Origin of the sequence: Georhizobium profundi (assembly GCF_003952725.1) — a bacterium.
Taxonomy (GTDB): domain Bacteria; phylum Pseudomonadota; class Alphaproteobacteria; order Rhizobiales; family Rhizobiaceae; genus Georhizobium; species Georhizobium profundi.
Window position 1 is genome coordinate 1,912,590 of sequence record NZ_CP032509.1, and the last position, 57,671, is coordinate 1,970,260.

Sequence of the window (57,671 nt, forward strand, 5' to 3'; positions counted from 1 at the left end):
ATCGATGGCAACGCCCGTGGACATCCTCGATTTCTGGTTCGACACGCTGACGCCGGAAGACTGGTTCAAGAAAAGCGATCAAACCGATGCAATCATTCGCGAAAAATTCGCTGCCACGCATCTGTCGCTTGCTCGGCGCATCCTTGATGGCTGGCGTGTAGACGCAGATGCGCGGCTAGCGCTGATCATCGTCTTGGACCAGTTTCCCCGCAATATCTACCGCGAAACGCCGCTTGCCTTTGCGACGGACGGCCTCGCGCTGCGGGAAGCGCGCCGTGCGGTCGATGCCGGGCTCGACAAGGCCGTCGCGGATGACCGCCGCGTGTTCTTCTACATGCCGTTCGAACACTCGGAAAACCTTGCCGACCAGAACCGTGCCGTCAGCCTGATCAGCGCGCTCGGCGACGAGACCTACACGAAATACGCCGAGGCCCACCGCGACGTCATCGTCGAGTTCGGCCGCTTTCCTCACCGCAATCAGATCCTTGGTCGAACTTCGACGCCGGCGGAGCAACGTTACCTGGAAAAGCCCGGCTCCGGTTTTTGAAGCTGCGCGTCTATTCGAGGTCTGGCAGGTACATCCAGCCACCGCGCGCGGCGGTAAATCGCCCGGAATTGCGTATCCCCGCCTGTGGCAGAACCATACCAAGCATCGCGTTGTCGGTTCTGATCTCTGCAATGTAATCGCAATTGTAGCCCGCCTGGCCGGCTCCACTTGCCGACGCGCAGCCCAGTTTCTCAAAATAGGCAAGCGTCAGGTTCACTTCGCCTATCACTTGGTTCATCGCTTCACCGATCATGTTCAACGGGTTGGGCTGACCGAAAGGATCGTCGGGAAACATGCTTCCCATCCCATTGAAGTTGGCTGTTCCCTGCCGGTAGTAGGCAAGGATGGCCATCGCCATGTCCTTGGCGCTCGGTTCACCCGAATTGCTGGAGCCGACCGCATCAACCGCCGTTGGGCCGCTTGAGTCGACGATTTCCATCGATGCCTGTTCCAGCGAGAAGATCGTCGTTTCCAGTATCTGGGCGTAAAACGGCGCGCCGCCGGCCAGTTCTTCCGGCGTCAGGTAGAGATAGGCCGCGTTGGTCACGCGCATGCGGGCATTGTCGCCCGGCTCGATCGTAGTCAGATAGGCTTGGAATTCCCCGGCAACCTCCATGCTGTCCAGCAGGCTATTCCGCGTCTGATAAAGCTCCATCGACAGTTCCGAGACACCGGCGATCGGCAACCCGCGGTTACGCAGATCGGTCAGGAAGGTCGTGCGTTGCTCCAGCCCGTTCAACGCCGAGAGCGCAGCCAGGTTCATGCCCAATTCCGCCTCCTCGCTGCGTATGGCGGCGATCAAGGGCGCGGCGATCTGGGCAGCCTTTGTGCCGATCCTCTCCATTGCCGATCGATGCTCGTCACCTTCCATTGGAGATTGTGCAACGGCCTCGACGATTTCGGCGAATTCCGCGAGCGTCGCTTCACCGTCCGTCATGGCTTCGGCGCGGGCGATGCGATCGAACAACAGGCCTATTTCGATACGGTCCCTGCGCGCCGCATAGGCGGTCTCGAAGCGCGCCGCTTCCTCGGCGGTCACGTCGTCCAGCCGATCTGCGGCGTCGAGGCGAATTGTAGCAAGACGCGTCTCTGCCGCCGTATCTTCGCCCATGGCGCTCAATTCCTCGACCGTGGCGTCGATCCAGGCGACCGACTCCCGACGGTCGATCATCGCCGTGGTGATGCCTGCATAAGCGTTCTGCAGCGTGAAGGCATGAGCAATGGAGGCGACGTTCGCGATCTTGATGCCGAACCGTCGCGGGCAATCGCGCTGCAGGAAGAAGCCGATCTCCCGGCGTTCCACCGGATCGGTCATGAACATATAGGGCAGGCCGAAAACTGGTTCGAAGACGCTGTCTTCGAAGATCGGCAGCATGGCTTTCAGCGCATTTTCGACGCTCTGCCGGTCCAGGTCGTCGCCATTGAACGGTGCGGCCCAATCGGCGAGCATTTGGCATTGGCGCTCCATTGACGAGGCCGCTGCAAAGGCGCCGCCGATACCCGGTCCGAACCGCTTCGGAGGCGTTTCTCCGCTTGTCATGGCGGATTGTACAGCAGCATCCACTCTCCGGAAAAACCGCGCATGTCGATCGCCTAATTCGGCAACGCGATTGATCTCTTCCGAAAAACGGCCTCCCTGCACGACACGAACGCCAAGTTCCTCGCCGACTGTTTCCGGCATCACGATCAGCCAGTGGCGATGCACCGCGCTTTGGGAATTCTGAGGGCGGTGAATACCCTCGGCGAGCCGCGCGCCGATCGGCGCCATGACGATCTTAGCGCCCTCGGCGTGGATCGGGGCAAGAGAAATGACGAGCTTGTCCTGCTCGGCGACCGGGCGGTTTGCCGGATGCCCCAGCCGCAGTTCGCCCTGGAGAGCTTTGCCGTCATGGGCGAGGACGAGGACGTAGCTCGATTCCAGGCGGTCCATCGGCGGAATGTCCGTCGCGCCCGCCCAATTGCCGGCAAGCGCCGCACCAACATCCGGCATCTGCGGATCGCCGGTTCGCGTGAGTTGGAAGTCGCGGCATCGTGCACCGTTCTGGCCCACGGTCCCCGCAAGCGTCTGGCCTGCGGCATCAAGGCGCGCTGATACGGTCTTCAGGCTGCGGTTCGAATTGTCGAGCTTCATCAATTGCTGCAGGGCGATCGTTGTGCCGATGACGTTGCCTGTCATGATCACGGGGGAGGGCGGGAAGACTGGGCCGTCATAGGCAAGTTTGGCGACCAGACCTTCGCCGTCCTGCAAGATCGTTGCGGTAAGCGGCACGGTTTCCGGGCGCTGCCTGGGACCGCACACGATTTCGCCGCGCCACGTGCCGGCCGCCGCGCCACCCGACACCGGCGCGAAATCGAAGTCGACCGAAGCTTGGGTCTGCGCTCCGCTTTCGTCGAGACGACGTACCACGAAATTCTCGGTTCCGCCGCATCCCGGCATTGTGCCGCTGATCACCAGGCCGTTGTCGTGCATGCTGCCCTGGAGCGTCAGCGCCTGGATGCCGCTCGGTCGTTCCACCCAGTCAGATGGGAGAAGCATGAAACGTCCATCGGCCGCCTGTCTGCCAAGCACCGCGTAAGAGCCCTCTCGGCCGTCGGGCAAGGTGAACGTGAAGAGGCCCGTCGGGCCGGTGTCGCCAGTGGATAAGGTCAACTCGAAGGTGGAGCTTTCGGCCTGTAAGCAGGTGTACGTGCCGCTCCAACGCCCGTTAAGAGTTGCTGGGCCCGCATCTGCTTGCGCCTGAGCGGTGGCGGGCGTGAGCAATGCGCAGAGGCTCATCATCGCTGCGACCAAACCGGCTAGCCGCCTTGCGGCCACAAAAGTGCAGTCGACATCAGCCCAAGCCTTCGTCGCCAAGAACGTGCGCCGTTGCATAATGCCTCTCCGAATGGGCCCACATCCGCCACTTCAGAATTAAAGGCGGCAACGGAGAGCCCGGCAACGGACCTTTGTCGCAAGACCGTCGCGCGTATCGATCGGCGTGTCGCAAACAGGCTGTTGCGCGGCGCGGAGCCCTTGCATATTCGGCCAAACGTGTGGCCCACTTGCGCGCACGATCCATCGCCTCCAGGCGTGACGACAATTCGGATATCGGGGTTCAGAATCAATGAAGGACAGAGCGCGCGCGGTGGTCATCGGGGGCGGCGTCGTCGGGGTGTCGACGCTCTACCATCTCGCCAAGAAGGGTTGGGCAGACAGCGTTCTAATCGAGCGCAAGGAGCTGACGTCCGGCTCGACCTGGCATGCGGCAGGCCTGCTGCCGCTCTTCAACATGAGCTATTCGGTCGGCCAGATCCACAAATACTCGGTCAAGTTCTACCAGGAGCTTCAGGAGGAAACCGGCATGAATGTCGGCTTCTCCAAAGTGTCCAACATCCGCCTTGCGCGCACGAAGGACCGCTGGGACGAGTTTATGTATTATGCGGGCATTGCCGAAACGATCGGCGTGCCGCTCAACATTCTGACGCCCGAAGAGGTCAAGGAGATCTGGCCGCTTTGCGAGACCGACGGCATTCTGGGCGCGATCCAGCATCCCGATGACGGCTACATCCAGCCGGCCGACCTGACGCAGGCGCTGGCCAAGGGCGCCCGCGACCGGGGCGCCACGATCTATCGCAACACGACGGTCACCGCGATCGAAAGCCAGCCGGACGGCACCTGGCTCGTGCGCACCGACAAGGGCGACATCGTCGCCGATCATGTCGTTTCGGCGACGGGGAACTTCGCGCGCAACACCGGTGCCATGGTCGGCCTCAACGTGCCGGTCATTCCCGTCGAGCATCAGTACATCGTGACCGAGCCGCACCCAGCGATCGTCGAGCGGCGCAAGCAGGGCTTGCCCGAAATGGGCGTGCTGCGCGAGAGCGACAGTTCCTGGTACATGCGCGAGGAAAATGGCGGCCTGCTGCTTGGACCTTACGAGCAGGGCGCGCCGGTCTGCTATGTCGACGGCCCGAGTGCGGACAGCGAATATGAACTCTTCCAGGAAGACCTCGACCGACTGATGCCGCATATCGAGACGGCAATCACGCGCGTTCCGGCCTTCGGCGAAGTCGGTATCAAGAAGGTCTATAACGGCGCTATCGCCTATACACCGGACGGTTCGCCCATTGTCGGCCCGGCGCCCGGTCTCAAGAATTTCTGGCTGAACGAGGGCCATTCCTTCGGCATCACGGCCGCGGGCGGTGCCGGCTGGCAGCTCGCCGAATGGATCGTCGACGGCGAACCGACCATCGACATGATGGGCGTCGACCCGCGCCGGTTCGGTCCCTATGCGACCGAAGGCTACCTCAAGGAAAAGAACGAGGAAGCCTATGCCAACGTCTTCACCATGCACTATCCCGACGAGGAGCGCGGTGCCGCACGTCCGCTGAAGACGACGCCCGTCTATGACCGGCTGAAGAGCCTCGGCGGGGTCTTCGGGTCCGTCTATGGCTGGGAGCGGGCGAACTGGTTCGCGCCGGAAGGCTATGCGGTGCCTGCCGAAGAGATCGGTGTTGGCGTCGATGTCCTCACCAACCACAATCACGCCGCACCCCTTGAAGACGGACGGATCGTGGAGCGCTGGTCTTTCCGCCGGTCAAACTATTTCGAGCATGTCGGCAACGAGGTGAAGAACGTCGCCGAGAATGTCGGCGTTCTCGACATGTCGGCTTTTGCAAAGTGCTGGATTTCCGGCCCCGGCGCGGAGGCGTGGCTGAATGCGATTCTCGCCAATGCTGTGCCGAAGAAGATCGGCCGTATCGCGCTTTGCCATCTGTTGACGAAGCACGGTGGCGTTCGTTCCGAATTCACCGTTTATCGCCAGCCGCAGGGCTTCTATCTCGTCTCGGCCGGCGCCTATGAGGCGCACGATCACGATATCCTGATGAAGCTCCTGCCGGCCGATGGCTCGGTGCAGATGATGCCGATGACGACGCAGTGGGGCGTGCTGGTCCTCGCCGGCCCGCGCTCGCGCGACGTGCTGCAGAAGCTGACCCGCGCGAGCCTTGCCAACGCCGATTTCTCCTGGTTGTCCGGCAAGGCGATCAATGTCGGACCGGCGACCGCGCATGCGCTCCGCGTCAACTTCGTCGGTGAACTCGGCTGGGAACTGCATCACCCGATCGAGCAGCAGGTCGCCATCTTCGACCGGCTGATGGAGGCGGGCGCCGAATTCGGCATCAAGCCATTCGGCATCCGCGCGATGACCGCCATGGCGGTGGAGAAATCCTACCGTCTGATCCCGCGGGAATTGTCTATCGAATACAATGCTTACGAGTCCGGGCTCGATCGCTTCATTAAGCCGGAGAAGGGTGATTTCATCGGCCGCGATGCCGTGGTGAAGGCGAAGGATGCCGGCCTCAAATGGACCTTCGTGACGCTTGAGGTGGATGGCGTGACCGATGCCGATGCGCGCGGCAACGAAGCGATCTACCGGAACGGCGAGCTCGTCGGCCGCGCGACCCATGGCGCCTTCGGTTTCCGCATCGGAAAGTCGATCGCGCTCGCCATGGTCAGGCCCGACTGTGCGGCTGAGGGAACCGCTCTTGAAATCAAGATCTTGGGTCGGATTCATCAGGCGCGCGTGATCGCCGAGAGCCCCTATGATGCCGAGAATGTGAAACTGCGGGCCTGAGGATAAGCGGGTTGCACCCTTTGCGGTGACCGCGCCTTCAGGCATGCTTCCGGCATGCGCTTGTCTGTCCAATCACAGAAAGGCATGCCGGGCACAATCAGAGGCTGGTTGTGGGCCCTTCCGCTGACGCTGGGTTTTCACACGCTTGGGTCGGGTCTCCCATCGTCTGCACTCGCGCAGGAAGACAACACCGTCGATGTCGAATTGGTTCTCGCCGTCGACGCGTCCTGGTCGATGGATTTCGAAGAGCAGATCATCCAGCGCGATGGCTATGCGAGCGCCTTTCGCTCCGAAGAGGTGATCGAGGCGATCATCTATGGCGGCTACGGTCGCGTGGCCGTGACCTATGTCGAATGGGCCGGCATGGGCTCGCAGGAAATCGTCGTCCCATGGACGCTGATCGACAGCGCCGAAGCCGCCCATGCCTTTGCCGATGCGCTGGAGCGCGGGACACCGCGCCATTTCCGCCGCACGTCCATTTCCGGAGCGATCAGCTTCTCGTCGCAGCTCTTCGACGAGAATGCGTTCGAAGGCCTGCGCAAGGTGATCGATATTTCCGGCGATGGGCCGAACAATCAGGGCGCTCCGGTGACACTTGCCCGTGATCGAGCGGTCGAAGCCGGCATCACCATCAACGGCTTGCCCCTGATGACCAACGCGCCAGGCGAGACGATGGGCTATGCGATCGACAATCTCGATGGCTATTTCGCCGAGTGTGTCATCGGCGGAGGCGGTGCCTTCGTTATCCCCGTGACCTCCTGGCAGGAATTTCCGCAGGCGGTGCGGCGCAAGCTGGTGCTGGAACTCGCTGGAGCGATGCCCGGCGATCCGATCGATCCCGTTGGGTTCACGAACCTGCGGCAGGCGAGGGATGTCCCGCCTGTCATTTCTGCCCAGGCGTCCAATCCGGCGGCCAGCGACGTCGATTGCCTGATCGGGGAGCGGATCTGGAATGATCGCAGGCAGATATGGAGCGTGCCCTGAGTGAGGTGCTTCCTTGGCAGCGGGCTTGCGAAGCGCTATGTGATGCGTGTTCCGACGAAGCGCGACGTTTGAAATGAACGAGACTCCTCGCAAGCAGGGCTGGACGACTGCCGTCGGTGCGTTTTTCGCAGCGACGCTTGCGCTCGCCTTCTCGCTGCTTGCGGTCGAGCAGTCGCGTATCGATCCGCTGCCCCGCCTCGCAGCGATTGGCTCCGAGGCAGCGCCGGGAACACCCTTTGAATTCGATCCGCTGCTCGCCACGTCGCATTATGCGATCCAGCCGCGCAGCAACGACCATGGCAAGGACGGCTCTCCGCCCGACCTTGCATCGGCCACGCTGCCCGATCAGCATTTTGCGATTTTCCGCCATGCGGTCGGCGCAGCGATGCTTGCGTCGGTCATCCGTCCTCGGCTTGCGTTTCACGCCGATGCGCGGGCGCCACCTGCCACGATCCTGACCTCCGCCACCCTTTGACGGAATTGCACCGAACGATCTCGCTGCGGGCTATTTGCCCTGCGGCGATGACGGTGCATGCAAGGATCCATCCATGCGTACGCCCAAATGGCAACTCGCCATCTATTCTCTGATCATCATCTGCGGGTTGATCGCCGCGCTTCCCAATTTCGTGCCGCCGAACAAGCTCGGCATGCTTCCCAACTGGCTGCAGAACCAGCACGTGACGCTCGGCCTCGACCTGCAGGGCGGATCGCATCTCGTTCTGGAAGTCGATGCGCCGGTGTTGAAACACGACCGCCTGACCTGGCTTCAGGACGAAACGCGCCGCCTGCTGCGCCAGGAACAGGTCTCCGGCATAACGCCCCGCCTGCAGGGTGCTGCTGTCGTGATCGAAACACCGGATGCCGAAATGGCCGGCCGGGTCGAAGCCCTCGTCTCGGGCCTCGCCACTCCTGTCCAGACAGGCGGCTTCACGCCGACGAACGACATCCTCGTCGCCCGCGACGGAACGCAGCTTACCTTGACACTCAGCCAGGCTGGCCTTGACGATCGCATCAACCAGGCGATCGACCAGAGCCTCGAGATCGTGCGCCAGCGCGTCGACCAGGTGGGTGTCGCCGAGCCGACGATCCAGCGCGTCGGCAGCGACCGCATCATGGTTCAGCTGCCCGGCCTTCAGGATCCGACGCGGCTGCGCGAACTACTCGGCTCGACCGCGCAGATGTCCTTCCACATGGTCGCTGGTTCGCAGGGCGGCCCGGGCATCAGCACGCTTCAGGATGAGGAGGGCAACTCCTATCCGATCGAAGACAGCGTGGCGCTCAGCGGCGAACGGCTCGTCGATGCCCGCGCCGGTTTCGACCAGCGGACGCATGAACCACTCGTCTCCTTCCGCTTCGACAGCGTTGGCACGCAACGCTTTGCGGAGATCACGCAGAAGAACGTCGGCCGGCCCTTCGCCATTGTGCTCGATGGCAAGGTGCTGAGCGCTCCTGTCATCCGCGAGCCGATCACCGGCGGCTCCGGCCAGATCAGCGGCTCCTTCACGGTGGAAGATACGGTCGTGCTTTCCGCGCTGCTGAGGGCCGGTGCGCTGCCCGCACCGCTGACCGTCATCGAAGAACGCACCGTGGGGCCGGATCTCGGGGCGGATGTCATTCGCACTGGGATCATCAGCGGCATCGCCGGCTTCGTGCTGGTCGTCGGCCTCATGGTGGGGCTCTATGGCGGCTGGGGCCTGATCGCGAGCGGCGCACTCCTGCTCAACGTCATCCTGACGCTCGGCGTTCTCGGCTTTCTCGGCGCGACACTGACGTTGCCTGGCCTCGCCGGCATCATCCTCGGCATCGGCATCGCGGTCGATGCGAACATCCTGATCAACGAACGCATCAAAGAGGAGGCTGCGCGAGGCAAAAGCGCTTTCGCGGCGCTCGACCAGGGCTTCAACCGTGCCTATTCGACCATCGTCGACGCCAATGTGACATCGCTGATCGCGACACTGCTCCTGTTCATGTTCGGCACGGGGCCGGTGCGCGGCTTTGCGGTCACGATGCTGATCGGGATCGTGCTGTCCATGTTCACGGCGGTCGCCGTCGTGCGCATCGCCATGACGGAGGTGGTTCGCCGGCGGAAGCTGAAAACGCTGACGATCCGCTCGCCGTTCCGGTTCAAGGCGCGCGAAACGCATTTTCGCTTCATGAAGGCACGCTATCTCGGCATCGGCATGTCGATCTTCCTGTCGATCGCCTCGATCGTGCTCTTCATGAAGCCGGGCCTCAACTACGGCATCGACTTCACGGGCGGAATCCAGGCCGAGGTCTCGACCTCGCAGTCGACGGATCTTGCGGCTCTGCGGTCGGGCCTTGGCGAGCTCGGACTGGGTGAGGTTTCTCTCCAGACGGTGGGTGACGGCCAATCGGTGCTCGTGCGCCTGCCGCGACAGGAAGGCGGAGAGGCGGCGCAAACTTCTGCCATCAACCAGGTGCGTGCCAAGATGGCTGAGCTCGATCCGGGCTCGAGCGTGGAGCGCACCGAAGTTGTTGGACCTAAGGTGAGCGGCGAGCTTGCCCGCAACGGCGTGATCGCCGTCGTGCTCGCGAGCCTTGCCATGCTCGTCTACATCTGGTGGCGGTTCGAATGGTACTTCGCGGTCGGTGCGATCGCGACGCTCGTGCTCGACACGACGAAGACTGTCGGTTTCTTCGCTTTGACGGGGCTCGACTTCAACCTGACGGCGATCGCCGCGCTTTTGACGATCATCGGCTATTCGGTGAACGACAAGGTAGTGGTCTACGACCGGATGCGCGAGAACCTCAGGCTCTACAAGAAGATGCCGCTGCGCGACGTGATCGACATGTCGATCAACCAGGTGCTGCTGCGTTGCGTGTTCACCTCGCTGACCACGTTCCTGGCGATCCTTCCGCTGGCGATCTGGGGCGGCAACTCGGTCGCAAACTTCGCGATACCGATGGTGTTCGGCGTGGTGGTGGCCACCACATCCTCCATCTTCATCGCAGCGCCGATCCTGCTCTTGCTGGGTGACTGGGCAGGCAGGCGTCGTGCACGACAGGTTGATGCGGTGCCGCTGCCTGCGGAGTAGGTGTCAATGGGCATCGGGCGGTGCGAGATCACGCCGCCCGATATGCCGTCAGGCTGCGTTCAAGAGCAGCTTGCGATCCGCACGCTCCTGCTGCGGCGAGCGGCCATAGAGTTCACGGTAGCATTTGGAGAAATGCGAGGCCGACACGAACCCGCATGCGACGGCCACTTCCACGACCGGCATGGTGGACTGGACGAGCAGGTGGCGGGCGCGGTCGAGCCGGATTTCCAGGTAATAGCGGGCAGGCGAGCGGCCCATTTCATGACGGAACAACCGCTCGATCTGGCGCCGCGACAGGCCGGCATAGCGCGCGATCTCGATCAGCGACAGCGGCTCGGAGAGGTTCGCTTCCATCAGTTCGATGATGGAGAGGATCTTGGAGTTCTGGACGCCGAGGCGTGCCCGAAGCGGCAGCCGCTGGCGATCGTGTGGAGAGCGCACCCGATCGGTCAGCGCCTGCTCGCAGATGCGATTGACGAGCGTATCGTCGTGATCCTCGCCGATCAGGTTGATCATCATGTCGAGCGCGGCGGTGCCGCCCGCGCAGGTGTAGAGGTTGGAATCGACCTCGTAGAGATCGGCGTAGACATCGGCCTTCGGGAACGCCTCGGCAAAGCCAGGCAGGTTTTCCCAATGGATGGCGCAGCGCTTGCCGGAAAGCAGGCCGGCACTCGCCAGCACATGGGCGCCGGTGCAGAGACCGCCGACGGCGATGCCGCGGTGATATTCCTCGCGCAGCCAGGCATTGACCGTCTTGTTGTTGAATTTCTCGACGTTCACGCCGGCGCAGACGAACACCATGGACGGCTTCATCTCACCCGTCATGTGGCGGCGCTCATCGGCGAGCGACGTGTTGACGGCAACCTCCACACCGTTCGATGCACAGACCGGCTGACCCTCCGTGGAGGCGAGGCGCCAGCGGTAGCATTCGTACCCCAGCATGCGGTTTGCGATTCGGAGCGGCTCGATCGCGGTGGAGAAGGCCAGCATGGAGAAATCGGGAACGAGAAAGAAGACGATGGACCGCTTGATGCGGCTCTGTGTGCTGGCCATGACGGCAATCCAGTGGGGCCGACGGCCTCGGCTCGCCAGCCGACGACGCATCAGGCGTTGCGCCGCAGAATTTGGCATAGCACCCCATGGCTGTGAAGCGGGCGCACCTCGAAATTTAGGTGCGCCCTGAAGGGCGGTTCGATCATGTCAGTCGAAGTGCCGCGTCGGCCAACCGATGTCCTTGCGCACTTCCGGCGGCAGACGGGAAATTTCCACCTCTGTCAGGTGCCGCATCCATGCCTTTCGGGCTCGCTCCCGCTTGTCGGCCCACCGGCGTGCGATGTCGGCGAAGATGGATGAAATCCAGGCGGAGACGCCACCAAAGGCGTCGTTTTGATGATGATAGGCCATTTCTGGGTTCCTTTCGGGTTTCAATTCTCGAAAGGTCGCGACCCTTGATGTTGACTATGATCGTAGCTTGGAGTTCAATCAATCGAAATGAAGTGATCTCTATGTGAAGAGAAATTGATCATGAATGCTCCGCTGAATCATCCACTGCCAACTCTCGAGCTCGATGTTCTGCGTACCTTCGTTGCAATTGCGGAGACAAAGAGCTTCTCGGCGGCGGCCAGTGCCGTCTTCCGGACCCCGTCAGCGGTTTCCATGCAGATCAAGAAACTGGAAGAGACGCTGAAGCGGCCGGTGTTCATCCGCGATGCGCGCAACGTCACGCTGACCGGCGATGGCGAAATCCTGCTCAGCTATGCGCGGCAGTTGCTTGCGATCAACCGTGAGGCGGTGTCCAAGTTCATTACGCCGGATATTTCAGGCGTCGTGCGTTTGGGCTCGCCGGACGATTACGGCGAGCGGGTCTTGCCCCATGTGCTGAAGCGTTTTGCCGAAACCCATCCGGCAATCGCCGTCGATGTCGTGATCGACCAGAGCGGCAATCTGCAGAAGCGGCTCGACGAGGGGACGCTCGACCTGACGCTGATGACCTGTTCGAGCGTGCAGACGCCTGCGGGCTCTGAAGTGCTGCTCACCGAAAACATCGTGTGGGTCGGCGCACGTGGCGGTTCGGCCCATCTGCGCGAACCGCTGCCAGTGTCGATGTGGGAAGAGGGGTGCGCCTGGCGCCTGCGCGCGCTCGACGCGCTGAGCCGCGAGGGCCGCAAGTACCGGATCGCCTATATGAGCGCGCACACCGCCGGCCAACGCTCCGCGATTCTCGCCGATCTGGCGATCGCGCCGCTGCCCAAATCCTTTGTTGCCGACGATCTGGTCTGTCTGAGTGCCAAGGACGGGCTACCCGAGCTCGGCACTTACAACATCATCATGGTCGTCGCGCCAAACGCATCCGCCCCGGTTCTCGCCGCAGCCGACCATCTGCGGGCAACGCTGGCTACGCTGAACGAGAAACTTTAAGACGCGTCACCCCGCGCACGGCGTCCACCTGCTCGGCCGCCGCGGCGGCGGGTTGCGCCGTCGTCGCCATCCGCATCACTCAGCGTCTTGCGTGGCGGCATCGTCACGGCGGCGCTGAGCTTCGGGAAGCGATCGACCTTGTTCGGCAAGGCCATGGCGGCGACGAAATGGTCCTGGAACTTGGGCTCGAGCGCGGTCTCGATCTTCTCGATCTCCGTGACGGTCCGCTCGATCTCGCGGCGATGGTCGCGGTTGAGCAGGGCCATGCGAGCACCGGTACCGGCAGCATTGCCGACGGCCTTCACCTTGTCCAGATCGCAATCCGGCACGAGGCCGAGCACCATCGCGTATTTCGGATCGATGAACGAGCCGAACGCGCCGGCAAGCCCGATGCGGTCGACCTCGGTGATGGCGAGCTTGTCCATCAAGAGCTTTACGCCAGCATAGAGTGCAGCCTTGGCTAGCTGGATCGCGCGCACGTCGGTCTGGGTGATCATAAGCCGCGGTTCGGCCTCCTGGATCACGTAGGAGAAGGTTCGGCCGTTTTCGACGATGCGCGGGCTTTTCGCGGCGAGCGCGCCGTCGATCACGCCGTCTTCGGAGATGATGCCCGCGAGATACATCTCGGCGATGACTTCGATGATGCCGGAGCCGCAAACGCCGGTGATCTTCTTGTCGCCGGCTGCTTCGGCGAACGCCGGCTCATTGGACCATGCGTCGATGCCGATGACGCGGAAGCGCGGCTCGAGAGTTTCCGGATCGATGCGGACGCGTTCGATCGCGCCGGGAGCGGCGCGCTGGCCGCAGGAGATCTCAGCGCCTTCGAAGGCGGGGCCAGTGGGCGACGAGGCGGCGACAACCCTTGCGGCGGAGCCGAGCACAATTTCCGCATTGGTGCCGATATCGACGAGCAACATCGTCTCGTCTTGGCGGTGCGGACCTTCGGTGAGCGTTGCGGCAGCCGCATCCGCGCCGACATGGCCGGCGATGCAGGGCAGTACGTAGACGCGCGTCCCAGCATTCATCGGCAGGTCAATTTCCGAGGCCTTGAGCGATAGCGCGCCGGAAACGGCCAGCGCAAACGGCGCGCCGCCGAGCTCGGTCGGGTCGATGCCGAGGAAAAGGTGATGCATGATCGGGTTGCCGACGAAGACCGCGTCCAAGATGTCGGACCGCTCGATGCCGCCATCGGCGCAGACCTTGTCGATAAGCTCGTTCAGCGCCTGGCGCACGGCCGTGGTCATCGCTTCCCGGCCTTCCGGGTTCATCATGACGTAGGAGACGCGGCTCATCAGATCTTCTCCGAAGCGGATCTGCGGGTTTGAAGCGCCTGCCGACGCAACCGTGCGACCCGAAAGCAGCGAGGAGAGATGCATCGCGATGGTCGTCGAACCGATGTCGCAGGCAATGCCGTAGGCTTCGTTCTTGAGGCCCGGATAGATGGCGATGATGCGCGGTCTGTCCGTCGGTTGGTCACGGTGAATCGCAGCAGTGACGGTCCAGTTGCCTTCACGCAGGGTCTTCTGGACGGTTGCGAGCAGATGGGTGTCGACGTCGGGATCCTTGATCCCCCAGTCGCGCTCCAGTGCGACCTTCAACCTGTCGAGGTCGCCGAGCGGCTTGTGCATGTCCGGCTCTTCGACCTCGACATAGCACATGTGGATCGCCGGATTGCGCTCGATGACGCGACCGTCGGAATCCTTGCGCACGACTTGGGCGTTGATGGCCACGTCCTGCGGAACGTCGACCACGAGATCGCCTTGGATCGTCGCGGAGCAGGAGAGGCGGCGGCCTTCCTTTAGGTCGCGCTTTTCGGCGTAGCGCTCTTCCTTCGGCGAGAAGGCCGAGATGTGATCGGCGGAGGAGGTGATGCCGTGCTTGGCGAACCGGCCTTCCTGGACCTCCACCTGGCAACGGCCGCAAATGCCGCGACCGCCGCATACGCTTTCGACATAGACGCCGAGTTCGCGCGCCGCCTCCAGCACCGGCGTACCGGGCGCGAAGCGCCCGCGACGGCCGGAGGGCATGAAGAGAACGAGGTGGTCGGGCTTGGCGTGTGCGTTCACGATTTCCTGCTCAGTCTCCGCGCGTTGGAGGTGACGCGCTTGGCGTAGGGTCGAAGCGATGCGGCAAACACCAGCTGCGGATCGAACTGGCGCGGCGTCATCCCCGAAAGGGGTGCCATCGCGGCATCCGTCATCTGCTTGGCAATCGAGAGGTTCATCGCCGTGATGCTCTCAAAGCCGGCGAGCACCTTTTCATTGACCATCATGGAGTTTTCGCGGTCGCCCTTAGCCGTGGGCGAAAGCATATTCATCCACATGCCCGTCATGCGCGATGCAATGACGAACGGTGCGGTGAACGCAAGCGTGGCGAGATCGGCATTGGCACCGACCGGAACTGCTGGTGTCTTGCGTGAGCGAGAGCGCGTCATCGGGGAGGGATCCTGTTTCCTTGGCACATCGACAATGGCCGAACGCGGTTAAAGCTCCTCCCAGAGCAAAAGAACAGCCTCAACTTCCCATGCGAGCTGCGCGTCCACCACGGCGCCGACCGCCGGCCGAAGCCGCGACCGTAGTATTGCCGGCCGATGCAGCGTCGGCTGCGGCAGACGGCGTGTGATCGCGATACTTCATGATCCAGTTGTAGCAATTGGCGTCGGTGGAGTTCAAAACGTTGGCGGCGCGCACCATTTCCATCTCCTGCGGACGGCAGGGATTCATGATCGCCGAGGTCATGCCGGACGCGATCACCATGGGAATGAAGGCCGCGTTGATGCCGTGGCGATGCGGAAGGCCGAAGGACACGTTGGAAAGCCCGCACGTGGTATTGACGCCAAGCTCTTCGCGCAGACGCCGAACCAGCTTGAAAACCTGAAGACCCGCCGTGCCCATGGCGCCGATCGGCATGACCAACGGATCGACGACGATGTCGTATGGCTTGATGCCATAGTCGGCGGCGCGTTCGACGATCTTCTTGGCGACGGCGAAACGCACGTCCGGATCTTCGGAAATGCCGGTCTCGTCATTGGAGATCGCAACGACCGGTACGTCGTATTTCTTGATCAGCGGCAGGATCGCTTCCAGCTTCTCGTCTTCACCGGTCACGGAATTGACCAGGGGACGACCCTTGGCGACCTTCAGCCCGGCTTCGATTGCAGCCGTTACGGAGCTGTCGATGGACAGGGGGACGTCCACGAGATCCTGGACGATCTGCAAGGTCTTCACCAGCAGGTCCGGCTCGGTCGCGTTGGGATCGACCGCGGTGACGCCGGCATTGATGTCGAGCATCGTGGCGCCGGCCGCGACCTGTTCGAGCGCGTCCTTGATGACCGTCTCGAAATTGCCGGCCACCATCTCGGCTGCGAGCTTCTTGCGTCCGGTCGGGTTGATGCGTTCGCCGATCACGCAGAAGGGCTGGTCGAAGCCCATGATGATCTCACGGGTTGCCGATGCGATGATGGTGCGCGACATGGAAGCTCCTCGGTCGGGCCTGTGCCGCCTGGTTTGCGAAGATGCGGGGAATCAGCGTTCCGCAATCAGGGGCATAGAAGGATATAAAGATGTCTTTATATCCCATGAGCCACGTTGTTCAAGCCACTCTGCGGACTTTTTCAGGCCGCCGAACGGAAAGACGTGGATCTGCTTGATCGCGGAATGAGGTGTGGCGGCAACATGGCGCTCGATGGGCCCGACGACCGTTTCGGGCGAGTGGCTCGTGGCAAGCGCCGTCAGCGCAAGCGCGTTCTTCTTGAGGAACGTCACCGAATTGCCGATGCCGCAAAGCGCGGCATATTTGATCAACGTCGTGATCTTGGCAGGCCCGGCGACACCGAGATGCACGGGAAGGTCGATGCCTTCCATGCGCAGTCCCTCGCTCCAGTCGATGAAGCGTTCAGCGTCAAAACCGAACTGCGTGACGATGCGCATGCGCGCGCCGGTCCGCTCGGCGAACGACTTCTTAAGGCGGAGCGCGTGCAGCGCCACTTCCTCGTTGAACTCGGGACTGCCTTCAGGATGGCCCGCGACGCCGAGATCGGTGAAGCCGAAGCGGTCGAAAAGACCGGTTTCGAGAACTTCCATGGTCGATGAAAACTCGCCCGCCTGGCGCTCGAGCCCACCGCCGATGATGAGCGCATCCCTGACGCCGGCTTCGCGGGACAGGCGCTCGACGCGATCTGTCAGCGCCACCCTCGTGGTCAGGCGCCGGCAGGCCAAATGCGGCACCGGTTCATAGCCGAGACTGCGGATGCGGATTGCCGCCGCAACCATCTCGTCGGTCGCCGTCCCGATGTCCGTGATGTAGACTCGGGTGCCATGCGGAAAGAGGCCGGGCAGGTCGTCGGATTCGATGGCCTGCTTCGGCGCCACTTCGATCGAGGCGGCGATATGGGTACTTTGATGCTGCTTCAATCCGATGACCGCGTTCATGCTGCTTTCCCTATTCCAGCGGCTGCGGTCGATCGGCTCTTCAAGAAGCCGTATCGCTTTCCGAACCGCCTGCTTTGACGAGAGCGACCAGCCGCTCCCGCGTATATGTATCTTCCAGCTCGGCCACGGCCTTATCGGCCTCGGCTTCGAGATCGTCGGAAACGGCTTGCGGGTCGCCCTTACGCCAATCTGCAAGATAGTCGTCCGTGCCATGGGCGCCCGAGCGCATCGCACACATGTCGATGGCCTCGGTAAATCTCAGCGAAAGTTCGCGTTTTGCAGCCTTGCGGCCCTTTTTCACGATGACTTGCGCCGGGATGTCGCGCCAGTAGACGACGATGCGGTCGGCCATGCATATGCTCCTTGAAAATGACTGTGATTGGGAATCGGGCGTGCCGCTGGCTGCCCCGCGACGTCGCAATGGATCAAATGCGACGTGACGCAAATTGTGGTGGTGCGCCGGCCGCCAGCACCGCATCGGCAAGCTCGCCATAGCCCGTCAAACGTCGCTCATAGGCAAGCCCAAGCCAGTCGGCGGCCTCCCGGGCTTTTTCGTCAAGCTCGGCGTCGTCGGTCTGGGCGAGATAGACGATCTTCTTGTAATGACCGAAATAGGCGTCGCGCAACTCCGGGTGGCGATCGAGCCCCAACGGCTCGATGACAAACGCCTTGAATTGCCGAGCCAGGAAATCCGTCAGGAAGAACGAGGTCATATCCTCGTCGCCACGGGCTTCGAACACTGCATTGCCCAGGAAGAACGCATAGCAATGGGGGCCTGCGATCCGCGCCACGCCTTCTTCCGCGAGCACCTTGTCCAATGCGCCACCGGTGCCGCAATCGGCATAGGCCACGAAAATTCGTGTAAAGCCGGCCTTCCGAGCCTTGCCGATGGCATCTTTGACGCCCGGTGCAATCTTTTCGGGATGGTTGTGCCAGATGGCCGGAAGGCAATGGACATCGAGATGCGTCAGCCCCGATTGCTCGCGGATAACCATAATCTCACGAGCGAGCGCCCCGCACGCAATCAAATGAACCTTTTCGACTTTCATGCGTTTCTGCGTCATTGCTTAACCGACGCGCATCCCTGCCGGGGGCGCCCATTGAGAGTAGGGACAGAAAATGACTTCCAAAACACTCGGCCGCGCAGCCATCCTTCTCGTAGCGATCTTCTCGCTCAGCGCATGTGGCAACACGATTCGCGGCGCCGGTGCAGACATGGCCAACACGGTTGACGCCACGCAGTCTGCTGCTGCCAACGTCGACGCTGCTGCAACCTACTAAGATGACGCGCCGGATCGCTCCGGCCTCGCTTGCCAAGGGCCGCTCCACCGTGCGGCCCTTTTTTATTGAGCGTCTCTCAGTCTGACCGGCGATATCAGGCCGACTGAGCCTGGTTGTGGCGGCGCTTCATGTATTCCTTGGCAGTTTCGACAGCCACTGCCGCATCCCGGCAATAAGCGTCAGCGCCGACAGCCTTGCCGAACTCCTCGTTCAGCGGTGCGCCGCCGACGAGAACGACGAAGTCGTCGCGAATGCCCTTTTCCTTCATCGTGTCGATCACGACCTTCATGTAGGGCATCGTGGTCGTCAAAAGCGCCGACATGCCGACGATATCCGGCTGGTGCTCTTCGATCGCCGCGAGATAGTTTTCGACCGGATTGTTGATGCCGAGGTCGATTACGTCGAAGCCCGCACCTTCCATCATCATGCCGACGAGGTTCTTGCCGATGTCGTGGATGTCGCCCTTGACGGTGCCGATGACCATCTTGCCAAGTTTCGGCGCGCCCGTCTCGACGAGCAAGGGGCGGAGAATGAACATGCCTGCCTTCATGGCGTTTGCCGACAGCAGCACTTCCGGCACAAACAGGATGCCGTCGCGGAAGTCTTCGCCGACGATACGCATGCCTTCGACCAGCGCTTCCGTCAGAACCTCGTAAGGCTGCCAGCCGCGATCGAGCAGGATGCGGGTCGCTTCCTCGATTTCTTCCTTGAGGCCGTCATAAAGATCGTCGTGCATCTGAAGCACGAGTTCGTCGTCGGCCAGTTCGGAAAGGATGATATCATCTTCGGACATTGCTACAGCCTTGGCCCTTCACCTCGTGAATGCGCGTTGGACGCACATGGATTGATCGGTACAGATATCGCCGGAAAAGGTCAAAATCCGGTTCCTCAAGAGCGACATGGCGCCGTGCGAAATGCGACGGGGTGTGCCGTTCCTGAATGTCTTCAAAACGCCATTGCTTGGCGCAGTCTGCACATGCAGCATCTGGCCAAGTGGATAGCATCGCGCCAACCGCAGGACGGACAGTCCGTCATGGCGATACGATAGAGCAAGGGTCTTCCGGTCATGGACCAGTCGAGCGAAGCGCCTCTGGGCGACATGGGCAGCACGGGCGCGGAGGATGCCGCGGCTCCTTCCCGGCGCGGGCGCGGCGAGGGACGCGGTGCTGCGGCCCGACGGGCCATGCGCTCTGGCGGCGGCCCAGGTGCCTCGAGCCCCTACATCCAGCGGCGCATCCGCGAGTATGAAGTGCTCGACGAGGAAGGGCTCGCACTCATCGAATCGAACGCCGATATCGTGCTCGATGAAGTCGGCATCGAGTTTCGCGATGACGCGGAGGCGCTCGCGCTCTGGAAGGATGCCGGATGCGACATCCGCGGCGAGCGCGTGCATTTTCCGAAAGGATTGTGCCGCGAATTGCTGAAGACGGCGCCCGCCACCTTCACGCAGCATGCCCGCAACGGCGCGCGCTCGGTCCAGATCGGCGGCAAGGCCACCGTCTTCGCACCGGTCTACGGTCCGCCTTTCGTGCGTGACCTGGAAGGCGTGCGCCGCTATGCGACGATCGAGGATTTCCGCAATTTCGTGAAGCTCGCCTACATGGCGCCCTCGCTGCACCATTCGGGTGGCACGGTCTGCGAGCCGGTCGATATCCCCGTCAACAAGCGCCATCTGGACATGGTCTACAGCCATATCCGCTATTCCGACAAACCCTTCATGGGATCGGTCACTGCGCCCGAACGGGCGGAAGACACGGTCGAGATGTGCAAGATCCTGTTCGGCGCGGATTTCGTCGATCAGAACTGCGTCGTCATCAATCTGATCAACGCCAACTCGCCGATGGTCTTTGACGAGACGATGCTGGGTGCCGCCAAGGTCTACGCGCGCAACAACCAGGCGACGGTCATCTCGCCCTTTATCCTGGCTGGCGCCATGAGCCCCGTGACCGTTGCCGGCACGTTGACGCAGGTTCTGGCCGAAGTTCTCGCCGGTGCCGCTTTTACGCAGCTGATCAGGCCGGGCGCGCCGGTCGTGTTCGGAACGTTCGCCGCGTCCATTTCGATGCAGTCCGGTGCGCCTACATTCGGAACGCCGGAACCGTCGCTCGTCTCCTACGGTGCGGCCCAGCTGGCGCGCAGGCTCAATCTGCCGTTCCGCACGGGCGGCTCGCTCTGCGGCTCCAAGGTCGCCGACGCGCAGGCTGCGCATGAAAGCGCGAATACCTTGAACACGACGCTTCTGGCCGGCACCAATTTCGTGCTCCATGCCGCCGGCTGGCTCGAAGGCGGGCTCGTCTCGTCCTACGAGAAGTTCATGATCGATATCGACCAGCTCGGCATGATGCAGCGCATGGCCGAAGGCGTCGATCTTTCCGAAAGCGGCCAGGCGATGGATGCCATTCGCGAAGTTGGCCCAGGCAGCCACTATCTCGGCTGCGCGCACACCCAAGCCAATTTCCAGACCGCGTTCTACCGATCGAACCTGGCCGACAACAATTCCTACGAGCAGTGGCTGGCCGAGGGCGAGAAGCGGATCGAAACGCGCGCCAACGCGCTCTGCCGGTCCTGGCTCCAGAACTACCAGGCACCGGAACTCGACGCCGGCATCGACGAGGCACTGCTCGCCTTCGTTCGCCAGCGCAAGGAATCGATGCCCGATGCCTTCACCTGAAAGGCTCCCGTCGCCAGGGAGCAAGGTGGTCAAGAAACCGTCAGTCATCTGATCCACAAAGCCGTCTGGCGATCCTTGATGCAGGGGTAAACTCAGCGGAAAAAGCTGCATCGGGGCTTCGTCCATTGACGGGGCCAGGATGGGGGATGAGCATTTGCCCGATGGTCGATGGACATCGAGTCTTCTGCCGTTGCATTGGCCGAGGCTCGTCGTGGCACGCAGCACCCCAATCCTCCTCATCTTGAGCCTGTCGAAGGACGAGGAGGCCCGGAAATTCGCGCCACTCAGCCTTTGCGGCGGCCGCCGCGGCGTTCGCGCTGGGGTGTGTCTTCGCCGGTGCCGGCGGTCTTGTTGCGGAACGGGCCGACCTTTTCCACGATTGCTTCCAGGCTCGGCTTCTCGCCCTTCTTGTGGGTGTCGATCGCCTCGCGCATCGCCTTCAAGTGATCGCAGGCCGTGCCGCAGCAGCCGCCGATGATTGTGGCGCCGGCATCGACGGCCAGTCTGGCGTATTCGGCCATCAGTGGCGGCGTACCCGAGTAATAGATTTCCGAGCCGCGGAATTCCGGGATGCCGCAATTGCCTTTGACGATGATCGCGGCGCCGGGCTTGGCGGCTGTCATGTCGAGCAGGGAGGACAGGATGTCGGATGCGCCGACGCCGCAATTGGCACCGACGGCAACGGGCTTTTCGCTGACATCGCCTTCGAGGCCGTGGATGTCCTTGGGGTGAATGCCCATCATGGTCTTGCCGGCCGTGTCGAAGGAGGCCGTGTAGGTGTAGGGCATGCCGACCTTGTTGGCAGCCTCGCAGGCAGCCTTGATTTCGTCGCCCGACGACATGGTCTCGATCCAGGCGACGTCGGCGCCGCCGGCTTTCAAGCCTTCCATCTGCTCGACGAAGGCTTCGACGGCTGCTTCGTAGGACAGCGCGCCAAGCGGGATCAGGAGTTCGCCCGTCGGGCCCACCGAACCGGCAACGATCACCTTGCGCGGAGCCGCATCGGCGATTTCGCGCGCGATTTCGGCGGCACGCTTGTTCAGGTCGAACACCCGGTCCTGGGCGTGGTGCAGCTTGAGACGGTGGCGGGTGCCGCCGAAGGAATTGGTAAGAATGATATCCGAGCCGGCATCAACGAAGTCGCGGTGCAGCTTCCGGATCTTCTCCGGCTGGTCCTCGTTCCACAGCTCAGGCGCGTCTCCTGCTTCCAGGCCCATGGCGAAGAGATTGGTGCCGGTTGCGCCGTCGGCGAGCAGAACGCCTTTTTCAGCGATGAGATCGGCGAGCGGGTTGGCAACGGGCATGGAGACATCCTGACGATTTGCGAAAGACATGTAACGATATAAAGATGTCTTTATGTCATTGCAATCGTCAATCTCGGCGCGATGCTAATCGGCCTTTGAGAGCGACGCGTCGATCCTGGCTTTCGCTTCCGGGCTGACCCAATCCGCCCAGATCGCCTCATTCTCGCGCAAAAAGGCCGTTGCGGTTGCCTCGCCGTCGAGATCGTTGTCGGCCATGTAGGCGAGCACGTTGCTCAAGACCTCGTTGCCGAGCGAGCGCGTGCGCAAGTAGTTGAGAGCGCCATTGCCGCGCCGCATGAACTGGTCGGTGACGACCGTGTAGACCTCCGAGCGCGGCCAGGATGTGATGCGCGGTGCCGGGCATTCCGGATCGGTCGTACAGCCATGCCATTCGGCATCGTTGTAGGGCGCATCGAAATTCAGCTTCACCATATCATAGCGCCCGAGTGCCGCCGTGGGCGCCCAGTAATATCCGAGCCAGCCGCGCTGTTCGGCGAAGGCTTCGGCGATCGACGCTTCCAACGCATCGCCATTGTCCGACGGCAGCAGTTCGAAGCCCTTGTCGGAAGCCTGATAGGCCTGAAACAGATTGGCCGTCGTGACTTCGCAGCTCCAGCCTTCCGGGCAGGTGTGGACTGCACCCATGCCGTCATTGTCGGGCGAGGGGAAGAGATCGGGGCGCTTCAGCGCGTCGGCGACTGTCTTGATGTCGGGATGGGCCTCGGCGACATAGGCGGGTATCCACCAGCCTTCCACGCCGCCATCGGCGAAGGCTGGCGCCATGTAATGGAGGTCCCGAGAGGCAACCGCCTCGTCGAGCGTCTCTCGGGCCGAATTGATCCAGGTTTCCGGCGAAATGTCGGGTGAGCCCTCTTCGACCATTCTGGTCAGCGTCGACAGGGTGTCTCCCTTGATCAGGCTGATGTCGCAGCCATAGCCGTCAGCGAGAATGATCGCATCGAGATGGGCGAAGAAGGCGGCGGACGGCCAGTTGAGCTCTGCGATCGACACCTCGCCGCAGACGGCACTCGTCGGCGCGTCGGCTGCCCGCTCCTCGGTTTCCTGCGCCTGGACGGCTGCTGCGGGAACCAAGAGGACGGTGAGCGTCAGGGACAGTCGCAAATGTCTCATTGGATCATTTTCTACCCGGCTTCCGATCGCCTCCATCGACGTCGCTAGAGGGCATCCTTGCTCATCACTGTAACGTACTTTGGCACGGCTCTGTGCCTTTTTCGCGACATAGCTGTTGCGTGGAGCGGCCCGACGCATGACAAGTGCGATTGGAGTTGGCGAGGAGTTCGAACTGTCGATGGCTGTTGGTAAAAGGCGCGCGGATGCGCCGAAGGGCAGGGCGCTGGATGAAGCGGCACTGCTTGATGTGGAAAATCTGCTCGCCGGGCAGACGCTGGTCCGCGATAGGCTCATCGAATATCTGCATGTCATCCAGGATGCCCATGGCTGTCTGCCGGCGTCCCACATTCAGGCGCTCGCCGAGCTCATGCGTCTGTCGCAGGTTGAGGTCTATGAAGTCGCCTCCTTCTACGACCATTTCGATGTGGTGCGCGAAGGCGAGCCGCGACCAGCGCCGCTGACGATCCGCATCTGCGACAGTCTTTCCTGCATGATGGCCGGCGCGGAAGCGCTACTTGAGGCGACGCGACAGGCGGTCGACGGCCGTTTTGTGCGGGTTGTGCGCGCTCCCTGCATGGGGCGCTGCGCGACGGCGCCCGCCGCTCGCATCGGCGATCGAGAGGTGGATCACGCCACCGCAGACGGCCTGAAGACCATGGCGGACGAGGGCGCGATCGATGCGCTTCAGCCGGATTACATCGGCCTTCACGCCTATCGGGAATTCGGCGGCTATGCCCTTTTGGAGCGGGTGCGCTCGCGCGAACTTAGCGCCGAAGCCGTGATGAACGAATTGGCCGATGCCAAGCTTCGGGGACTTGGCGGCGCGGGTTTCGAGGCGGCCAAGAAATGGTCGATCGTGAAAGGGTATCCCGGCCCGCGTCTGATGACGATCAATGGTGACGAGGGCGAGCCCGGCACCTTCAAGGACCGGTTCTATCTGGAAAGCGATCCGCATCGCACTTTCGAGGGCGCACTGATCGCTGCGCATGTCGTCGAAGCGGAGCGCATCTATCTTTACATGCGCGACGAATATCCGGCGGTGCTCGCCATCCTGCGCCGCGAGATCGCCGCGCTCGAGGAGGCGGGGATCATCGAGCGCGGTTTCATCGAGCTCAGGCGTGGTGCCGGCGCCTACATCTGCGGCGAAGAAAGCGCGATGATCGAATCGATCGAGGGCAAGCGCGGCATGCCGCGGCACCGGCCGCCCTATATCGCCGAGAAAGGGCTGTTCGGCCGCCCGACGCTCAACCACAATGTCGAAACGCTCTGGTGGGTGCGCGATATCGTGGAGAAGGGTGGCGAGTGGTTCGCCGCGCAAGGCAAGCCGGATCACCCGGGCCTGCGCTCATGGTCCGTCTCGGGCCGGGTCAAGCATCCCGGCGTCAAGCTTGCACCGGCCGGCATAACCGTGCGCGAACTGATCGACGAGCATTGCGGCGGCATGGCCGAGGGGCACCGTTTCAAGGCCTACCTGCCGGGTGGCGCCTCCGGCGGCATCCTGCCTGCCTCAATGGACGACGTGCCTCTGGATTTCGGTGGCGCACTCGCGAAGCTCGGCGGTTTCGTCGGCAGCCATGCGGTCGTCATCCTGTCCGACCAGGACGACATCAAGGCGGCCACCATCAACCTCCTCGAGTTTTTCAAGCACGAGAGCTGCGGCCAGTGCACGCCATGCCGGTCCGGCACGGAGAAGATGGTGGAGCTCCTTAAGCGTCCCTGCCATCTGGATGAAGAGACGCTGCGCGACCTCGAATCCGTGATGCGCGATGCCTCCATCTGCGGGCTGGGGCAAGCGGCGCCAAACCCGGTGAACCATCTTCTGACGCATTTTCGAGAGGATCTGGGGTGAGCGACGAAGCCTTCAGGATACTCTTCACAGCCTGGGCCGCGCTCGCTGTGGCTATTGCCGCGCCCGGCCCCAACCTTGTTGCCGCCGCCTCCACCGCGCTCGGAAACGGGCGCGCTATCGGCTTCTATACGGCGGTGGGAATTGCGACGGGGTCTTTCCTTTGGTCGCTCGCTTCAGGTTTCGGGTTGTCCGTGGTCTTCGCACTCTACCCACCTTTGCTGCTGGTGCTGAAGATCGGTGGCGGCCTGTATCTTCTTTATCTCGGCGTGCGCGGTTTGTTGGCGGCATGGCGCAATGTCCCCGGCGCCATTCGGCCTGATGGCAGAGCGCTTTTGCCCGCCGCAGCGTTTCGCCGTGGGCTAACCGTTTGCCTGCTCAACCCGAAATCGGCGCTCTTCTGGGCGTCGATCTCAACATTCGTGCTGTCGTCCGGCGCGTCGAAGGGCGTGATCCTCGGCTTCTGCATCGTGGCGGGGCTCACCTCCGCCAGCATTTACGGCGCTTATGTCTTCGTCTTCTCATCAAAAGCCTTAATGGGCACCTACAAGCGACTGATGCGGTGGTTCGAAGCCGCCTTCGGCGCATTCTTCTGTCTCGTTGGCGGACAACTGCTTCTGTCACGCTGAGATCTTTCGAACGGAGCCTGTCCCATGTCGAAAACAATCCGGTTCATGCTCGACGGCAAGGCGGTTGAGGCCGCCGAAGGCGAGACGATCTGGCAGGTGGCAAAGCGCGAAGGCACGCGCATCCCCCATCTCTGCCATCTGGACAAGGTCGGCTACCGGCCGGACGGCAATTGCCGGGCGTGCATGGTGGAGATCGATGGCGAGCGCACGCTTGCCGCGTCCTGCATCCGGAAGCCGACCGAAGGCATGGAGGTGAAGACCCAGACGGAGAGGGCCGACAAAGCTAGGCGCATGGTTTTCGAAATGCTCGCCGCCGACATGCCTGCACAAGATGCCGGCCCAGACGACCAGTCATCCTTCTGGCAGTGGGCGGGATCGATGGGCATCTCCGGCTCTGATCGCCTGCGCTCGAAATTCGACCACCAAACCACCGAACTGCTGCACGACGTGTCGAATCCGGCCATCGCGGTCAATCTCGACGCCTGCATTGCCTGCAACGCCTGCGTACGCGCCTGTCGCGAGGTGCAGGTGAACGACGTGATCGGCATGGCCGAACGCGGCAGCCACATGGTTCCTGTCTTCGACATCCACGACCCGATGGGGCTTTCCACCTGCGTTACATGCGGCGAATGCGTCGAAGCGTGTCCGACGGGTGCGCTTTATGAAAAATCCCTGATGGACGCCGATGCCCGCACGCGGACCGTCGAGCAGTTCGACAAGGTTGTGGATTCGGTCTGCCCGTTCTGCGGCGTCGGCTGCCAGACGACGGTGCGCGTCAAGGACGACCTGATCGTCCAGGTCGATGGCCGCGACGGGCCGGCGAACGAAAACCGGCTTTGCGTCAAAGGCCGTTTCGGTTTCGATTATGTGCGCTCGCCGGACCGGCTGACGAAGCCGCTGATCCGCCGGGACGATGCGCCGAAGTGTGGCGACATCAATCTGAAGGGCGCCGACCCTCTGACTGTCTTCCGCGAAGCGACGTGGGAAGAGGCGCTCGAGCGCGCTTCTAGCGGGCTTACGAAGATCCGCGACGAGCGCGGCGGCCAGGCCATCGCCGGGTTCGGCTCGGCCAAGGGTTCGAACGAGGAAGCCTATCTCTTCCAGAAGTTCATCCGGCAGGGCTTCGGCACCAACAATGTCGATCACTGCACGCGGCTTTGCCATGCGTCCTCGGTTGCCGCGCTCATGGAAGGCGTCGGCTCAGGTGCGGTCTCGGCGCCGTTCAACGACGCGCTGAAAGCCGATTGCATCATCGTCATCGGCGCGCGCCCGACAACGAACCACCCCGTTGCCGCGACCTATTTCAAGCAGGCCGCCAAACAGGGTCGCAAGCTCGTCGTCATCGATCCGCGCAAGCAGGACCTGATGCGTCATGCGAGCCATTCGCTGGTCTTCAAGCCCGGCACGGACGTCGCGCTTCTCAACGCGATGCTCAATGTCATCATCACCGAGCGGCTCTATGACGAGCAATATATCCAAGCCAATGTCAGTGGCTTCGAAGCGCTGAAGGAGAAGGTGAAGGACTTCACGCCCGAGGCAATGGAGCCCGTCTGCGCGGTGCCGGCGGCGACCATTCGCGACGTGGCGCGGCTTTATGCCAAGTCGGAACGCTCGATCATCTTCTGGGGCATGGGCATCTCGCAGCACACGCACGGCACCGACAACTCGCGCTGCCTGATCGCGATGGCGCTGATCACCGGCCAGATCGGCCGACCCGGCACGGGGCTGCATCCGCTGCGCGGCCAGAACAACGTGCAGGGCGCCTCCGACGCCGGTCTCATCCCGATGGTTTATCCCGATTACCGTTCGGTGGAAGATGCCGATATCCGGGCCGAATTCGAAGATCTCTACGGCCGGCCGCTCGATGCCAAGCGCGGCTTGACCGTCGTGGAGATCATGGACGCGATCCATGATGGCGAGATCAGCGGCATGTATGTGATGGGTGAAAACCCGGCCATGTCGGACCCGGATCAGATCCATGCACGCGCGGCGCTCGCCAAGCTCGATCATCTGGTGGTGCAGGACATCTTCCTCACCGAAACCGCCTGGCACGCCGATGTCGTGCTGCCGGCTTCCGCGCATGCCGAGAAGCTCGGCACCTATACCAACACGAACCGGCAGGTTCAACTTGGCCGGCCGGCCATTTCTTTGCCGGGCGACGCGCGGCAGGATTGGGAGATCATCCAGGATCTCGCCAGGGCGTGCGGTCTCGACTGGCATTATGGCCATGTCTCGGAGGTTTACACCGAGATGGCTTCCGTCATGCCGTCGCTTAAGAACATCAGCTGGGATCGTGTCGAACGCGAAGGCTCCGTGACCTACCCGGCCGATGGTCCGGATGTTCCTGGCAACGAGATCATCTTCGTCAACGGTTTCCCGACCAGGGATCGACGCGGCAAGATCGTGCCGGCCGATCTTTTGCCGCCGGACGAAGTTCCAGACGAGGACTATCCTCTCGTGCTGACCACTGGGCGGCTGCTTGAACACTGGCACACCGGTGCCATGACGCGGCGCGCCGGCGTGCTCGATGCGATCGAGCCGGAAGGCATCGCCTCGATGAACCCGCGCGAAATCGAGCGGCGGGGCATGCGACAGGGCATAATGGTGAAGGTGGAGACGCGTCGGGGAACGGTTGAAGCGCTTCTTCGCGCCGACCGGGAAGTCGCAGATGGTATGATCTTCATGCCGTTCTGCTTCAACGAAAGTCCGGCCAACGTTTTGACGAATCCGCAGTTGGATCCGTTCGGCAAAATCCCGGAGTTCAAATATTGTGCCGCGCGCATAGGCCTTGCGGATACTGAAACAGCGGCTCTTGGCGAGAATCGAGGCAGTTCGTCGTTAACGAAAGAATTGCCCAATTCATAATCGCTTAATCTCTAAATAACCCTCCGGTAACGATATCCGCGTAAGACTTCACGTGCGGGGGATAAACGCCGCCGAAGCTCCGGAAAAGGTCTCGCGTCCCGGAGCGGCCCGCCCTTTAGCGCCTCCAGTTACAAAAACAGCCGCGCCTGCACGAAGCAGGCGCGGCTGTTTTTGTTTGACCTTCCGGTCGCCGTCAGATGTCGAAGAAGCGGTGCCGTCTCGTGTTGAACGGGCCGCACTCGATCTGGTGACGCAGCACAAAATCGTGGGGACGTGCAGATGCGGCAGGGCGATTGGCCCCGGCAAAGCGGCGACGCAGATTGTTCAGGAAGTCACGCATGCAATTCACTCTTGAGGGCTGGAAACGCGTGCACCGCATATAAGCTTGTCGCCGCGTCGCCGCCGACATGCCAGCGCCACTAAATGTCGCAAAAATGATTGTTGGGGGAATGCCCGGCTCGTCGACCAAACTGCACCATGACGGCGGCGTTGCCCGATGCTAGGGAAGCCCAAATGCACCGGAGACAGTCGTTTGGCAAAAGCGCTGATGTTGCAAGGAACCGGCTCGGATGTCGGCAAGACCGTTCTGGTGGCGGGGCTTTGCCGGCTTGCAGCAAACCGTGGCCTCCGGGTCAGGCCGTTCAAGCCGCAGAACATGTCGAACAACGCTGCCGTCGCGGAGGATGGCGGCGAGATGGGGCGGGCGCAGTGGCTGCAGGCGCTGGCCGCCCGTACGCCACCTTCGATCCACATGAACCCGATCCTCTTGAAGCCGGAAAGCGAGACCGGTAGCCAGGTGGTCGTCCACGGGCGTGTCGTGGGCAAGGCCAGGGGCAGGGACTACCAGGCGCTGAAGCCGCGGCTGCTCGAAAAGGTGATGGAGAGCTTTGCGCGTCTCAAGCAGGATTGCGATCTTGTCCTCGTCGAAGGCGCTGGTTCGCCGGCCGAAATCAATCTGCGCGCCGGCGATATCGCCAATATGGGGTTTGCGACGAAGGCCGGCGTGCCGGTCGTGCTCGTCGGCGACATCGACCGGGGCGGTGTGATCGCCTCGCTCGTCGGGACGCATCACATCCTGCCGGAGGAAGACCGGCGCATGATCTGCGGCTATCTGATCAACAAGTTTCGCGGTGATGTCAGTCTCTTCGACGAGGGGCTGGCGGCGATCACGCGGTTCACCGGCTGGCAAAGCTTCGGTGTCGTCCCTTGGCTGGCCGAGACGGCCCGATTGCCGGCCGAGGATTCCGTGGCGCTCGAGCGATTGGCGGCGGGATCGGCGCGGGCGCTGAAGGTTGCCGTACCCGTTCTGTCGCGGATCGCGAATTTCGACGATCTCGATCCGCTTGCGGCAGAGCCTGAGATCGACCTTGTCTATGTGCGCAACGGCGAACGCTTGCCTGACGATGCCGGCCTGATCGTGATCCCCGGCTCGAAATCAACCATCGGCGATCTGGCCGCTTTCCGGGCAAACGGGTGGGATCTCGATCTTGCGCGTCATGTGCGCCGCGGCGGGCACGTGGTCGGCATTTGCGGCGGATACCAGATGCTGGGTCGCAGCGTTGCCGATCCGCTTGGGCTCGAAGGCGCACCATCGCGCGTCGATGGGCTCGGGTTGCTCGACGTCGATACGGTGATGGCGCCCGATAAGGTCGTCCGAAATGTCTCCGCTCATTCGACGGTATTCGATGAGCCGTTACAGGGATATGAAATCCATCTCGGCGTCAGCGAGGGACCGGATGCGGCCCGCGCGCCGGTCACGATCGACGAGCGACCGGATGGCGCCACGACCGCCGATGGGCGTGTGATGGGCACCTATCTGCATGGGCTATTCGCAGCCGACGGGTTCCGCCGCGCCTATCTCGCTGCACTCGGAGTTAGAGCCGTAGCAGACAGTTATGCGCAAGGCGTCGACGCCGCTCTCGACGCCATCGCCGCGCGGCTGGAACAGGTACTCGATGTCGACGGGCTTCTCGGTTCGGCCGCGTCTGTCTGATGCGCGGAGGCTCGAACGCGATTGACACCGATCGGGCGCCACGCCTATCTCTAGTGCATCGAAAGGTTTCCTGAGCGCCATTGGCGTTCGGGGATGAAAAGGGAATGCGAGGGGTGGACCCAATTCGGGCGCCTTGATCGCAGCCGACCCCGCGACTGTAGAGTGGCGAGGCTTTCCCATCCGGCGATTGCGTCTCGTTGGTCGATGCCCGGCATGGTGCAGGGCAGGCCATCGATGGGCAATCACTGGAAAAGCCACTGGAGTGGCGACTGCGCAGAACCACGGCTGGACGCCTCCTGTCTACGAATCGTCCGCCGGCGCAGCCGCCGCAAGCTCCGGGAAGGTGAGGGACAAGCCGTTGCACCGGACCTTCGGGTCCGGTGCTGCAGCCACGAGCCAGGAGACCTGCCTGTCGACATCGAACCTAGAGGGACGGGGTGTTCCGCTCTTGGCCAACAGTCTCGTTGCCGGGGGACCGGTCTATGGGGGAGACTGCGCGGTCAGGCGAACACGCCGTTCAGAGGCCTTTATGGCCTATCTGACACGGGAGTTGTCTTCATGATCGTCTTCAAGCGCGGCGTAGCAGCCGCATTCTTTACTGTGCTTGCCTCGTCTGCCTACGCCCATCATCCAATGGGCGGCGAGACGCCCTCAACCTTCTCTGCAGGTCTTTTGTCCGGCATCGGGCATCCGATCATCGGGCTCGACCATCTGGCGTTCATCATCGCCGTCGGTATTGCGGCCACGCTCACGCGCCATCGCTTTGCCATGCCGCTTTTCTTCATCGGCGCGACTGTTCTCGGCACGCTTGTTCACCTCGCAGCGCTGGGTCTCCCTTTCGTGGAAGTCATGGTCGCGCTGTCGGTCGCGGTGCTCGGCATCATGCTGCTTTCGGGCCGCGCTTATGCTCCGGCCGCCTACGCTGCCGTCTTTGCGCTGGCCGGCCTGTTTCATGGTCACGCCTATGGCGAAGCCGTGTTCGGAGCCGAGACGACACCGGTGCTCGCCTATCTCGCCGGCTTTGCAGCCACGCAGTACCTGATCGCGATCGGTGCTGGCCTCGCCGCGACGGCACTGTTCGCCACCGGCCGGACTGCCGACAACGTCGCCTTGCGGATCTCGGGCGGCGTCGTTGCAGGCGTCGGTGCCTTGCTCGTCGGCGAGCATCTGCTTGCCGCCATCGGTCTTGCCTGACCACATGGCGGAACAGCGCAACGGGGCGGTCTTCGTCCTTGGCGGAGCCCGCTCCGGCAAATCGGCCTATGCCGAAAAGCTGGCGCGGGAAACCGGCCTTCCGCGCCACTACGTCGCGACGGCGCAGGCCTTCGACGACGAGATGCGGGCGAGGATCGCGCGGCACAGGGTCGATCGTGGCGCGGACTGGGTAACCCATGATTGCCCGCTTTCGCTCACCGGGGTCCTGCGCGAGCACATCCGGCCGGACCGCGTCGTGCTGGTGGATTGCCTGACGCTTTGGGTCACCAATCTGATGATGGAGGAGCAGGGCGATGCCGCGATGGACGCTGCTTTCGACGATCTCGTCTCGCTCCTCGCCAGCCCGCCCGGTCGCGTGATCCTCGTCTCCAACGAGGTCGGCCTCGGCATCGTGCCGGAAAATTCCATGGCGCGCGCCTTTCGCGATCACGCAGGGCGCCTGCACCAGAAAATCGCTGCGGTCGCAGGCGAAGTCTACTTCGTCGCCGCCGGCCTGCCGCTCAAAATGAAGGGTTAGCTCCCATGCAATCGAAGATACCGGCAACGGTGATCACCGGCTTTCTCGGCGCCGGCAAGACGACGATCATTCGCAACCTGCTGATGAACGCGCAAGGCCGCCGCATCGCGCTTATCATCAATGAATTCGGCGATCTGGGCGTCGATGGCGACGTGCTCAAGGGCTGCGGTGCAGAAACCTGTAGCGAAGACGACATCGTGGAACTGACAAATGGCTGCATCTGCTGCACGGTCGCCGACGATTTCATCCCGACGATGGAAAAGCTTCTGGAACGGGACCGGCTGCCGGATCACATCGTCATCGAAACCTCCGGCCTCGCGCTGCCGCAACCGCTCGTCAATGCCTTCAACTGGCCGGGCATCAAGGAGCGGGTGACGGTCGATGGCGTCGTCACCGTCGTCGACAGCGCAGCGGTTGCAGCCGGGCGCTTCGCCGATGACGAGGACCGCGTCGATGCGCTCCGTGCCGCCGACGAGAGCCTCGATCACGAAAGCCCGCTGGAGGAGCTTTTCGAGGATCAACTGACTGCGGCCGACCTCATCATCCTGAACAAAAGCGATCTCGTCGATGCGGCGGGTCTCAGCGCTGTGCGCAACGATGTGGCGGCGCGCACCAGCCGCAAGCCGCAGATGATCGAAGCATCCGGTGGCGAGGTATCGGCGGCTGTCCTGCTCGGTCTCGGCGTCGGCACCGAAAGCGATATCGCCAATCGCCGATCCCATCACGAGATCGAGCATGAGAATGGCGAGGAGCACGATCACGACGATTTCGAAAGCTTCGTCGTCGATCTGGGCGGTGTCGCTGCACCCGATCGCTTTTCGAAAGCGCTGAGGGACATCATCGCCACCCACGACATTTTGCGGCTCAAAGGCTTCGCAGATGTCGCAGGTAAGCCCATGCGGCTTGTGGTGCAGGCGGTCGGGAGCCGCGTCGACAGCTATTTCGACCGCGCCTGGAAGCCAGGAGAGGAGCGCGGGACACGCCTCGTCGTGATCGGACTTCACGATGGACTCGACGAGGCGGCGATCACCGCAGCCCTGCAGGATGCCGCGCGATGACATCAAAACGTCGATCACGCTGTGTCGGCTGCAGGCGACGGCGGCCATGCACCTCCTTTTGAGCCAGAAGGGATCGATCGCCGACGCAGACGAGGCGATCGATCTCGGCCAGACGCCGGGCGACATCCTGTTCCTGTCGGCTGCCGATACGGAGCTGGCGGCAATCGCTTCTGCCAAGGCCGCCGGCGGGGCCTCTCACCGCTCGGTCCGCGTCGCCAGCCTCATGACGCTGAAGCATCCGATGTCGGTCGATACCTATATAGAGCGCACGGCGCGCCATGCGCGGCTGATCATCGTGCGCGCGCTCGGCGGCGCCAGCTATTTCGCCTATGTGCTCGATGCACTGCTGGCGACGGCGGCGCGCGAGGGCATCGCGCTCGTTGTTCTGCCGGGTGACGACAAAGCTGATCCCGGTCTCGATCGCTATTCGACCGTTGCCCCGGCGGACCGGAACGCGCTCTGGGCGTTCCTCAGTGAAGGCGGAGCCGATAACGCACGCGGCTTGCTCGATTACGCCGCAGCGATGGTGGATGGTGCGCCGAGACCGGGCGAGGCGGTTCCGCTCATGCGTGCGGGGGTGTGGCTGGCTCCGGTCTCCCCGTATCCCGAGCCTGTCGAGGGGACAGGGAAACGGGGCATCGCGGCCATCGTATTTTACCGCGCACTTGTCCAAAGCGGGCAGACGGCGCCGGTGAAAGCCTTGGTCGACGCGCTGGCAGCTCGAGGCTTCGCCGTCACGCCGCTTTACGTCTCCAGCCTCAAAGACCCCGTTTCGATCGCTGCCGTCGAACGAAGCTTTGCCGAGGCGCCGCCGGACGTCGTCATTAATGCCACCGGTTTCGCCGTCTCGGCGCCGGGCGGTGAAACCAAAGGGACCGTGCTGGAATCAACCGGCGCCCCGGTGCTTCAGGTGGTGTTCTCCGGGTCGGCGCGATCTGCGTGGGAAGCGTCGGCGCAAGGGCTGTCGGCACGCGATCTTGCAATGCATGTGGCGTTGCCTGAAGTAGACGGGCGGGTCCTGTCGCGTGCCGTCTCGTTCAAATCGGCCGAGCGGTACGATGAGACGGTCGAGGCGAATATCGTCGCGCACGAGCCTTTGGCAGACCGCATCGATTTTGTGGCCGACCTTGCTGTGAACTGGGCGCGCTTGCGCCGAACTGCACCCTCCGACCGCCGCGTCGCGATCGTGCTCGCCAATTATCCGAACCGTGACGGGCGGCTGGGCAACGGCGTCGGCCTGGATACGCCGGCCGGCACCATCGAAGTGCTGAAGGCGATGCAAGGCGCGGGCTATGTGGTCGACGATCTGCCTGCCGATGGCGATGCGTTGATCACCGCGCTGATGGCCGGGCCGACCAATGCCGCCGTCGATGCCCGCGAAATTCGCGAGACGATGGCGCTCAATGATTACAAGGCGTTCTTCGCAACACTTCCCGCATCGATTCAGGAAGAGGTGGTCGCCCGCTGGGGTGCACTGGAGCAGGGCCCGTTCATCCTTGGCGACCGCTTCGCGCTGCCGCTGATGCGGTTCGGCGAGACGGTCGTCGGCATCCAGCCTGCGCGCGGCTATAACATCGATCCGAAGGAAACCTACCACGCGCCCGATCTCGTGCCGCCGCATGGATACATCGCCTTCTATGCCTGGCTGCTTACGGTCTATGGCGCCCATGCCATCGTCCACATGGGAAAGCACGGCAATCTCGAATGGCTGCCCGGCAAGGCGCTGGCGCTTTCGGACCGGTGCTATCCGGAAGCCGTGTTCGGGCCGACGCCCCATGTCTACCCGTTCATCGTCAATGATCCAGGCGAGGGGACGCAGGCCAAGCGCCGCTCGTCTGCGGTGATCATCGATCATCTGACCCCGCCGCTGACGCGCGCCGAGAGTTACGGGCCGTTGAAGGATCTGGAGGCGCTGGTCGACGAATATTACCAGGCGCTCGGCACCGATCCACGCCGGATCAGGCTTCTCAAACGCCAGATTCTCGATCTCGTACGCGATATCGGCCTCGACCATGACGCCGGCATCGCAAACGGCGACGGCGACGACGCGGCGCTGGAAAAGCTCGACGCCTATCTGTGCGACCTGAAGGAAATGCAGATCCGGGATGGGCTGCATGTGTTTGGCGTCGCGCCTGAGGGTCGGCTTTTGACGGACCTGACGGTTGCTCTGGCGCGCGTGCCACGCGCTCAGGGTGAAGGCGGTGATCAAAGCCTGCAGCGGGCGATCGCGTTGGATGCTGTTCTCGAATTCGACCCGCTCGATTGCGACATGGCCGAAGTCTGGAAAGGCTCGAAGCCAACAATTCTTGCCGATCTAACGCCCGATCCCTGGCGCACCGCCGGCGATACCGTCGAGCGCATCGAGCTACTGGCGGCGAGGCTCGTGCGCGGTGAAGTCAACTGCCTGGCCGATTGGACGGCGACCCGAGCCGTTCTTCAGGAGCTCGAGACAAGATTGAAGCCGTCCATTGTCGCATCGGGGCCGGCCGAAATCGCCGGCACGCTTGCGGCGCTTGACGGGCGGTTCGTGCCGCCCGGACCATCCGGAGCGCCGACGCGGGGACGGCCGGACGTTCTGCCGACCGGGCGAAACTTCTATTCGGTCGACAGCCGCGCCGTGCCGACGCCGGCCGCCTGGGAGCTTGGCCGCAAGTCGGCGGAGCTCCTGATCACGCGCTATGCGCAGGACCATGGCGATTGGCCGACCTCGCTCGGCATCACCGCCTGGGGCACGTCCAACATGCGCACTGGCGGCGACGACATTGCCCAGGCGCTGGCGCTCATCGGCGTGAAACCCGTGTGGGACCACGCGTCGCGCCGAGTAACCGGCTACGAGATCATTCCACCGGCGATGCTCGGGCGGCCGCGGGTCGATGTGACGCTCAGGATCTCCGGCTTCTTCCGTGATGCGTTTCCTGACCAGATCGCGCTCTTCGACAAGGCGGTCCGCGCGGTGGGCGCTTTGGATGAGGATGCGGCGGAGAACCCTATCGCGAGCCGGATGCGGGCCGAAGCCGAGGCTCTGAAGGCGCAGGGGATGGAGGAGAAAGCCGCGATGAAGCGCGCCGGCTATCGTGTCTTCGGGTCGAAACCCGGTGCCTATGGCGCGGGGCTGCAAGCGCTCATCGACGAAAAAGGCTGGGCGGAGCGTGCCGATCTCGCCGAAGCCTATCTCGTCTGGGGCTCTTATGCCTATGGGGCGCAGGCCGAAGGCATCGCGGAACGCGGCCTCTTCGAAGAGCGGCTCGGGACGGTGGAGGCGGTTGTCCAGAACCAGGACAACCGCGAGCACGACCTGCTCGATTCGGACGATTACTACCAGTTCGAAGGCGGGATGACGGCGGCGGTCGAAGCGCTGAAGGGCGCGCGCCCGGCGGTCTATCACAACGATCATTCACGGCCGGAAAAGCCGGTGATCCGCTCGCTGGAGGAAGAGATCGGCAGGGTCGTGCGCGCCCGGGTCGTCAATCCGAAATGGATCGCCGGCGTGATGCGCCATGGCTACAAGGGCGCTTTCGAGATCGCCGCGACCGTCGACTACATGTTCGCTTTTGCCGCGACGACGGGCGCGGTGCGCGACCACCACTTCGAACTCGCCTATCACGCCTTCTTGGTGGATGAAGACGTTCGGGACTTCATGCGAGAGAAGAATGCGGAGGCGCTGAAGGAAACCTCAGCCCGCTTCATGGAAGCGATCGACCGCGGCATGTGGACGCCGAAAAGCAATTCCGCCAAGTTCGATCTGGCCAAACTCATGGAGGGTGCGTCGTGACGAAGACCAGACAAGGCCGCTGCCTTTGCCGGGCCGTGCGCTTCGAAACATCGGGCGATCCGAAATGGGTGTCCTTCTGCCATTGCGAATCCTGCCGCCGGGCGCTCTCGGCTCCCGTCGCCGCCTTCGCATCGTTTTCGGAAGATCAGGTGCGTTTCACCGGCGCCGCGCCGCAGACTTTCCGCTCTTCGCCTGACGTGGAGCGTGCCTTTTGTGGGCAGTGCGGATCACCCATCTGGTACCGCCACGACGATCTTCACGGTGACTATCACCTGCTTCTCGCCGCTTTCGAGGACGACCACGACTGGCAGATCGAGAAGCATGATTTCTATGGCGAGCATCTGCCCTGGCTCGTCGTCGGCGACACGTTGCCCAAAGAGGATTGATGGAAGATGGCTGAAAAGTCCGAGAAGCTGGCCAGTTTGAGCGAAGAAGAGCTCAATGCGCGCCACGCGGAGAAGATGAAGAAGAAGAAGGCCGCGCGCGACAAGATCATCGCCACCAAGACGATCGAGAAGGGGCTGACGATCGTCCACACCGGCAAGGGCAAGGGCAAGTCGACGGCCGCATTCGGCCTCGTCTTCCGCGCGCTCGGCAACGGCATGAAGGTCGGCGTCGTGCAGTTCGTCAAAGGCAAGTGGGGAACGGGCGAGCGCAACGTGCTCGACAAGTTCCCCGAGCAGGTGACGCTCGCCACTATGGGCGAGGGCTTCACCTGGGAAACGCAGGACCGCGCACGCGACATCGCGGCCGCCCAGGCGGCATGGGAAAAGGCGAAGGCGATGATCCTCGACGACGAGCATCAGATGGTCTTATGCGACGAGCTCAACATCGTGCTGCGCTACGATTATCTCCCGCTCGATGAGATCATCGACGTGCTCAAGGCGAAGCCTGAGATGAAGCACGTGATCATCACCGGACGGAACGCCAAGGACGAACTGATCGAATTTGCCGATCTCGTCACCGAAATGGAAATGATCAAGCACCCGTTCCGATCCGGCGTCAAAGCGCAGGTCGGCATCGAGTTCTGAGCGTTTGTTCCCTCACTTCACGTAGATGTGAAACCGTCGTCGTCTTTTTCACGGAACGGGTCGGCGCATGTCACGGTTGCGTTCTCGACTTCAATCGTGACGAGGAAGATGATGAAAAGTTCCACCTATATCCGCGCCATCGCAGCTTCGACGGCTCTCGCTTTCGCCGCTCCGGTCTGGGCGCAAGTGAACGAGACCTATTACACGGGCAATGGCTCGATCCAGGTCGAAACGGTTGCATCGGGCTTCGGTCAGCCGTGGGGCATGGTTCAGTTGCCGGACGACACCTGGCTCGTCACCGAAAAGGAAGGCAACCTTCTTCTGATCGGTGCCGATGGGGCGCCGTCGGAGCCGATTTCGGGCGCGCCGGAAGTGGATGCCCGCGGCCAGGGCGGTTTGCTCGATGTTGCGCTCGATCCCGCCTTCGACGAGAACCGGTTGATCTATCTGAGCTTTGCGGAGCCTGGCCCCGACGGCACCAACTCGACTGCCGTCTTCAAGGCGCGTCTGTCTGATGACGGCACTGCGCTCGAGGAAGGCGAGGTCATCTTCTCGCAGCAGCCGAAGCTGCCGAGCACCGCGCATTACGGCTCGCGTCTGGTCTTCGACAATGACGGCCTGCTCTACGTCACGCTCGGCGAACGATCCGACGCGGAGTTCCGCGGCCAGGCGCAGGATCTCGACAGCCATCTCGGCAAGGTCGTGCGCATCAACACCGATGGCAGCGTGCCGGAGGACAACCCGTTTGTCGATCAGGCCGAAGCGCTTCCGGAAATCTTCTCCTATGGCAACCGCAACGTGCAGGCCGCAGCGCTCAACCCCGAAACCGGCGTGCTTTGGGAGATCGAACATGGCCCGCGTGGCGGCGACGAACTGAACATCATCGAGGCCGGCAACAATTATGGTTGGCCGCTGGTGACCGAAGGCGTCGAATATTCGGGCGATCCGATCAATGAAGGTGAAGCGACGATGGAAGGTGTGACCGATGCGATCCTGACCTGGACGCCGGTCATTGCGCCCTCCGGCATGATCTTCTATCAGGGCGACGCCTTCCCTGACTGGCAGGGCGACATCTTCGTCGGCGGTCTGGCCTCGACGGCGCTCGTCCATGTCGCTGTCGATGGCGACACGGCCACGGAAGAGGCGCGCTACCTGGAAGATCTGGGCCTGCGTATTCGTGACGTCGCCGAAGGGTCGGATGGGTCGATCTATGTGCTGACCGACGAAGCCAACGGGCAGATCCTGCGCATTTCGCCTGCCGACTGATCGTCTGACGGCAAATACCGAGCATCAGTGCCACCGCGTCCGCGTGGTGGCACTTCTTATTTCAATAGCCGATCAACGCCCGGATCGGATGGTCGGCATCCATCAGCAGGCGCACGGCAAGCGCGATGCACACAAGTACCAGAAGCGGGCGGATCAGCTTCGCCCCGTTCTTCATCGCGAGACCCGCGCCCACCCGCGCACCCGCAAACTGCGCCACACCCATCAAAAGCCCGATCTTCCAATGGACCACGCCCATCAGGGCGAAGACGACGAAGCCGCCGAGATTGGATGCGAAGTTCAAGAGCTTGGTGTGGGCCGTCGCCTTCAGGACGCCGAAGCCGGCGAGCGCCACGAAGGCGAGCATGAAGAACGATCCGGTCCCCGGTCCAAACAGGCCGTCATAAAAGCCGATCAGCGGAACGAGAAGCACGCCGAAGAGAGCTGGGCGCATGCGTTCGGCACGATCGACGTCGTTGAGATCCGGCTTGAAGGCGAAGTACAGCGCGATCAGGATCAGCAGTACCGGCAGCAGCGTTGCAAGCACGATTCCGGGCATCACGGTTGCCAGAAGCGCGCCTGCGCAAGCGCCGACGAACGAATAGACCGCCCAACGCCACTGCTTCTTCAGGTCGACATGGCCTTTCTTCGAGTAGGCGATCGTCGCGGAAGCCGAGCCGAACAGCGATTGCAGCTTGTTCGTGCCGAGCGATTCAACCGGCGGAACGCCCGCCAGCAGCAAGGCCGGCACGGTGATCAGCCCGCCACCGCCCGCGATGGCATCGATGAAACCTGCAAGGAATGCGGCGAGCACGAGGATCAACGTCGCTGTGGATAAGATGTCTTCCAATGGAGAATGCCGCGCCCGTGTGTTTTGATCGCCTATGGCAGAGCCTGGACGCGGCGGCAATGGTGTCGTCGGTCTGCATGCCCCGAATCGGCTTGTGCGCGCAGGCCGGTTCGTTTGTGGCGGCGCATTGGGGCGCGATCGCTTTTGCAGGCGGCCGCGGTCGATCATGAAACTGCTCCGCAATCTGGGAGTTGCGCTGACCCATCGCCGCCGGCGCAATCGACTCGCTCGCAGGCTCGATCCCAAACCGCAGATCGTGGCGCAGATGCTCCTGCTGTTTCGCACCATCCTGGCGGACGGGATCGTGCGCGAGAAGGAAATGAACGTCTTCTCCGACATCTGCGGCCGGCAGTTCGGCGTTCTGTCCGAAGAGATGACAGCGCTGCACAGCTATCTGGAGCGATGGCAGCGGCGCGACGACGCGGAAGCGCACATCGCCTCGCTGAGCCAATTGCCGATGGAGCAGCGGCGGCGTCTCGTCGACCTCATGACGGAGATCGCGTCCGTGCCTGGCGATGGAGAGGCGGAGCCCGGCGTATTCAACCGCCAAGCGCAGATATTCATTTCAGATGCCCGGACGGCCCTCGGTCTCTCGTCGCAGGAATGGCAGCCGGCACCTGCACAAAATCACCGGAAAGCCTGAGCCTTTCGTTTGACCGGGAAGGTGCGCTCGACTAGCTTCGCGGGGCACGATGGCGCCCGATCGATGGATGCGGGCTGAGAGAAAATCCGGTGAGACCGACCGAAATCCGGGGTCGATTCCGGAAGCTGTCAGAGCTTCAGACCGCACCCTCATCCGGTGCAGCGGGCGTTGCGTGCGGATTCGCGTTCCAACCGAGAGCCGCCGCCCATGACCGCCTTACGCGCTGACCCGTCCAAAGAAACGATCGGCATCATGGTCTGCGGCCATGGCAGCCGAAACCAGAATGCGGCGCGGGAATTCTCCACGGTCGCGGAGGGTCTGCGCGCGCGCTATCCGGGCGTGCCGGTCGAATACGGCTATCTCGAATTTTGCAATCCGGTGATCTCGGCCGGGCTTGATTCGCTGCGCGCTCAAGGGGCAACAAAGATTCTCGCCGTGCCCGGCATGCTGTTTGCGGCCGGCCACGCCAAGAATGACATTCCCTCCGTGCTCAACACCTATCAGGCGGAGCATCGCGACGTCGTCATCCATTATGGGCGCGAGCTCGGGGTCGATCTTAAGATGATCCGGGCTGCGGGCGACAGGATCGCAGAAGCCATTGCCGAGGCGGATGCCGCCCATGGACCAGTCGATCGCCATGAGACGCTGCTGATGGTCGTCGGCCGCGGCGCTTCCGATCCTGATGCCAATTCCAACGTCACCAAGGTGATGCGCATGATCTGGGAGGGCATGGGCTTCGGCTGGGGCGAGACCTGCTATTCGGGCGTTACGTTTCCGCTCGTGGAGCCCGGCCTCGATCACGCGGCTCGGCTCGGCTACCGCCGCATCGTCGTTTTTCCCTACTTCCTCTTCACCGGCGTGCTCGTGAAGCGGATCTACAGCTACACGGATGCGGTTGCGGAACGGCATCCGGACATCCAGTTCGTCAAGGCGTCCTATCTGAACGACCACCCGCTCGTGCTCGACACGTTCCAGGACCGCGTTCAGGAAATCCTCGACGGCCAGGCGCTGATGAATTGCCAGATGTGCAAATATCGCGAGCAGGTGCTGGGCTTCGAAGCGGAAGTCGGCCTGCCGCAGGAGAGCCACCACCACCATGTGGAAGGCATTGGCGGTGGGCTTGAAAACTGCCCCTGCAAGGGCGACTGCGACGCGTCATGCCGCGATCCGGAATTCTGCCGCATCCACGGCCTGCCGTTCACACCGGTGCACAGCCATGCGCAACCGGCCGCTCTGGAGCCTGTCGGGCACGTCCATGAGCACGGCCACCATCACCACGATCACGAGCATCATCACCATCACCATCATGGTCACGACCATGATCATCATCATCATCATGGGTCTGAGCACGATCACAGCCATGACCATTCTCACGACCACGACCACGACCACGATCATGGCCACGGGCATGCGCATCATCACCATCCCTATCCCCATGCGGATCATCCGCTGGGGCCGCGCTCCATGGAGAAGCCGAAGGGGACGGGCGGTCGCTGATGCCGCTCTTCGATGCCTATCTGATGGCCGACTGGTCGGCAGCAGGCGTGCCGAGGCTCGGCAAGGATTCGATCTGGATCGCCTATGGCGTGCGCGAGGGAGGCGGCTTCACGCTTCTCTGGAACAACAATCTGCCGACGCGGCACGCTGCGCTTGAACGCATTGCGGAGACCATGCGGGACTGCGCGACGTCGGGGCTGCGCCTGATGGCCGGCTTCGATTTCGCCTTTGGCTATCCGCAGGGCACCGCCGAACAGTTGACTGGGAGCCCGCGCTGGGACGCGATCTGGGCGCATCTCGCTGATGCGATCATCGATGGCCCCGACAATGGCTCCAACCGGCTTGCGGTGGCGGCACGTCTCAACGGCAGGCTTCTGCCGGAACACGGCGTGCGGTTCTGGGGCAACGGAACGAAGACCGAGCATGTCGGACTTTCGCGGACGAAGGCAGGCTTTCAGGCCGGGAGCATTTCCGAGCGGCGCGTGATCGAGCGGCATCTGCCGGGCGCAAAGACGCTGTGGCAGCTCGCCGGCGCTGGCGCCGTCGGCAGCCAGAGCCTTGTCGGCATTGCGGGGCTGGAACGCCTGCGGCGGCATCCCGACCTTGCCGGCAAGATCAGGGTCTGGCCCTTCGAGACCGGCTTTGCGCACGACCTGGATGCACCGATTGTCATCACCGAAATCTATCCTTCGCTTCTGCCCATCACCCAAAGGCCAGATGAGCCCTGCCTGGACGCAGCGCAGGTGCGCACCGTGGTTGAAACCTTCGCATCGCTCGACGCCGAGGACGCGCTAAAGCCGCACCTTGCCGCACCCGACAGCCTTTCCGAAATTGATCGCGCTGCGGTTCTCTCAGAGGAGGGCTGGATCGTCGGATCGACATTCGCGCGTGCCGGGTCGACTTCGGTCGCTCGGGCGCTGCCTCAAGTCGCGACAGCGCCGATCGCCAATGCGCCGAGATCGGCCAACGCCACATCAGATTCGCAGCCCCTCGACTATGTCCGTGATCCCGACGAAATCTATCGCCGCTCCTTCGTAACGATCGAGGCCGAGGCCGATTTCTCGAAGCTGTCCAGCGATTTGCACGCGATTGCTGTGAGATTGATTCACGCCTGCGGCATGGTCGATCTCGTCGACTGTATCGCGGCTTCAAACGATGCTGCGACGTCTGGGCGGGCTGCGCTTCGAGCGGGAGCGCCGATCCTGTGCGACGTGGAAATGGTGCGTCACGGCATCATCTCGCGGAGCCTCCCTGCCGAGAATGAGGTGCTTTGCCTGCTCAACGATCCCTCGGTACCCGCCCTGGCGAAGAAGCAGGGGACGACACGGTCGGCCGCACAGGTCGATCTCTGGCTGCCGCGTCTGGAAGGTGCGATCGTCGCGATCGGCAACGCGCCGACCGCGCTCTTCCGGCTTCTGGAACTGATCGAGGCGGGTGCGCCGAAGCCGGCGCTCATCATCGGAATGCCGGTCGGTTTCGTTGGTGCTGTGGAATCGAAGGAAGCGCTCGCAAGCCGACCCCACGGGGTGCCGTTCATCACGGTTCACGGCCGGCGTGGCGGCAGCGCCATGGCCTCGGCCGCCGTCAATGCCCTCGCGCTGGAGGCCGGTCGATGAGCGCAGCGGATGGAAAACCTGCCGATAGGACAACGCCATGGCTCACCATCATCGGGATCGGTGAAGAGGGTGTGGCGGGCCTTTCTTCGAGGGCGTTGGCGGCGATTGCCGGAGCGGAAGCGATTCTTGGCGCGCGTCGCGTGCTCGACGCGCTGTCGGGCGTCGATCTCACTGGTAAGACGGTCCTCGACTGGAGCGCTGGCTTCGAGCCGACGATGGTCGCCATCCTTGCCCGACGCGGCTCTCCTCTCGTCATCCTTGCAACGGGTGATCCGATGCATTTCGGCATCGGATCGACGCTCGCACGTCATATCCCACCTGCCGAAATGGCGATCGTCGGCGTGTCCTCGGCGTTTTCGCTGGCGGCTGCCCGGCTTGGCTGGCCGCTGCAGGATGTCGCCTGCATCTCGCTGCACGGACGCCCTGTCGCTCGCCTGGCCGCCCATCTGGCCGACGGGCAGCGCATTCTGGCGCTCACCTCCGATGGCCAGACGGTGCATGAGGCGGCGGCGCTTCTCACCCGTGCCGGCTATGGTGCGTCACGGCTGACGGTGCTCGAGCATCTGGGCGGACCGAAAGAGCGTATCGTTCACCTGAATGCCAGCGGGGCCGATGGCTATCGTTTCGCGGACTTCAACACGCTGGCGATCACCTGCATCGCCGATGCCGACGTGGTGATCGATGGGGCGATGTCCGGTCTTCCCGACGATGCCTTCGAACATGACGGCCAGATGACCAAGCGCGAGATCCGGGCAGCCGTGCTGGCGCATTTGCGTCCAGGCGGCAGTCGCCTGCTGTGGGATGTCGGCGCGGGATGCGGGTCGATCGCCGTCGAATGGCTGCGGGCTGCGCCGCTCGCGCGAGCAATTGCGATCGAGCCGGTCGAGCGCCGGCTCGCCATGATACGCAGCAATGCCGAGACGTTTGGCGTGCCGCACCTGACAATCGTTGAAGGCCGCGCGCCTGATGGGCTTGCCGGGTTGGACAAGCCCGACGCTATCTTCATCGGTGGCGGAATTTCGACGGAGGGCACGTTCGAGACGGCGTGGGCAGCGCTTCAAGACAACGGTCGGCTTGTTGCGAGTGCGGTGACGCTCGAAAGCGAGGCGCGGCTTCTTGATCTACACGCCCGCTTCGGCGGGAATCTCGTGCGCATGGCCGTCTCGCGGGCCGAGCCCGTCGGCCGTTTCATGGGGTGGAAGCCGCTGATGCCGGTGACGTTGTGGTCCGTGACGAAGGCAACGGACGGTTCAGGGGGAGGGCAGCGATGAGCGGCACGCTCTATGGGCTCGGCGTCGGCCCCGGCGACCCTGAACTCCTGACACTGAAGGCGTATCGCGTCCTCACATCGGCGCCCGTCGTCGCCTATCCTGCGCCGGACAGCGGCGAGAGCTTCGCACGCTCGATCGTCGCTGGGTTCCTGAAACCTGAGCAGCGCGAAATCCCGATCATCGTGCCGATGCGCGTGGAGCGTTTCCCGGCCCGCGCGGTCTACGACAAGGCGGCCGCCGAGATCGGTGCGGCTCTTTCCGCGGGCGACGATGTCGCGGTGCTCTGCGAAGGCGATCCGTTCTTCTACGGGTCCTTCATGTATCTCTTCGAGCGGCTCGCCGGAGCGCACCGGACCGAGATCGTGCCCGGCGTCTCCTCCATGGTGGCGGCAGCTGCCGCTGCCGGCCGGCCGCTTGCCGCACGCAACGACGTGCTGACGGTCTTGCCGGCGCCGCTCGACGATGCCGCGCTTCGAGCACGGATAGAGACCGCAGACGCGCTTGCGATCATCAAGATCGGCCGCCATTTCAACCGGATCAGGCATTTGCTTCAAACATTGAATCTGGAGGCTGCGAGCCTCTATCTCGAACGCGTGACGCTTGCATCCGAGCGCGTGCTGCCGCTTCGCGCAGTCGCCGAGGATGCCGCGCCTTATTTCTCGATGATCCTCGTCTACAAGGGTGCGGAAGACTGGATTGCCGATCTCACGGGAGTGAGACGATGAAGCCGGCGATCGTCATCCTGTCGACCCATGCGGTGCCCCTGGCGCAGCGGGTCGCCGCCGCGGTCGGCGGCGAGGTGCATGGGCTTGCACGCCGGGTGGAGGGCGTCGACGTGCCGTTCGATGATACGGGTGCCCACTTCGGAGCGCTCTATCGGGAGGGCCTCCCGATTGTCGCAGTGATGGCGAGTGGTGCGATTATCCGGCTTCTGGCACCGCATCTTGCCGACAAGCATGGCGAGCCGCCGGTCGTCGCCGTTTCCGAAGATGGCGCAAGCGTCGTGCCGCTGCTCGGTGGGCATCATGGCGCGAACGATCTCGCCCGCGCGATTGCGGCCGCACTCTCGGCCCATGCGGCGATCTCGACTGCCGGCGACCTGCGCTTCGGCGTGGCGCTCGACGATCCGCCCGCGGGATACCGTTTGGCGAACCCGCAAGACGCGCGCGGGGTGATGGCCGATCTCGTTGCTGGTGCATCCGTGCGCCTTAAAGGGCAGGCTGCGTGGCTTGAGGAAAGCCGTCTGCCCATCGACGCCGGTGGTGCGGTCACGCTGACGGTCACAGACGCGGCAAAGGCTCCGGGACAGAGCGAACTCGTCTATCACCCTGCGACGCTCGTTTTCGGCATGGGTTGCGAGCGCGGTGCGTCCGCTGCTGAAGCCACCGCCCTTGCCGAAGAGGCGCTCGCGTCTGCTGGCCTTGCTCCCGCAAGTCTCGCGGCTGTGGTCTCGCTCGATCTCAAGGCGGATGAGACCGCAATCCACGCCGTCGCCGCGCATTTCGGCGTGCCGGCGCGCTTTTTCGATGCGGCGACGCTCGAAGCCGAAGCGCATCGGCTCGAAAATCCATCCGATATCGTCTTTGCGGAAGTCGGCTGTCACGGCGTGGCCGAAGGCGCGGCGCTCGCAGCTGTGGGTCCGGAAGGCGCGCTCATCGTCCCGAAGCGCAAGACCCGCGCCGTCACGGCCGCCATCGGGCGGGCGATCGCCCCTCTGGACGCCGAAACGATCGGGCGGGCGCGGGGTACGCTCTTCATCGTCGGCATCGGGCCCGGCAGCGACGCGTGGCGCTCGCCGGAAGTGAGCGGCATGGTGGAGCAGTCGACCGATCTTGTCGGCTACGGCCTCTATATCGACCTGCTTGGGCGCCTCGCAGATGGCAAGGTGCGGCATGATTTCGATCTCGGCGCGGAGGAACTGCGCGTGCGCCATGCGATGGAGCTTGCTAGCACCGGGCGGACCGTTGCGCTCGTCTGTTCGGGCGATGCCGGCATCTACGCGATGGCGACGCTTGCCTTCGAGCTTCTGGACAAGGCCGGCGGTGAGGCGGGGCTGACGGATGCGGCGCGGCGGATCGAGATCGTCGTGTCGCCGGGTATTTCCGCTCTGCAGGCGGCAGCCGCGCGCGTCGGTGCGCCGCTCGGGCATGATTTCTGCACGATTTCGCTGTCGGATCTTCTGACGCCCTGGGCAGACATCCAGCGGCGCGTGAAGGCAGCGGCGGAGGGTGATTTCGTGATCGCCTTCTACAATCCGGTCTCGAAGCGCCGGCGCACGCAGCTTGCGCATGCCCGCGACGTGCTGCTGCGACATCGGCCGGCGGATACACCCGTGGTGCTCGCCACCAATCTCGGGCGCGAGGGCGAAACCGTGCGGGTCGTGCCGCTCGCGGAGCTTCAGATCGACGATGTCGACATGTTGACGGTGGTGATCGTCGGCTCGTCGGAAACCCGAACGGTCAAAACGGGCGACGGGCGCCTGTGGGTCTACACGCCGCGCGGCTACGCCGGAAAGGCGGGAACAGCGATGGAATCATCCTCATGACGGTCTATTTCATCGGAGCCGGGCCGGGCGCACCGGATCTCATCACCGTGCGGGGGCTCAGGCTCATCGAGCGCTGCCCCGTCTGCCTCTATGCCGGCTCGCTGGTGCCGGAGGAGATCGTGAAGGCCGCACCGGAGGGTGCGCGCGTCATGGATACGGCGCCGATGCATCTCGATGAGATCATTGCCGAGATCGAGGCCGCTAACGGGCGAGGCGAGGATGTCGCGCGTGTTCATTCCGGCGACCCGTCGATCTACGGCGCCGTTGCCGAACAGATGCGCCGGCTTGATGCACTCGGCATCGACTACGAGATCGTGCCCGGCGTTCCGGCCTTCGCCGCTGCCGCCGCAAAGCTGAAGACGGAACTGACGCTGCCGGAAATCGCCCAGACGGTGATCGTTACCCGCACCGGCATGAAGGCCTCCGCCATGCCGGAGGGCGAGCAACTGGAAATCCTCGGCCGCTCCGGCGCCACGCTCGCCATCCATCTCTCGATCCGCAACCTCGTCTATATCCGTGAGGCGCTGGAGCCCTATTATGGCGCGGATTGCCCGGTCGTGATCGCCTACCGCGCCACCTGGCCGGACGAGCTTTATATCCGCACCACGCTTTCCGGCATGAAGGATGCGGTGCGCGAGGCAAAGATCACCAGGACGGCGCTCGTCATGGTCGGCAAGGTGTTCGGCGAGGTGGAGTTCCGGGATTCCGCACTGTACGACGCCGATTACGCGCATGTGCTGCGCAATCGCGGCAAGAAGCAGCGGGCGACTTCATGAAGGGTCGGCAAGCCCGCGCAAAAGTTCCGCTCCGAGCAGCGCCTCGACGGACGCATAGCTGTGCAGGCCAACCAGGTTCGGCGGACGGTCGATCATGAGCAAGGGGAGGCCGAGCCGACGGGCGGCTTCGATCTTGGCATATGCGCCCCGGCCTCCGGAGTTGCGGCAGACGATCGTGTCGATGCCATGGGCGACCAGCATCGACTCCTCGGCTGCAACGTCGAGATCGGGTTTGCCGAGCACGAGCACAAAACGCGCAAAGGGCAGGTCGGCCTCGGGTTCGTCCACCATGCGGATGACGAAGGTCACGTCGGCGCGGCCGGCAAAGGGTGCAATGTGCTGGCGGCCGAGTGCCAGAAGCACCGTTGCATCCTTCGGGATGGCGGCAACGGCATCTGCGATGGTCGCGACGCGCTTCCAGCGATCGCCGTCGGCAGCGTCCCAGGCGGGTCGTGCAAGGCTGATGAGCGGGATGGCGAAGAGCGCCGCAGCTTGCCGCGCATTGGCCGAGATCGTGCCGGCGAAGGGATGGGTCGCGTCGATCAGGAGGTCGACGGCATTGTCCTTGAGATATGCCGCAAGACCGTCCGCGCCGCCGAAGCCGCCGATCCGGGTTTCGCCGGCAAGCGGTTTCGGTTCGCGCGTCCTGCCGGCAAGCGAAGTGACGATGCGGGCCTTGCGGCTCTCGGCGAGCCTTGCCGCAATCTCGGCCGCTTCGCGCGTCCCGCCGAGGATCAGGATCGTTTCAGGCGCTGCGCGCAAGGATGTCTCCCTGGCGATCGGTGACGATAATCTCGACATTCACCGCCGCGCCGCGCAAGGTTTCAATGGCCGTTTGGCGGGCGCGCGCGGCAATCATCGGAGCAAGATCGATGCCGGAAGCCCGGGTCAATTCAAACACTTCCAGCGCCGTATTGGCATTCAGAATCCGCTCGCGAAGTTCGGCGTCCGCATGTCCCGCAAGATCGGCGAGGAATGCCATGTCGACCTGGCTGCGCGCCGAATGCAGATCCAGCGCACCTTGCGCGAGCTTCGTCAGCTTGGCGAAACCGCCGGCGATCGTCAGTCGCTCGATCGGGTGCACGCGCAGATATTTGAGCAGGCCGCCCGCAAAGTCGCCCATGTCGATCAGCGCGATCTCGGGCAGTCCATAGATTGTCTGAGCGGCGGCTTCCGAGGTCGAACCGGTCGCCGCGATCACATGGGTCAGCCCCTCGGCGCGCGCGACATCCACGCCGCGATGGATGGAGTGGATCCAGGCGGAGCAGGAAAAGGGATGGACGATACCCGTCGTGCCGAGGATCGAAAGCCCGCCGACGATGCCGAGGCGCGGGTTCCAGGTCTTTTCAGCAATTGCCTCGCCGCCGGGTACGGAGATCGTAACCTCCACATCCGGCGCGTATCCGTGTTTGGCGCAGAGAGCCTCGATTTCCGCCCGCATCATGGCGCGGGGGACCGGGTTGATCGCCGCTTCGCCGACAGGCACAGGCAGGCCGGCCTTCATGACCATGCCGACGCCCGAACCGGCACGAAAGACGATGCCGGCGCCTTGGGGGAGAAAGCGGACCGACGCGATCACGGTCGCGCCATGGGTCACATCCGGATCGTCGCCCGCGTCCTTGACGATGCCAGCGGACGCAACGCCGTCGCCGAGACTCTCGACAGCGAGCGGGAAGGCGGGTTCTTCACCCTTTGGAAGGCGGATCGTCACGGGATCTGGAAATGTGCCGGTGAGGAGCGCGGTCAGCGCCGCCTTCGTCGCGGCGGTGGCGCAGGCACCCGTCGTCCAGCCACGTCGCAAAGGCGCTGTCCCGCCGTCGCCGGCTGGCTTGCTTCTTTTGCCGCGGGCTGTAGCGTCGTCGACCATGGCTCGCTTATAGGCGAGCGCCCGGCACGAGGAAAGGAGACCGGCCGTTGAGGCAATCACCATCGCCCTTTGCCGGCCTGCCCGAGCTTCTGCCGGGTCATGTCTGGCTTGTCGGCGCAGGCCCGGGCGATCCCGGCCTGATGTCGATGCTTGCAGTCCATGCGCTGATGCAGGCCGATGTGGTCGTGCATGATGCGCTGGTGGATGAAACGTGCCTGCAATGGGCACGGCCGGGTGCCGAGATGATCTTTGCCGGCAAGCGCGGGGGAAAGCCTTCGCCGAAGCAGCGGGACATCTCGCTCAGGCTGGTCGAACTGGCGCGCGCCGGGCGGCGGGTGCTGAGATTGAAAGGCGGCGATCCGTTCGTCTTCGGGCGCGGCGGGGAAGAGGCGCTGACGCTGGTCGAACAACAGATCCCGTTCCGCATCGTGCCGGGCATCACGTCGGGCATAGGCGGTCTGGCCTATGCGGGCATTCCCGTGACCCACCGCGAGACGAACCACACGGTGACCTTTCTCACCGGCCATGACTCCTCCGGCCTCGTGCCGGACCGGATCGACTGGAACGCTGTCGCCAAGGGATCGCCGGTGCTCGTCATGTACATGGCGATGAAGCATATCGGCGTCATCGTGGAAAAGCTTTTGGAAGCCGGTCGCCGCGCAGACGAGCCTATGGCGTTCGTCTGCAACGCCGCAACGGCCGAGCAGCGCGTTCTCGTCACCACGCTCGGGCAGGCGCTTCCGGCGCTTGAGGATGCCGGGCTCGCGCCGCCGGCAATCGTCGTCCTCGGCGAAGTGGTTCGCCTGCGCGCAGGTCTCGACTGGCTGGGCGCGCTTCAGGGCAAGACGCTGACCGCAGACCCGATGGGCGACCGCAGCGACCAGAAACGGGACGCCGGTTGAGATGGCTGGGTTCCTGATCGCAGCACCGAGTTCGGGGCAGGGCAAGACGACTGTCACGCTCGGGCTCCTGCGTGCTTTGAATCGGCGCGGCATTGCGCTTGCGCCGGGCAAGGCCGGGCCGGATTATATCGACCCGGCATTTCATGCGGCGGCTGCCGGTTCCGCCTGCTTCAACTACGACCCCTGGGCCATGCGGCCGGAACTCATGCTTGCCAATGCCAGCCTGCAGATGGCGGGCGGGAAGCTCTTCGTCGTGGAAGCGATGATGGGGCTCTTCGACGCCGCCGCAGACGGCCGGGGCTCGTCCGGCGATCTCGTGCGGCTGATGCGGCTGCCGGTCGTCTTCGTCGTCGACGCATCGAAGATGTCGCATTCCATCGCCGCCCTCGTGCGAGGCTTTGCCGGCTTCGACGCGGGTGTGATGATCGCCGGCGTGATCCTCAACAATGTCGCGAGCGAGCGCCATGCGGCGATGCTGCGGGATGCGCTCGGCTGCGCGGGCATTTCCGTGTTCGGTATTTTGATGCGCGATCCGGCGTTGAAACTGCCCGAGCGGCATCTCGGCCTTGTCCAGGCGCAGGAGCACGAGGCGCTCGAAGGCTTCATCGAGCGCGCCGGAGATGCGGTTTCGACCGGCGTCGATCTTGATGCCGTGCTGCGCGCAGCAGGCCTTTTCCGGCAGCCGGAAAGCGAGGCCAATATTCTTCGCCTGCCGCCACCGGGCCAGCGCATCGCCGTCGCGCAAGATATCGCCTTTGCTTTTGCCTATACGCACATGCTCTTCGGCTGGCGGCGGCGCGGCGCGGAGATCTCGTTTTTCTCGCCACTCGCCGACGAAGCGCCGCCGGCCGATTGCGACGCCATCTGCCTGCCGGGCGGTTATCCCGAGCTGCATGCGGGGGAGCTCGCTGCGGCGACGCAATTTCGTAACGGAATGATTGCCGCGCGAGACCGGGGCGCGGCGATCTTTGGAGAATGCGGTGGCTACATGGTTCTGGGCGACGGCCTCATCGATGCCCACGGCGTCGCGCATCCCATGCTCGGCATGCTGTCGCTGGTGACGAGCTTTGCGGAGCGACGGCGCCATCTCGGCTACCGCGTGCTGACGCCGCTTGCGGGCGCGCCCTTCACTACACGCCTGACCGCGCATGAGTTTCACTATGCGACGATCGTGCGGGAGGAGGGCGACCGGCTCTTCACAGCGACAGACGCGCTCGGCGCCGATCTTGGACAGGTGGGATTGCGGCGTGGGCGCGTGGCCGGCTCCTTCATGCACCTGATCGATCTTGCGGGTGACGCATGAGTGCTTTGCCGCGCCATGGCGGCGGGCTTGCCGCTGCCTGCAGACTGTTCGGCGGCCAGCCGCGCGACTGGCTGGATCTTTCCACCGGCATCAATCCGCAGCCGGCGGAATTTTCCTGGCCCCCTGGCGATATCTGGCAGCGCCTTCCGGATGCCGATCTCACGGCATCCGCGCGCGCCGCTGCTGCCTTGCATTACGGTGTGCCGGACGATCATCCGCAGCCCTTGCCGGTGCCCGGAACGCAGGCCGCGATCCAGATGCTTTCGCGCCTTCTGGCTGGTGGTCGGCGCATGGTCGTCGCCGCGCCGACCTATAACGAATATGCCCGCGTGTTTCACGCGAGCGGCTGGCAGGTGGACGAACTGCCGGCCGATGATGCGCTGGAAGCGGACGCGGATGTGATCGTCGTCGTCAATCCCAACAATCCGGATGGGCGGCTTCTGTCGCGGGCGGATATTCTTGCCGCTGCCGACCGGCTGGCCGCGCGGGGTTGCACGCTGGTCGTCGACGAGGCTTTCGCCGATACCGACCCGATCGAAAGCGTGGCTGGCGATGCCGGATCGCGCGACAATCTGATCGTGCTGCGCTCCTTCGGCAAATTCTTCGGCCTGGCTGGTTTGCGCCTTGGCTTCGCGATCGCGTCCGAACGGCACCTTGTGGCGATGGAAACGATAATGGGGCCCTGGCCCGTGTCGGGTCCGGCGCTCTCCATCGCTGCCGATCTGATGCCAGATCGCGTCAAGGTCGCGGCGGTGCGCGAGGCAATCCGAGTTCGACACCGAGAAACGCGAGATGTCCTCGACCGGACTGGTCTTCCCATCATCGGCGATGGCGGGCTGTTCCTGCTCGTCCAGCATCCTGCCGCCTCGGAGATCTACGCGCATCTCTGCCGTCAGCATGTCCTCGTTCGCGCTTTCGACTATCCGCGCCACTGGCTTCGATTCGGGCTGGCGAAGGATGCCTCCGAGGCTCAGCGTCTTGTCGATGCGCTTTCCAAATTTCCTGCCATACCGAGATCCTGACCGGACATGATCATCGATCTCGAACGGCAACTGCTCATCCTTGCCGCAGCACTCCTTCTCGATCGCATCGTCGGCGACCCCGACTGGCTGTGGCGGCGCTTGCCGCATCCGGTCGTGATCTTCGGCAAGGCGATCGGTTTTGCAGACAAGCGTTTCAATCGCGAGGGGGCGAGGCCTGCGTCACGTCGCCTCGCGGGCCGGCTCGTCATCGGGACGCTGTTGGCTGCTTCAGTCGTCGTAGGCGCCACACTGTCGCTGATGTTCGCGCATGCCAGCTTCGTCGGCGTGCTGCTCGAATTGATCGTCGTTGCGGTGCTTCTCGCGCAAAAGAGCCTCTCGGATCATGTCCAGGCGGTTGCGATCGGCTATCGCACTGGCGGTCTCGAGGGCGCGCGTTTTGCGGTTTCCATGATCGTCGGGCGAAATCCGGCGACGCTCGACGAGAATGGCGTTGCCCGTGCGGCTATCGAGAGCCTTGCTGAGAACTTCTCCGATGGCACTGTTGCGCCGGCCTTCTGGTATGCGCTGCTCGGCCTGCCGGGGATATTCGCCTACAAGATGCTGAACACGGCCGACAGCATGATCGGTCATCGCTCCGCCCGCCACATCGATTTCGGCCGCGCCTCCGCAATAGCCGACGATTGGGCGAACTGGCCGGCAGCGCGGCTCTCAGCCGCATTGATCGCCGCCGGCGCCTTAGTCCAAGTGGGTTTGGGTGCGGCGCGGCGCGCGCTGAAAGTTGCGCTGATGGATCACGGGCTGCACCGCTCGCCCAATGCCGGCTGGCCGGAATCGGCGATGGCGGGTGCGCTCGATGTCGCGCTTGCCGGGCCCCGGATCTATGGCGGCGAGCGTGTCGCCGAGCCCATGCTCAATGCCGCCGGCCGGATGTGCTCGATGGCCGATATCGATCGTGCAATCCGCATTTACGGCGCCGCGTGCTCGGCGCTGCTCGTTCTGACAGTGCTTGCCGCGCTTACAATTCGTGCTTGATCGCCCAGCGATCGTGAAACCACTGCCACTGGCCGGGATACTCACGCACCCAGGCCTCCACCTTGTCGTTCAGCATCTGCGCGGTGGCGGCGACATCGACATTGCCGTTGGCGTCCTTGGGGATCGTGACGGCCGGCTCGATTTCCAAGCGAAACCGACCGTTCGGCAAGCGGATCGAGCGAGCGGGGTAAACCTCGCAATCATATTGCCGCTGCAGCTTGGCGAGCAGCGGGTTGGTCTTGACCGGCAGGCCGAAGAACTGCGTGGTGACGCCCTTGTGGAACTTCTGGTCGACGAGCATGCCGACAGCACCGCCTTCTTCCAGCGTGCGCGCCAGCGTCCAGGCGGCGCCTGAGTTAGAGGCGACCAGCTTGCCCATGCGGCTTTGGCGCGCTTTCATGACGCGCTCGGCGACATAGCGATTGTTCGGCGGCCGGAAGAGCGCCGTCACGTCGAGATCGAAGGCCGAAGCCGCGATCGGTAAGAGCTCGAAATTGCCCGTATGTGCGGTGAAGACGATGAAGGGGCGGGGATTGTCGCGCAGGTCCAGGAAGATGTCCGTGCCGGAAACTTCGATGGTGCCCGTGTTGCCCGCATTCGGGTCGTAGTCGAACAAATCGTCGAGAAACACGTATTCGGCGGCAAGGCGGGCCATGTTGCCCCACATGTCGCGCGCGATCTCCTCGCGTTCGGCTTCGGTCTTTTCCGGGTAGGCGCGGCGCAGATTTTCCATCGCAAGCTGGTGGCGCGAGGTCATCGGGCCGATGCGCCGGGCCATGCGGTCGACGAAATCGATCGCCTTCGCCGTCGGCAGCATCTGCAGAAGCCCGAGCAGGCCGAAGATCAGCTGCGCCGTTGCCCAGTCGCCGAATTTCTTGAGCGCCAGAACGATGCGGGTGATGAAGAGCTTCAAGCGAGCGTGCCTGTCAATCGATCTTCAGGATGATCTTGCCGAAGACCTGCCGGCCTTCCATGCGCTTCAGGGCCATGTCGAGATCGTCAAAGCCAACTTCCGTGTCGATCACGGGATGCGCGATGCCGCGCGCCATCTTCTCCATGGCGTCTGCCATGTTCTCCATGCGGCAGCCGAACGACCCGATGATCCGCAATTGCTGCTGGAAGACGTGCATGAGGTTGATCGAGGTGGAAACGCCCGATGTCGAGCCGCAGGTGACCAGGCGACCGCCGCGCTTCAGGCAGAGCATGGAGCCGGCCCAGGTGTCGGCGCCCACATGCTCGAACACGACGTCGACGCCCTTTTTCTTCGTGAGCTTGCGCACCACGCCCTCGAAGCGGTCTTCGCGGTAGTTGATGACGTGATCGGCGCCAAGCGCCTTCGCCTTCTCGATCTTGTCGTCCGATCCGACCGTGGTGATCACGGTGCAGCCCATTTTCTTGGCAAGCTGGATCGCTGCCGTGCCGATGCCGGAGCCGCCGGCATGGACGAGGATCGTTTCGCCGGGCTCAAGCTTGGCGTTGTCGAAGAGCATGTGCTCGACCGTGCCGAAGGTGACGGGGCTGAGCGCCGCAGCCACCGCATCGACGCCGGGCGGGGCCGGGACGAGCAGGCGTGCGGGAAGATTGACCTTTTCCTGCGCAAAGCCATCGAGGTGGAAGCCATGCACGCCGGACACGTTTTCGCAGAGATTGTCGCGGCCCGCGCGGCAATGGCGGCAAAGGCCACAGGTGCGCGCACCATAGATCGCCACGATCTGGCCCGGCTGCAAATGGCCGACGCCAGGTCCAACCGTTTCGACTTCGCCGGCGGCTTCCGCGCCGATGACCAGCGGCATCTTGCGCTTGGCAAAGGCCATGCCGCGCCAGCCCCAGACATCGATGTGGTTCAGCGCGACGGCCCGAATGCGCACGGTCACTTCGCCATGGGTCGGCGGGGGAGGCGGTGCGATATCGGCGATTTCGAGCTTGCGGTCTTCGATAAGCTGGAGGGCACGCATGCGGATATACCTTCGCCTTTCAAGGCGCCTGTTCGGTCTTTCGGATGATTGGCCGGTCAGTTAGGCCGGTTCTGCCGTCATGACAAGACAGGCGTTCTGCCCGCCAAAGCCGAAGGAGTTCGACAGAACGCTGGTGACGGCCTTGTCGCGCTTGATATTCGGCACGACGTCGAGATCGATCGCCGGGTCCGGATTGTCGTGATTGATGGTGGGCGGCAGCGTGCCGTTCGCTATCGTCAGCAGCGAGAAAACCGCTTCGATCGCACCGGCCGCCGTCAGCGTATGGCCGATCATTGATTTGTTCGACGAGACCGGCACGTTCGGCAGGTGGTCGCCGAAGACCGACGAGATCGCCAGATATTCCATCTTGTCGTTTTCTGGCGTCGAGGTGCCGTGGGCGTTCACGTAACCGATCTGGCTCGCGTCGAGCCCGGCATCGGCCATGGCTTCACGGATCGTCGCGATTGCCGGCCCACCATCGGGTGAGGAGCGGGTGCGGTGGAAATGATCGGCCTTCTCGCCACAGCCGGCGACGATGCCGAGCACGCGCGCACCCCGGGCAATCGCGCTTTCCAGCGATTCGAGCACCAGCGTTGCCGCACCTTCCGCCAGCACGAAGCCGTCGCGGTCCTTGGTGAACGGCTTCGACGCCTTTTCCGGCGGATCGTTTTGGGTCGACAGCGCCGAGAGGAGCGAGAAGCGGACCAGCGACTCCGCCGAAACAGACCCGTCCGTTGCAACCGTCAATGCACGGTCGGTGCGGCCCTGGCGGATCGCCTCGACGCCGAGCTGGATCGCCGTTGCG

The 57,671-nt window shown here is 63.4% G+C and carries 49 protein-coding genes and 1 riboswitch (2 of these 50 cut by a window edge); of the genes, 30 read left to right on the top strand and 19 right to left on the bottom strand.

The window, feature by feature from the left end; all coding sequences use genetic code 11:
* Nucleotides 1–547: the 3' portion of a DUF924 family protein gene (locus D5400_RS08930; protein ID WP_126009676.1), read on the top strand. It extends 35 nt beyond the left edge of the window; the window shows 547 of its 582 coding nt (coding positions 36–582); its start codon lies off the left edge, out of view; it ends in the stop codon at nt 545–547.
* A gap of 10 nt (nt 548–557) precedes the next feature.
* Here the strand turns inward: D5400_RS08930 and D5400_RS08935 are convergent, their stop codons facing one another.
* Complete coding sequence (locus D5400_RS08935) at nt 558–3,083, bottom strand: hypothetical protein (protein WP_126009678.1); 2,526 nt, start codon at nt 3,081–3,083, stop codon at nt 558–560.
* Nucleotides 3,084–3,651: 568 nt separating this feature from the next.
* Between D5400_RS08935 and D5400_RS08940 the strand changes: the two genes are divergently transcribed.
* The 4 genes from D5400_RS08940 to secD all read left to right on the top strand — a co-directional run bounded on the left by D5400_RS08940 (nt 3,652) and on the right by secD (nt 10,202).
* Nucleotides 3,652–6,162, top strand: a complete 2,511-nt coding sequence (locus D5400_RS08940) for a GcvT family protein (protein ID WP_126009680.1) — start codon at nt 3,652–3,654, stop codon at nt 6,160–6,162.
* Between the two features lie 84 nt (nt 6,163–6,246).
* A complete protein-coding gene (locus D5400_RS08945) occupies nt 6,247–7,146 on the top strand; it encodes a DUF1194 domain-containing protein (protein ID WP_126009682.1) in 900 nt (299 codons plus the stop codon).
* A gap of 73 nt (nt 7,147–7,219) precedes the next feature.
* The gene (locus D5400_RS08950; RefSeq protein ID WP_126009684.1) at nt 7,220–7,621 is read left to right on the top strand and encodes a hypothetical protein; all 402 of its coding nucleotides are present in this window, start codon (nt 7,220–7,222) and stop codon (nt 7,619–7,621) included.
* Between the two features lie 73 nt (nt 7,622–7,694).
* Nucleotides 7,695–10,202, top strand: a complete 2,508-nt coding sequence (secD, locus tag D5400_RS08955; RefSeq protein WP_126009686.1) for a protein translocase subunit SecD — start codon at nt 7,695–7,697, stop codon at nt 10,200–10,202.
* A gap of 48 nt (nt 10,203–10,250) precedes the next feature.
* Here secD and D5400_RS08960 read toward each other — a convergent pair whose 3' ends face one another.
* The gene (locus tag D5400_RS08960) at nt 10,251–11,255 is read right to left on the bottom strand and encodes a GlxA family transcriptional regulator (protein ID WP_126009688.1); all 1,005 of its coding nucleotides are present in this window, start codon (nt 11,253–11,255) and stop codon (nt 10,251–10,253) included.
* A gap of 147 nt (nt 11,256–11,402) precedes the next feature.
* Nucleotides 11,403–11,606, bottom strand: coding sequence for a hypothetical protein (locus D5400_RS08965; protein WP_126009690.1), 204 nt, complete (start codon nt 11,604–11,606; stop codon nt 11,403–11,405).
* Between the two features lie 120 nt (nt 11,607–11,726).
* Between D5400_RS08965 and D5400_RS08970 the strand changes: the two genes are divergently transcribed.
* A complete protein-coding gene (locus D5400_RS08970) occupies nt 11,727–12,620 on the top strand; it encodes a LysR substrate-binding domain-containing protein (RefSeq protein WP_126009692.1) in 894 nt (297 codons plus the stop codon).
* Here the strand turns inward: D5400_RS08970 and D5400_RS08975 are convergent.
* The 6 genes from D5400_RS08975 to D5400_RS09000 all read right to left on the bottom strand — a co-directional run bounded on the left by D5400_RS08975 (nt 12,617) and on the right by D5400_RS09000 (nt 18,099).
* A complete protein-coding gene (locus D5400_RS08975) occupies nt 12,617–14,647 on the bottom strand; it encodes an ASKHA domain-containing protein (protein WP_126012994.1) in 2,031 nt (676 codons plus the stop codon). The two genes, D5400_RS08970 and D5400_RS08975, sit on opposite strands and share 4 nt — an antisense overlap.
* 35 nt (nt 14,648–14,682) lie before the next feature.
* Entirely contained in the window at nt 14,683–15,054 is a 372-nt protein-coding gene (locus D5400_RS08980) for a hypothetical protein (RefSeq protein WP_126009693.1), read from the bottom strand.
* 79 nt (nt 15,055–15,133) lie between these two features.
* A complete protein-coding gene (locus D5400_RS08985; RefSeq protein WP_126009695.1) occupies nt 15,134–16,093 on the bottom strand; it encodes a methyltetrahydrofolate cobalamin methyltransferase in 960 nt (319 codons plus the stop codon).
* 51 nt (nt 16,094–16,144) lie between these two features.
* The gene (locus D5400_RS08990) at nt 16,145–17,050 is read right to left on the bottom strand and encodes a methylenetetrahydrofolate reductase (protein ID WP_126009697.1); all 906 of its coding nucleotides are present in this window, start codon (nt 17,048–17,050) and stop codon (nt 16,145–16,147) included.
* A gap of 40 nt (nt 17,051–17,090) precedes the next feature.
* Nucleotides 17,091–17,402: a virulence factor gene (locus D5400_RS08995; RefSeq protein WP_126009699.1), complete on the bottom strand. Its 312-nt coding sequence runs from the start codon at nt 17,400–17,402 to the stop codon at nt 17,091–17,093.
* 73 nt (nt 17,403–17,475) lie between these two features.
* Complete coding sequence (locus D5400_RS09000; RefSeq protein WP_245451489.1) at nt 17,476–18,099, bottom strand: DUF1638 domain-containing protein; 624 nt, start codon at nt 18,097–18,099, stop codon at nt 17,476–17,478.
* Between the two features lie 70 nt (nt 18,100–18,169).
* On the opposite strand from D5400_RS09000, the gene D5400_RS09005 reads away from it, so the two are divergent.
* A complete protein-coding gene (locus D5400_RS09005; protein WP_126009703.1) occupies nt 18,170–18,331 on the top strand; it encodes an entericidin domain-containing protein in 162 nt (53 codons plus the stop codon).
* Nucleotides 18,332–18,425: 94 nt separating this feature from the next.
* Here D5400_RS09005 and D5400_RS09010 read toward each other — a convergent pair whose 3' ends face one another.
* The gene (locus D5400_RS09010; RefSeq protein WP_126009705.1) at nt 18,426–19,124 is read right to left on the bottom strand and encodes a corrinoid protein; all 699 of its coding nucleotides are present in this window, start codon (nt 19,122–19,124) and stop codon (nt 18,426–18,428) included.
* 306 nt (nt 19,125–19,430) lie between these two features.
* On the opposite strand from D5400_RS09010, the gene D5400_RS09015 reads away from it, so the two are divergent.
* The gene (locus tag D5400_RS09015) at nt 19,431–21,002 is read left to right on the top strand and encodes a trimethylamine methyltransferase family protein (protein ID WP_126012996.1); all 1,572 of its coding nucleotides are present in this window, start codon (nt 19,431–19,433) and stop codon (nt 21,000–21,002) included.
* A gap of 284 nt (nt 21,003–21,286) precedes the next feature.
* Here D5400_RS09015 and bmt read toward each other — a convergent pair whose 3' ends face one another.
* Nucleotides 21,287–22,306 (bottom strand): betaine--homocysteine S-methyltransferase, encoded by a 1,020-nt coding sequence (gene bmt, locus D5400_RS09020; RefSeq protein WP_126009707.1) that lies wholly within the window; start codon nt 22,304–22,306, stop codon nt 21,287–21,289.
* A gap of 84 nt (nt 22,307–22,390) precedes the next feature.
* Nucleotides 22,391–23,437: a glycine betaine ABC transporter substrate-binding protein gene (locus tag D5400_RS09025; protein WP_126009709.1), complete on the bottom strand. Its 1,047-nt coding sequence runs from the start codon at nt 23,435–23,437 to the stop codon at nt 22,391–22,393.
* A gap of 136 nt (nt 23,438–23,573) precedes the next feature.
* On the opposite strand from D5400_RS09025, the gene D5400_RS09030 reads away from it, so the two are divergent.
* Genes D5400_RS09030 through fdhF form a run of 3 tightly spaced genes read left to right on the top strand, consistent with a single transcriptional unit; the run spans nt 23,574 to nt 28,777 of the window.
* On the top strand, nt 23,574–25,286 hold the full coding sequence (locus tag D5400_RS09030) for an NADH-ubiquinone oxidoreductase-F iron-sulfur binding region domain-containing protein (protein WP_205665545.1): 1,713 nt from the start codon (nt 23,574–23,576) through the stop codon (nt 25,284–25,286).
* On the top strand, nt 25,283–25,912 hold the full coding sequence (locus tag D5400_RS09035) for a LysE family translocator (protein ID WP_164527832.1): 630 nt from the start codon (nt 25,283–25,285) through the stop codon (nt 25,910–25,912). The genes D5400_RS09030 and D5400_RS09035 overlap by 4 nt, the downstream gene beginning before the upstream one ends.
* A 24-nt stretch (nt 25,913–25,936) precedes the next feature.
* The gene (gene fdhF, locus D5400_RS09040; RefSeq protein WP_126009713.1) at nt 25,937–28,777 is read left to right on the top strand and encodes a formate dehydrogenase subunit alpha; all 2,841 of its coding nucleotides are present in this window, start codon (nt 25,937–25,939) and stop codon (nt 28,775–28,777) included.
* 193 nt (nt 28,778–28,970) lie between these two features.
* Here fdhF and D5400_RS21095 read toward each other — a convergent pair whose 3' ends face one another.
* On the bottom strand, nt 28,971–29,117 hold the full coding sequence (locus tag D5400_RS21095; RefSeq protein WP_164527833.1) for a hypothetical protein: 147 nt from the start codon (nt 29,115–29,117) through the stop codon (nt 28,971–28,973).
* A gap of 192 nt (nt 29,118–29,309) precedes the next feature.
* Here D5400_RS21095 and D5400_RS09045 point away from each other — a divergent pair, with 192 nt between their 5' ends.
* The 8 genes from D5400_RS09045 to D5400_RS09080 all read left to right on the top strand — a co-directional run bounded on the left by D5400_RS09045 (nt 29,310) and on the right by D5400_RS09080 (nt 39,629).
* The gene (locus D5400_RS09045) at nt 29,310–30,770 is read left to right on the top strand and encodes a cobyric acid synthase (RefSeq protein WP_126009715.1); all 1,461 of its coding nucleotides are present in this window, start codon (nt 29,310–29,312) and stop codon (nt 30,768–30,770) included.
* Nucleotides 30,771–30,816: 46 nt separating this feature from the next.
* Nucleotides 30,817–31,197, top strand: a riboswitch (cobalamin riboswitch).
* A 131-nt stretch (nt 31,198–31,328) separates the two neighbouring features.
* Nucleotides 31,329–31,964, top strand: coding sequence for a HupE/UreJ family protein (locus D5400_RS09050; protein WP_126009717.1), 636 nt, complete (start codon nt 31,329–31,331; stop codon nt 31,962–31,964).
* 4 nt (nt 31,965–31,968) lie between these two features.
* On the top strand, nt 31,969–32,502 hold the full coding sequence (gene cobU, locus D5400_RS09055; RefSeq protein WP_126013002.1) for a bifunctional adenosylcobinamide kinase/adenosylcobinamide-phosphate guanylyltransferase: 534 nt from the start codon (nt 31,969–31,971) through the stop codon (nt 32,500–32,502).
* A gap of 5 nt (nt 32,503–32,507) precedes the next feature.
* Nucleotides 32,508–33,560, top strand: coding sequence for a cobalamin biosynthesis protein CobW (gene cobW, locus D5400_RS09060; RefSeq protein WP_126009718.1), 1,053 nt, complete (start codon nt 32,508–32,510; stop codon nt 33,558–33,560).
* A 46-nt stretch (nt 33,561–33,606) separates the two neighbouring features.
* Nucleotides 33,607–37,332 carry a cobaltochelatase subunit CobN gene (gene cobN, locus D5400_RS09065; RefSeq protein ID WP_126009719.1) on the top strand — a complete coding sequence of 1,242 codons (3,726 nt, stop codon included), beginning with the start codon at nt 33,607–33,609 and terminating at the stop codon, nt 37,330–37,332.
* Entirely contained in the window at nt 37,329–37,718 is a 390-nt protein-coding gene (locus D5400_RS09070) for a GFA family protein (RefSeq protein ID WP_164527834.1), read from the top strand. The genes cobN and D5400_RS09070 overlap by 4 nt, the downstream gene beginning before the upstream one ends.
* Before the next feature lie 6 nt (nt 37,719–37,724).
* On the top strand, nt 37,725–38,363 hold the full coding sequence (gene cobO, locus D5400_RS09075; protein WP_126009721.1) for a cob(I)yrinic acid a,c-diamide adenosyltransferase: 639 nt from the start codon (nt 37,725–37,727) through the stop codon (nt 38,361–38,363).
* A 108-nt stretch (nt 38,364–38,471) separates the two neighbouring features.
* Entirely contained in the window at nt 38,472–39,629 is a 1,158-nt protein-coding gene (locus D5400_RS09080) for a PQQ-dependent sugar dehydrogenase (RefSeq protein WP_205665546.1), read from the top strand.
* A 61-nt stretch (nt 39,630–39,690) separates the two neighbouring features.
* On the opposite strand, the gene D5400_RS09085 is transcribed toward D5400_RS09080, so the two are convergent.
* Nucleotides 39,691–40,476: a TSUP family transporter gene (locus D5400_RS09085; protein WP_245451490.1), complete on the bottom strand. Its 786-nt coding sequence runs from the start codon at nt 40,474–40,476 to the stop codon at nt 39,691–39,693.
* A gap of 166 nt (nt 40,477–40,642) precedes the next feature.
* Between D5400_RS09085 and D5400_RS09090 the strand changes: the two genes are divergently transcribed.
* The 7 genes from D5400_RS09090 to cobM all read left to right on the top strand — a co-directional run bounded on the left by D5400_RS09090 (nt 40,643) and on the right by cobM (nt 48,824).
* Nucleotides 40,643–41,119 (top strand): tellurite resistance TerB family protein, encoded by a 477-nt coding sequence (locus D5400_RS09090; RefSeq protein ID WP_164527835.1) that lies wholly within the window; start codon nt 40,643–40,645, stop codon nt 41,117–41,119.
* Nucleotides 41,120–41,326: 207 nt separating this feature from the next.
* Nucleotides 41,327–42,616, top strand: a complete 1,290-nt coding sequence (locus D5400_RS09095; RefSeq protein ID WP_126009724.1) for a sirohydrochlorin chelatase — start codon at nt 41,327–41,329, stop codon at nt 42,614–42,616.
* A gap of 941 nt (nt 42,617–43,557) precedes the next feature.
* The gene (locus tag D5400_RS21520; RefSeq protein ID WP_245451541.1) at nt 43,558–44,232 is read left to right on the top strand and encodes a precorrin-8X methylmutase; all 675 of its coding nucleotides are present in this window, start codon (nt 43,558–43,560) and stop codon (nt 44,230–44,232) included.
* Nucleotides 44,229–45,503, top strand: a complete 1,275-nt coding sequence (gene cbiE / locus D5400_RS09105) for a precorrin-6y C5,15-methyltransferase (decarboxylating) subunit CbiE (protein WP_126009725.1) — start codon at nt 44,229–44,231, stop codon at nt 45,501–45,503. The genes D5400_RS21520 and cbiE overlap by 4 nt, the downstream gene beginning before the upstream one ends.
* Entirely contained in the window at nt 45,500–46,228 is a 729-nt protein-coding gene (gene cobI, locus D5400_RS09110; protein WP_126009726.1) for a precorrin-2 C(20)-methyltransferase, read from the top strand. Before cbiE ends, cobI begins: the two co-directional genes overlap by 4 nt.
* Entirely contained in the window at nt 46,225–48,048 is a 1,824-nt protein-coding gene (gene cobJ, locus D5400_RS09115; protein WP_126009727.1) for a precorrin-3B C(17)-methyltransferase, read from the top strand. The genes cobI and cobJ overlap by 4 nt, the downstream gene beginning before the upstream one ends.
* Complete coding sequence (cobM, locus tag D5400_RS09120; protein ID WP_126009728.1) at nt 48,045–48,824, top strand: precorrin-4 C(11)-methyltransferase; 780 nt, start codon at nt 48,045–48,047, stop codon at nt 48,822–48,824. The genes cobJ and cobM overlap by 4 nt, the downstream gene beginning before the upstream one ends.
* Here cobM and D5400_RS09125 read toward each other — a convergent pair.
* Nucleotides 48,819–49,586, bottom strand: coding sequence for a cobalt-precorrin-6A reductase (locus D5400_RS09125; RefSeq protein ID WP_245451491.1), 768 nt, complete (start codon nt 49,584–49,586; stop codon nt 48,819–48,821). The two genes, cobM and D5400_RS09125, sit on opposite strands and share 6 nt — an antisense overlap.
* Nucleotides 49,570–50,691, bottom strand: a complete 1,122-nt coding sequence (locus D5400_RS09130; RefSeq protein WP_126009730.1) for a cobalt-precorrin-5B (C(1))-methyltransferase — start codon at nt 50,689–50,691, stop codon at nt 49,570–49,572. Before D5400_RS09130 ends, D5400_RS09125 begins: the two co-directional genes overlap by 17 nt.
* A gap of 47 nt (nt 50,692–50,738) precedes the next feature.
* Here D5400_RS09130 and cobA point away from each other — a divergent pair, with 47 nt between their 5' ends.
* Genes cobA through cbiB form a run of 4 tightly spaced genes read left to right on the top strand, consistent with a single transcriptional unit; the run spans nt 50,739 to nt 54,911 of the window.
* Nucleotides 50,739–51,593, top strand: a complete 855-nt coding sequence (gene cobA / locus D5400_RS09135; protein ID WP_245451492.1) for a uroporphyrinogen-III C-methyltransferase — start codon at nt 50,739–50,741, stop codon at nt 51,591–51,593.
* A 1-nt stretch (nt 51,594) separates the two neighbouring features.
* Nucleotides 51,595–52,896 (top strand): cobyrinic acid a,c-diamide synthase CobB, encoded by a 1,302-nt coding sequence (locus D5400_RS09140; RefSeq protein ID WP_126009731.1) that lies wholly within the window; start codon nt 51,595–51,597, stop codon nt 52,894–52,896.
* Nucleotides 52,893–53,918 (top strand): threonine-phosphate decarboxylase CobD, encoded by a 1,026-nt coding sequence (gene cobD, locus D5400_RS09145; RefSeq protein WP_126009732.1) that lies wholly within the window; start codon nt 52,893–52,895, stop codon nt 53,916–53,918. The genes D5400_RS09140 and cobD overlap by 4 nt, the downstream gene beginning before the upstream one ends.
* Nucleotides 53,919–53,924: 6 nt before the next feature.
* Nucleotides 53,925–54,911, top strand: a complete 987-nt coding sequence (gene cbiB / locus D5400_RS09150; RefSeq protein WP_126009733.1) for an adenosylcobinamide-phosphate synthase CbiB — start codon at nt 53,925–53,927, stop codon at nt 54,909–54,911.
* Here cbiB and D5400_RS09155 read toward each other — a convergent pair.
* The 3 genes in view from D5400_RS09155 to D5400_RS09165 are tightly spaced (at most 60 nt apart) and all read right to left on the bottom strand, a layout consistent with a single transcriptional unit that may run on beyond the window.
* Nucleotides 54,895–55,824: a lipid A biosynthesis lauroyl acyltransferase gene (locus D5400_RS09155; RefSeq protein WP_126009734.1), complete on the bottom strand. Its 930-nt coding sequence runs from the start codon at nt 55,822–55,824 to the stop codon at nt 54,895–54,897. The two genes, cbiB and D5400_RS09155, sit on opposite strands and share 17 nt — an antisense overlap.
* Nucleotides 55,825–55,837: 13 nt before the next feature.
* Nucleotides 55,838–56,866 carry a zinc-binding dehydrogenase gene (locus tag D5400_RS09160; protein WP_126009735.1) on the bottom strand — a complete coding sequence of 343 codons (1,029 nt, stop codon included), beginning with the start codon at nt 56,864–56,866 and terminating at the stop codon, nt 55,838–55,840.
* A gap of 60 nt (nt 56,867–56,926) precedes the next feature.
* Nucleotides 56,927–57,671, bottom strand: the 3' portion of a protein-coding gene (locus D5400_RS09165; protein ID WP_126009736.1) for a beta-ketoacyl-ACP synthase. 536 nt of this gene lie beyond the right edge of the window; 745 of the gene's 1,281 nt are visible here — the last part of the coding sequence; the start codon falls outside the window, past its right edge; the stop codon is at nt 56,927–56,929.

Coding starts and splice junctions, on each gene's coding strand:
- D5400_RS08935 (WP_126009678.1), bottom strand. CDS start 3,083: ATGCTTCTCCCATCTGACTGGGTGGAACGACCGAGCGGCATCCAGGCG.
- D5400_RS08940 (WP_126009680.1), top strand. CDS start 3,652: ATGAAGGACAGAGCGCGCGCGGTGGTCATCGGGGGCGGCGTCGTCGGG.
- D5400_RS08945 (WP_126009682.1), top strand. CDS start 6,247: ATGCCGGGCACAATCAGAGGCTGGTTGTGGGCCCTTCCGCTGACGCTG.
- D5400_RS08950 (WP_126009684.1), top strand. CDS start 7,220: ATGAACGAGACTCCTCGCAAGCAGGGCTGGACGACTGCCGTCGGTGCG.
- secD (WP_126009686.1), top strand. CDS start 7,695: ATGCGTACGCCCAAATGGCAACTCGCCATCTATTCTCTGATCATCATC.
- D5400_RS08960 (WP_126009688.1), bottom strand. CDS start 11,255: ATGGCCAGCACACAGAGCCGCATCAAGCGGTCCATCGTCTTCTTTCTC.
- D5400_RS08965 (WP_126009690.1), bottom strand. CDS start 11,606: ATGGCCTATCATCATCAAAACGACGCCTTTGGTGGCGTCTCCGCCTGG.
- D5400_RS08970 (WP_126009692.1), top strand. CDS start 11,727: ATGAATGCTCCGCTGAATCATCCACTGCCAACTCTCGAGCTCGATGTT.
- D5400_RS08975 (WP_126012994.1), bottom strand. CDS start 14,647: ATGCCCTCCGGCCGTCGCGGGCGCTTCGCGCCCGGTACGCCGGTGCTG.
- D5400_RS08980 (WP_126009693.1), bottom strand. CDS start 15,054: ATGACGCGCTCTCGCTCACGCAAGACACCAGCAGTTCCGGTCGGTGCC.
- D5400_RS08985 (WP_126009695.1), bottom strand. CDS start 16,093: ATGTCGCGCACCATCATCGCATCGGCAACCCGTGAGATCATCATGGGC.
- D5400_RS08990 (WP_126009697.1), bottom strand. CDS start 17,050: ATGAACGCGGTCATCGGATTGAAGCAGCATCAAAGTACCCATATCGCC.
- D5400_RS08995 (WP_126009699.1), bottom strand. CDS start 17,402: ATGGCCGACCGCATCGTCGTCTACTGGCGCGACATCCCGGCGCAAGTC.
- D5400_RS09000 (WP_245451489.1), bottom strand. CDS start 18,099: ATGAAAGTCGAAAAGGTTCATTTGATTGCGTGCGGGGCGCTCGCTCGT.
- D5400_RS09005 (WP_126009703.1), top strand. CDS start 18,170: ATGACTTCCAAAACACTCGGCCGCGCAGCCATCCTTCTCGTAGCGATC.
- D5400_RS09010 (WP_126009705.1), bottom strand. CDS start 19,124: ATGTCCGAAGATGATATCATCCTTTCCGAACTGGCCGACGACGAACTC.
- D5400_RS09015 (WP_126012996.1), top strand. CDS start 19,431: ATGGGCAGCACGGGCGCGGAGGATGCCGCGGCTCCTTCCCGGCGCGGG.
- bmt (WP_126009707.1), bottom strand. CDS start 22,306: ATGCCCGTTGCCAACCCGCTCGCCGATCTCATCGCTGAAAAAGGCGTT.
- D5400_RS09025 (WP_126009709.1), bottom strand. CDS start 23,437: ATGAGACATTTGCGACTGTCCCTGACGCTCACCGTCCTCTTGGTTCCC.
- D5400_RS09030 (WP_205665545.1), top strand. CDS start 23,574: ATGACAAGTGCGATTGGAGTTGGCGAGGAGTTCGAACTGTCGATGGCT.
- fdhF (WP_126009713.1), top strand. CDS start 25,937: ATGTCGAAAACAATCCGGTTCATGCTCGACGGCAAGGCGGTTGAGGCC.
- D5400_RS21095 (WP_164527833.1), bottom strand. CDS start 29,117: ATGCGTGACTTCCTGAACAATCTGCGTCGCCGCTTTGCCGGGGCCAAT.
- D5400_RS09050 (WP_126009717.1), top strand. CDS start 31,329: ATGATCGTCTTCAAGCGCGGCGTAGCAGCCGCATTCTTTACTGTGCTT.
- cobU (WP_126013002.1), top strand. CDS start 31,969: ATGGCGGAACAGCGCAACGGGGCGGTCTTCGTCCTTGGCGGAGCCCGC.
- cobW (WP_126009718.1), top strand. CDS start 32,508: ATGCAATCGAAGATACCGGCAACGGTGATCACCGGCTTTCTCGGCGCC.
- cobN (WP_126009719.1), top strand. CDS start 33,607: ATGCACCTCCTTTTGAGCCAGAAGGGATCGATCGCCGACGCAGACGAG.
- cobO (WP_126009721.1), top strand. CDS start 37,725: ATGGCTGAAAAGTCCGAGAAGCTGGCCAGTTTGAGCGAAGAAGAGCTC.
- D5400_RS09080 (WP_205665546.1), top strand. CDS start 38,472: ATGATGAAAAGTTCCACCTATATCCGCGCCATCGCAGCTTCGACGGCT.
- D5400_RS09090 (WP_164527835.1), top strand. CDS start 40,643: ATGAAACTGCTCCGCAATCTGGGAGTTGCGCTGACCCATCGCCGCCGG.
- D5400_RS09095 (WP_126009724.1), top strand. CDS start 41,327: ATGACCGCCTTACGCGCTGACCCGTCCAAAGAAACGATCGGCATCATG.
- cbiE (WP_126009725.1), top strand. CDS start 44,229: ATGAGCGCAGCGGATGGAAAACCTGCCGATAGGACAACGCCATGGCTC.
- cobI (WP_126009726.1), top strand. CDS start 45,500: ATGAGCGGCACGCTCTATGGGCTCGGCGTCGGCCCCGGCGACCCTGAA.
- cobJ (WP_126009727.1), top strand. CDS start 46,225: ATGAAGCCGGCGATCGTCATCCTGTCGACCCATGCGGTGCCCCTGGCG.
- cobM (WP_126009728.1), top strand. CDS start 48,045: ATGACGGTCTATTTCATCGGAGCCGGGCCGGGCGCACCGGATCTCATC.
- D5400_RS09130 (WP_126009730.1), bottom strand. CDS start 50,691: ATGGTCGACGACGCTACAGCCCGCGGCAAAAGAAGCAAGCCAGCCGGC.
- D5400_RS09140 (WP_126009731.1), top strand. CDS start 51,595: ATGGCTGGGTTCCTGATCGCAGCACCGAGTTCGGGGCAGGGCAAGACG.
- cobD (WP_126009732.1), top strand. CDS start 52,893: ATGAGTGCTTTGCCGCGCCATGGCGGCGGGCTTGCCGCTGCCTGCAGA.
- cbiB (WP_126009733.1), top strand. CDS start 53,925: ATGATCATCGATCTCGAACGGCAACTGCTCATCCTTGCCGCAGCACTC.
- D5400_RS09160 (WP_126009735.1), bottom strand. CDS start 56,866: ATGCGTGCCCTCCAGCTTATCGAAGACCGCAAGCTCGAAATCGCCGAT.